Source organism: Arthrobacter sp. efr-133-R2A-63 (assembly GCF_030209795.1).
Lineage (GTDB): Bacteria > Actinomycetota > Actinomycetes > Actinomycetales > Micrococcaceae > Arthrobacter > Arthrobacter bambusae_A.
This window is the reverse complement of the sequence record NZ_JARVRG010000005.1, coordinates 1-56137: the sequence shown is the minus strand read 5'-3', so window position 1 is coordinate 56137 and position 56137 is coordinate 1. Positions and strand designations below refer to the sequence as shown.

The window sequence follows — 56137 nt, the reverse complement described above, 5'->3', positions numbered from 1 at the left end:
CAGGCCTGTTGAGGACCTGGTCCATGCCGTCGAGCACCAGATCCTGGTCGTGCGAAGTCAACACGGTGGCTGTGACTTTGTAGCGGCCGCCAAGCACTGATCCGACATCGATCGGGTGGGACACGGGTTCCTCCTAAGACTGTCCGGAAGCTGCGGGTCCTGAATACGGGATCCGGCCAGCCGGGTGACCCGTGGTCTGCAACTACCTGTATTAGTTTCTGATCCTAGCTGATTGGGCCGTTCCGGCTCCCGGTTTGCGCGGATCCGTCACCTTTTGCGGCGTGATCCACCGCGGAAATAGGGGTTGTTTCCCAGTGTTCCCTGATAGGTGCGGCGACCGGGCAACGGGATCCCTGGGCGGCCTGCGCCCCGTTGCGCGGTGCTGGGGAGGTCTTCATCGGGCAGGTATGACTTCTCGACGTCGGACCAGGCATCCACCTTGTCCTTGCCCTCCGCAATGGCTCCATCGGCATCGCGGTTGTCATCCCACCCGTCCTTCGAAGGCATGGTCTGCACGGCCGGACCGGCGCGGAAGGATGCTGCGTCGAACTCCCCCGAGATGCGCGGAATGAGTCCGGTGTCGTCGGAAACCGTGGCGCGGGCCGCCGTCGGGGTCTGCTCTCCACCCGCGGACGGTGCTTTCGCAACCGGAACGCCCCGGCCGAGCCGGCCAAGCACCGGACGGAGCAAATCGCGGAGCTCACTGACGTGGAAGACGCGCAGCAGGAAAAGGTATGCAAGCAGCATGACGGGCCCGACGACGACCACCGTCACCAATGCGGCAGGCCGGCTGCTCCAGGCGAAGCCGTCGGCGTGATAGCTGCCCAGGAGCCACAGTGCCACGGCGCCGGCGATCGCCGAGCCCAACGCGGCGTAGCCCATGCGGATGTACGAGTTTGCGATGCGCGGACCGTCCACGTGGCCGAGAAGTCGTCGCAGGAACCAGACGCTGATCACCACGGAAAGGATGTTTCCGAGGGTATACAGGACGGCGATCGCGAAGATGATCCGCCCGACCGGCAGGAACTGGATGATGAACGCGCCCACAACGTTGACCAGCGCAAGGATGAGCTGGATGTAGAAAGGGGTCCGGGCGTCTTCATTGGCGTAGAAGACACGCGACATCATGAAGTTGGCGCTCATGAACGGGGTGCTCAGCGCGAGGATCGTCAGCGTCTGGGCGAGCATGACGCCGTCCTGGGGTTTCCCGCCGGAGAAGAACATGCCCAGCGGTCCGGCGAGGGCGAACAGGGCCAGTGCCCCGAAGACAGTGGCGACGGCCATGGTCCGCAGCCCGTGCGACAGGGCTTCGCGCAGTTCGGCTTTGTTGCCCGCCTGGGAGGCATGGGCCATCCGGTTGAACAGCACAGTGGCGAGCGACAACGCAATGATCGAGTGCGGGAGCAGGTAGAGCTGGCTGGCGACTTCCAGGACCGCGTTACCCGGGAGAGTGGCGGCCGCCGGGTCTTGCGCATGCTCCAGCCGAAGCCGCTCGGAGCCGGGAATCGTGGCGATCCTCATGACGTAAAGGAACGCGAGCTGCCCGACGGCGGCGGTCAGGAGCGTCCACACGCTCAGTTTCGCTGCCTGGCCCAGTCCGACGCCCCTCCAGCCGAAGCGGGGCCGGAGCCCGAGCCGCAGGCGGATCACCGGGACAAGGAGTATGGCGGTCTGAGCGAGCACGCCGACAGTGGAGAGGCCGGCGATCAGGAACGTCTGGACTGGCCCCCAATTGTCCAAGGTGTGGGGGTTGGTGTTGTTGGCGCCGAGGATCCAGATGAACATGCCCAGTCCGGCGATGGCCACCACGTTGTTCAAAATGGGAGCCCACATCGCGGGGCCGAAGGCACCGTTGGCGTTGAGGACCTGGGTCAGCAGCGCATACAGACCGTAGAAGAAGATCTGCGGCAGGCAATAGAACGCGAAGGTTACGGCCAGCGATTTCTGCTGGGGTGAATAGCCCTGGGTGGTGAGGTCGATGACCATCGGCGCGGCCAGGGTGACCAGGGTGGTCAGCGTCAAGAGAACCAGCACAGCGAGGGTCAGGAGCCGGCTGATGTAGTCCGCGCCGCGGTCCGGACCCTTGCTGGCTTTGATGATCTGCGGGACCAGCACAGCGTTGAATACGCCACCGGCCACCAGGAGGAAGATCAGGTTCGGCAGGTTGTTGGCATTGATGAAGGTGTCGTTGACCGTCGATCCCAGGCCCAGTGCGGCGCCAAGCATCCAGGTTTTGGCGAAGCCGAGGAACCGTGAAACAAGCGTCCCTGCGGCCATGACGGCGCTGGAACGGGTTTCTCCGGACTGGGGTGACTGGGTTGTTTTGGCGGCAGACATTGTCATTATCGTCCCATGAGCCGGGCTGCCTGTTGCGTCAAACCGGCGTCCGCCGGAAGGAAAGGCCCGCGTTAGAGGTGTTCGGGCAGGACTTCCCGGGCGAGATCGGCGATGCGCCGCTCATTGGGAAAGGACAATTTGCGGGCCAATTCCTGGAGGGGAACCCACGCGGCATCGATGGCCTCTTGGTCGGGATCGTTCTCGATGGTCAGCTCCCCGCCCGTGGCGCGCAGGAGGAAATGGTGCACGGTTTTGTGGACGCGGTGCCCGCTCACGGTGAACCAATAGTCGATGCTGCCGAGCGGAGCGAGGACGTCGCCCTCGATTCCGGTTTCTTCAGCGATCTCGCGGACGGCTGCTTCCTCGTTGTTTTCCTTGCCCTCCGGATGCCCTTTCGGCAGGCACCACTCGAGCCGGCCACCCCTATTAAGGCGGGCGATGATCGCAACCCTTAGTTCGCCGTCGGACGTGTCTACGACGACGCCGCCGGCAGAGACTTCCTCCACCGTCGGAAGGGCGGCCTGGGCCGGGTGCGGAGCGGGCGCGACGTGGGCACCAATTGCCGACGGCAATGGTGCGTTCGTCCTCCTGCCAGGAGCACTCGGGATCGGGTTGGCCATGAAGTCCACTCTAACGACTCTTGCCCGTTGGTGATGACCGGGACATGGACTCACGGTGACGTGCGGATGGCGTGAGACCGTGATCCCGGTGTTGTTCCCACCCAATCGCAGCGCAATGACGAGGATCCGGTGTGATGGCGCGGTGAAATCTGACAAGCTTAAGGAACTATGGCGCAAGTATTGGACAGTTCTTCAGTTAATTTCCAGATGGATCCAGTGGTCCTGGACCTCGGTCGGCGTTTCGTGGACGCTGGATTCGAACTGTCGCTGGTTGGCGGGCCGGTGCGGGATCTCTTCCTCGGACGTGTCTCGCCGGACCTGGATTTCACCACTGACGCCTCTCCGGACCAGACCCTCTCGATCATCAAGAGGTGGGCCGACAATTTCTGGGAAATCGGACGCGCCTTTGGAACGATCGGGATGAAGAAGTCCGGCTTCCAGATCGAGATCACGACCTACCGCGCCGAGGCTTACGACGCCGATTCCCGCAAGCCCGCGGTGGCCTTTGGCTCGTCGCTCCTGGACGACCTCCTGCGCCGCGACTTCACCATCAACGCCATGGCGCTCCGGCTGCCGTCGCTGGAACTCGTGGATCCTTTCGGCGGGGTCCGCGACCTCCACGCCTCGGTCCTCGCCACCCCGGGAGCACCCGAAGCGTCATTCTCCGATGATCCCCTTCGCATGATGCGTGCTGCCCGTTTCGCCGCGCAGCTCGGCGTTGCCGTGCACGACGACGTCCGCCTCGCCATGTCCGGGATGGCCGAGCGGATCAAGATCATTTCCGCCGAACGCGTGCGCGAGGAACTCGTCAAGCTCATTAACGGTGCGCACCCGCGTGCGGGCATCGACCTCCTCGTGGAAACCGGACTTGCCGAATTCGTCCTCCCCGAGGTCTCCGCGCTGCGCCTTGAAGCCGATGAGCACCACCGGCACAAGGACGTCTACCAGCACTCCTTGCAGGTCCTGGAGCAGGCTGCGTCGCTTGAGACGGGCCCGGACGGCCCGGTGCCGGGTCCGGACTTTGTGTTGCGCTTCGCCGCGCTCATGCACGACGTCGGGAAGCCGGCGACGCGCCGTTTCGAACCGGGCGGCGCGGTGAGCTTCCGCCACCACGACATGGTGGGCTCCAAACTGACCGCAAAACGCATGAAGGCCCTGCGCTTCGACAACGACACCATCAAGGCCGTGGCGCGGCTCGTGGAGCTTCACATGCGTTTCTACGGTTACGGCGACGCCGGCTGGACCGATTCCGCCGTCCGCCGCTACGTCGCAGACGCCGGCCCCTTGCTGGAGCGCCTGCACCGGTTGACCCGGTCCGACGTCACCACGCGTAACCAGCGCAAGGCCGAGCGGCTCTCCTTTGCTTACGATGACCTTGAGCAACGGATCGAAGTCCTGGCCGAACAGGAATCGCTCAATGCCATCCGGCCGGACCTGGACGGAGCGCAGATCATGGATTTGCTGGGACTCAAGCCCGGACCCGTGGTTGGCCGCGCCTACAAGTTCCTCTTGGAGGAGCGCATGGAAAACGGTCCGCTGTCCCAGGAAGAGGCCGAGTCCAAGCTCCTGGGATGGTGGACCGGCCAACCCGAGTCCGCCGTCGAACTTTCATCGGAACCAGCCGTCGATGCCAAAGCAGGCACCGCCGAACCAGAGGAGTCCTAAGTGAACCCTGCAGCCAAACTCTCCCGGCCACAGCTCTGGATCATGCGTCACGGCGAGACCGAATGGTCCAAGAGCGGCCAATACACCGGTTTGACGGACCTTCCCTTGACGGTCGAGGGAGAGCAGCAGGCCGTGGAAGCGCGCAAAATCCTGGAAGGCATCGACTTCGACCTGGTCCTGACATCGCCGCTGCGCCGGGCCCGCCGTACCGCGGAATTGGCGGGCTTCCCCGACGCCGTTCATGAGCCGCTGGCTGTGGAGTGGAACTACGGCGATTACGAAGGCATCAGCTCGGATCTCATCCGCAAGGACAACCCGGATTACCTCATCTGGACCGACGGCGTTCCCAACGGCGAGACACTCGACTCTGTGGCGGCCCGGGCCGACAAGATCATTGCCCGCGTCCTCGAGTCCGGAATGGACAACGTCCTGATTGTCGCGCACGGCCATTTTTCCCGCATCCTCACGGCCCGTTGGCTCGAATTGGACGCGAGGGAAGGACGCCACTTTGTCTTGGGAACGGCCAAAGTTTGTACCTTGGGATGGGACAAGCGGACGCCGGCCATTCTCCGCTGGGGATTGTAAGAATTAATTTCTAAATTGTTTGTAATTGGCTGGTCAACAGTGCGATTCATGGTGTAACTTTATTTTTGATCCCAGAGCAATCTGCCGGGATTGAGGCGTGCGCTACCCAGTCAGTCATCTGCGGTAGCGCCAAAACAGAAAAGGAGGTTGGGAAAATGATTACTTTGACTAGCGGATGGAAGATGACCGTTGCTGGCACCCCGGCCTTCGCTGTTCGACGCCGTCCTGCGGCCTAACTTCTCCTGATTTCCTTCTTCCCCCTGATGTTTCAGGGCTGATCAAGGGGCAATCAGGCTCCGAGTTGGGCCTGCCATTGAGCGGTATCACGCGATTGACGTGGTGCGCAGTTTCCTCATAGTTCGGAACCAGCTTCTTGTTGGGGACGGCTGCCCCTGGATACCCCTATCGGAGTTCCATGCTCCGGTACGGACACGGTCGTTCGAGAAATCCGCTTAATCCACCCCTCATTGCCTGGCATTCACGCGCCTAATTCCGCCGCTGTTTTCTTCGAATTCAGGGGGCTTAATTGTCATGCCTGAATTCCGGCAATTCTCTTCAATAACGAAAGGAGGTGAACCCTTGGCCAAGCGCCTCAGGGACTTGATGGTCTTCAACAGCAAGCCCGTCGTCAAAGACAAGACCCTCTTCAACGGACAACTGTTGGATCAACGCCGGGAAGACGTCTACGTCGTCCTGCATCAAATGGGCATCATCCGCTGAGTGTCCCCACCACTGCACTACAGGAGGGACTGATGGCACACATCGGACCGTTCGCCCCGGAAGCCCGCGCGGCTACGCGTGGGCTTCCGCCCTTTAAAGCGGGGGCTTAGGGAGGAGCGCCCCGTGCCTGAAGGTAAGCTCGATTCCATGCAGGAGACAAAGCCGCACATCCAGCAAAAGCGTGCGCGCTTTGTGGTTCCCAGCCGTAGTGATTACTTGCTCAGGAACTTCACCGAGTTGATCGGGGGACCCCTCGGACGGCGGTCCTCCCCCGGGGCCATCTCCCCCGGATTCTTCACCGTGGAGCGGGTCCTGGTCATCCTCACGATCGTCGCCGCCATCGTGTCGATCATGATCAAGGGCTATTGCCGCGTCAACGGCTGGCACACCCCACAGCAGTTCTATGCCACCTGCTACTCGGATTTCCCCGAACTTTTCAGCAGCAGGGGCTTCGCCGACGGCGTCTTCCCGTTCCTTGATCCGAAAAGCATGTTCGAATATCCGGTGATCATCGGGCTGATAGCCGGTGCTACCGCACGGTTGGTCCCGGGCCATGGCGCCACCCCCGATCGGATCCTGGGCTACTTCGACGTGAACGCCACCCTGATTGCGGCCATGTGGATCGTGGTGGTTCTGGCTACCGCGCGCATCAATCGTCGCCGGCCTTGGGATGCGGCAATGGTGGCCCTCGCGCCCGGGATTGTCCTGGCCGGAGTCATTAATTGGGACATGTGGGCAGTTGCCATGCTCGCCGTGGGGATGTACTTCTTCTCGAAGGACCGTCTCGTCATGGCGGGCCTGTTCATCGGCCTCGGAACGGCCACCAAGCTTTATCCGCTGCTTATCCTCGGCGCGATCCTCCTGCTCGCCTTGCGAAGCGGCCGCCTGCGGGGCTTCTTTGTGACCACCGTGTCAGCCGCGGTCGCTTGGCTGGCAGTCAACGTCCCGATCGCGGCCATCAACCCAGCCGGTTGGCGCTACTTTTTCGATTACACCCGTGATCGCCCCGCGGGGTACAGCTCCTTGTGGTTCGCGTATAACCTCGTTGCCGAACGCCTCCGACTGGCCAAACTTGGCCCCGACGCCATCAATGCCTTGGCGATGGACATGTTCCTCCTTGCGTGCGTTCTGATTGCCGTATTGGCATTGGCGGCGCCGCGGCGCCCGCGGCTTGCCCAGTTGACCTTCCTGATCGTGGCAGCCTTCGTGCTGAGCAATAAGGTCTATTCCCCGCAATATGTGCTCTGGCTGGTGCCCTTGCTGGCATTGGCCAGACCCCGCTGGCTCGACTTCCTGGTCTGGCAGGCAGCTGAGGCGTTGCATTGGGCTGCCACCTGGATGTATCTGGGTCAGGTCAGTAGCGGCGGGGCGGCGCAGAACAACATCGATATGCCGTACTACGTCATGGCCGTGGTGCTGCATATGGCCGTAACGGCATATTTGATGTTGAGGGTTGCATGGGACATCTGGGATCCACACCTTGATCCCCTCCGGGTCCAGGGTGTGGACGATCCCCACGGTGGCCTGTTCGATGGCGCGAAGGATTGGTTTCGGGTGGACCTCAAGAATCCGACGGCCTCGGTGCTCCCCTGGCGGCGCGTTGAGGTGAACTCCGCTGAGGACCGTTCCGGGCGCGAGCCGCAATCCGGGCGCGACACCTCCGGAACTCCCCGCGACTCAGTGAGCTCCACGCAAGGCGACGGCGAACGCCATGGCTGAGGTCGCCGTCGTCGGCTCCGGACCGAACGGTTTGGCCGCCGCGGTAGTGATGGCCCGGGCGGGCCTGGCTGTCCGGGTGTACGAGGCCGCCGAGACGATCGGTGGTGGAACGCGGACGACTGAACTGCTGGAGCCGGGGCATATCCACGACGTCTGCTCCGCTGTGCACCCCATGGCGCTGGCTTCGCGTTTCTTCCGGGATTTTGAGCTCGAACGGCGTGTGGAGCTGCGTTTGCCGGAGGTCCAATACGGAACACCGCTCGACGGCGGCAGGGCAGTTCTCGCGTATCGCTCGCTGGAGCGGACGGCTTGTGAACTCGGGGCCGATGGAGCAGCATTTACCCGCCTCATGGGACCGTTGGTGGAGCATCTGGGCGGCGTTCTTGACGTGACGCAGAACCAGTTGCTGCGGATGCCGGCCCGTCCGATCGCCGCGCTACGCCTCGGCCTGGCAACCTTGGAGCAAGGTTCACCGTGGTGGAACCGGCGGTTCATCGGGGATGCGGCGCCCGCACTGCTGACAGGTGTGGCGGCGCATGCTTTGTCTCCCCTTCCTTCTCCCACAGCCGCAGGGGCGGGACTCCTCCTGGGTGCGCTGGCCCATGCCGGTGGCTGGCCCATTCCGGTTGGTGGATCCGTGGCCATAGCGGACGCGATGGTGCGGGACATCGAGGCCCACGGCGGAGTGGTCGAGACCGGTGTGCGGATCGATTCCTTGGAAGAGCTGCGTCCCGCGAAGGCCATCCTGCTGGATGTCGCACCACCAGGACTGCTGCGCATGGCGGGCGCCGCGCTTCCCGCCCGCTATAGGAAGTCGCTGGAAACATTCCGTTTTGGGAATGCGGCATGCAAGGTGGATTTCATCCTGTCCGGGCCGGTGCCTTGGACGGCTCCAGGTTTGGCCGACGCCGGGACGGTGCATGTGGGCGGCACGCGTGCCGCCATGGCGGAGGCCGAGAACCTTGTAGCTGCGGGCCGGCATCCCGCGAAGCCGTATGTCCTTGTGGCCCAGCCATCCATAGTGGATCCGGGGCGCGCTCCCGTAGGGCGGCACATTCTCTGGTCCTATTGTCATGTTCCCAAAGGTTCCACGGTGGACATGGCCGAGGCGATCATGTCCCGGATCGAGGAATTTGCGCCGGGTTTCCGCGACGTGGTGGTCGGCTGGAAGACGACAACGGCGGCGGGCTTGGCCGACTACAACGCGAACTACGTGGGTGGCGATTTTAGCGCGGGGACCATGGATATCCGAGGACTGGTACAGCGTCCCGTGCTCTCCTCAGTGCCGTGGCGGACGCCTCTGCCAGGGGTGTACCTGTGTTCCTCGTCTACGCCTCCAGGACCTGGAGTAACAGGAATGCCCGGGTACCATGCTGCTGAATATGCCCTGAAAGACATGTTCGGCCTGCCGATACCCGGGCTTGGCCTAGGCGCATGACCCCTGCGACGCCCGCTCACTTATGTCGCCAAAATCCGAAACGCTCGCTCACTTGCGTACAGGAGCGGCCCGCGTTTTCCGTCAGAGGTGAGCGGGTGTTGGTGAATGTGCCGTCATAGGTGAGCGGGCGTTGGGCTAGTTGGCTGCCGTGAAGCGTGCCCGGCGGTGGGCAGGAGTTTCGATTTCGTCCAGCATGGCCACAGCGTAGTCCTGGGTGGAGATGGTGTTGCCGGCCGGAGAATCCTTTGCAGTGGAGTAGTTCCCGGTGCGCTCACCCGGCTGGATGACCGGCGCAGGTGCGAGTACGGTCCAGTCCAGGCTCTCGGGAGCTTCCTTGACGGCGGCGAAAGCGGCCGCGGCCGTGGTTGCTTCGGCCTTGTATGCCTCAGGGAAGTCGGGCGAATCGAGGAGGCGGACGCCGTCGATCTCCAGGGTGCCTGCGCCGCCGACGATCATGAGACGTGTACCTTCCGCGTTGCTGTACGCGGTGTCCATTGCCGCCAGCCACTCCCCGTGGTCTCCGCCGGTGCGGCTGGGACCGGTGGCGAGGATGACGGCGTCGTGCTCTTTGGCGACCTCCGCGAAGCTCTGGCCATCAGCGAGGTCGGCGGCGAGGGCCTTCGCTCCAGCAACCTCCGAGCCCTTACGGGAGATCGCGGTGACTTCGTGGCCGCGGGTGAGGGATTCGTTGACGATCTGGCTTCCGACCATGCCTGTTGCGCCGTAAACTGCGATTTTCATGACTCTCCTTGGGTTGCTATTCTTGCGATATCAAAACAGTATCTAATTGATACTGATAGCTTCAAAGGAACTTAGTTACCTCATGGATACCAGCGACCTGCCAGCAAACATCCTCGACCCGGACTGCCCGTCGCGGGTGATCTTTCAACGCATCGGCGACAAGTGGGCTTCGTTGGTGGTCCAGGTCCTCGCGGACGGCCCGATCCGGTTCTCCGAGCTTCGCAAGATGGTCCATGTAGTGACGCCGAAGGTGCTCACCCAGACCCTTCGAACCCTGGAGCGGGACGGTCTCATCACCAGGACCGTCCACGCGCAGGTACCCCCTCGCGTCGACTATGAACTGACCGAGCTCGGAGCTTCCTTGCTGGAGCCCTTGACCCTTTTGCGTCTCTGGGCGGAGGATCACGTGCCCAGCATTCTCAAGGCCCGCGACGCCTATGACGATGCCCAGGACGAGGCCGTGATCCGGGACTGACCCTTCCGGCCTTCGCCAACTGGCTCGCAGTAAGTGTCGTTTTGAGGCCTCAGAACGACAACAAATGCGAGTCAGTTGGGTGTGCCGACAGGGACGCGCGCACTGAGGCGCCCGTCCCGCATAGTGGCGACGGAGTCGGTGAGCGGGAGGAACTCGGTGTCGTGCGTGACCATGACGGTCGCCGTCGCGAACTCGTCGGTGACTTGACGCAGTAGCCGCACGATCGATTCACTGCGTTCGTGATCCAATGCCGCGGTCGGCTCGTCGACAAGCAGCACCCGGGGTTGGCCCATGAGCGCCCTCGCGATGTTTACCCGCTGCCGCTGCCCTCCGGAGAGCTGGTGCGGCCTCTTGTTGAGCGAACTCCCGAGCCCGACGACGTCGAGCAGTTCCGTAGCGCGCTCACGTGCCGCTTTGGCAGGCTTTCCCCGGAAGTGGTCGCCGATGATCAACTGCTCGACGGCGGTCAGCGACGGCAGGAGGTTGGGTTGCTGGAAGATGATGCCCACTTTTTCCCGGCGCAGGGAAGTGAGTTCGGGGTCCTTGAGTCCAGTGGCATCCGTGCCGTCGATGATGACGAGCCCGGAACCCGGCCGAACGAGTGTTGCCGCCACGGCAAGAAGCGAGGACTTCCCGGAGCCCGACGGGCCCACGAGGGAAAAGAACTCGCCGGCGTCCACGCTGAGATCCACGGCGTCCAGGGCCTTGAGGGTGGAGTCTCCGTCCGGGTACTCCAGGGTGGCGTTGACGAGGTTCAGTACGGGGTTCATTGATATGCCTTTCATGGAATATTAGGTTTTGGCGTTGGCCTAGTTGCCGCCAAGGGCGATGAGCGGATCCACCTTGGTGATGCTGCGTACGGCCAGCGCCGCACCGCCAAGCCCGAGGATCACGATTCCGGCAATCGGGACGAGCGTCGTCAGTGGAGTCACGAGGAACGGGGCAGCCTTGGCAGCAAAGAAGCCGCCAACCACGCCAACGCCGCCGCCCAGTCCCGCCCCTGCGAGCAAAACGATTCCCGCTTGGACCAAGGCGTCGCGCACGACGTAGCCGGACGAAGCGCCCATGGCTTTGAGCACCGCGATATCGCGTGTGCGCTGCACAGTCCAGACGGTCAGGAACGCCACGATGACAAGCGCCGAGATACCGTAGAGGAAGGCCTGCATCAGCATGAGGGAGCCGTTTTCGCTCTTGTAGGAACCGAGGGCCTGGAACGAGCCACTAGGCGTGGCGCTCACCGTGCCGGCTGCTGCGTTGGCGGCGTCGGGGTCCACGGAGGCTCCGGCGTCGTAGGTCACCGCGAGGACCGTCCCAATCGATTCCCCGGCAGGAATATGTGCGAGCTTTTGCCACGTCGCCCGGGAAGTCCAGACAACCCCGGTGTGCGAATACCACTCATCCTGGGTAACGGCGGAAACCGTCAGGCTGGTACCGCCCACGGTCACGCTGCTCCCGGTACTCAGCGCGAGTTCCTTCGCCAAGGCCTCCCCGACCACCACCTCGCCGTCCCTGACCGCCACTGGCGAGATGCCGCCGTCGGCCCCGAAGACCGCGACGTTGGCAGTGCCGGCGGCATTATTGGAGGAATCGAGGGATTGGAACCGCGTCTGGGTGATACCCACCGCTTCGACAGAAGCAACACCCGGCTGGTTCCGCCAGGCTTCAAGCTGCTTGTTGGAGACTTCCGATTCCGTGTAGGAGGCCTTGGCCTCGCCCCCGGCTGGGGCGCCGAAGGCGATTTGCTGCGCCGGAAGGGCTGAGATGGCCGACGTGGACTGGTCACCGAGGCCCGCGGTCAGTCCGGAGAGCATGACGAGGAGGAGTGTGATGAGGGCGACGACGCTTCCCATGAGGGCGAAGCGGCCCTTGGCGAAGCGGATGTCGCGCACTGCGAGAAACATGGAATTCCTTTGGTTCGGAGGCGATTTTCTGGTCCTGCTTCAACTTTCCCGGCAGTTGGCGGCTGAAGCATCGTGAAGTGGATGGACCCATCCGATCGCCTTGGTTGACCGCGGGATCAACCGTTTGGTTGATTGGAGCCGAATACGGCGGAACCGGGGCAAAAGTGTCGGAGGGCGAGGCTACGCTGGAGGGCATGCAGGGAGACGATTCGCAGCAAGTCGCCGCGCCGCCTGCGCCGCGGCAGCAAACAGGTGACACGGCGCAGCCCAATGACACGCAGCCCATTGGTTCCGCCGTGATTTTGCGTGTCCTGCGCGTCAGCCTGCACGTCGGTTTTGCGGTGCTCTTGTTGGTGGCGGTCGTCAGGCTTGCAGTCGCGGGCCTTTCGCCTTTCGCCACCGGGGCAGGCCTCGGCCTGTCGCTGCTACTGACTGCTGTCTACCTCGCAGGGACGGTTCTCGAGAAGCGGCACGCCGGCCATTCCGAGCGTTTCAATCCGAAGCCATACGCGCGCTGGTGGCTCGCCGTCGTCGGATTCCTATGGCTGCTGCTCATGCTCATCAGTCCGGACTTCGCGTGGATAGCTTTCCCGCTGTTCTTCCTGCAGCTGCATATCCTGCCGCGGCGTTTCGCTCTTCCCGCGATCGCTGCCAGTACCGCGCTCCTGATCGCGGCGATGTGGTTCCATAACCGGGGTGCCGGGGCGGATGCCCTGCAACTTGCCATGGTCCTCGGGCCTGTTTTCGGGGCCGCCTTCGCGGTTGTCACCGGCCTGGCTTATCGGGCGCTTTACGTCGAGGCGGAGAACCAACGCCTTGCCGCCGAGGAATTGCGCCGAACCCGGGCCGAATTGGCACGAAGCCAACACGACGCCGGTGTGCTGGCAGAGCGCGAAAGGCTCGCCCGCGAAATCCACGACACCCTGGCGCAGGGATTCTCGAGCATCGTCCTGATGGGGCGCTCGGCGGAGAAGGCCCTCGACGCCGGTGACAACGCCGCGGCCCGCGACCGGCTCAGGACCGTCCGTGAGACAGCAGCCAGCAACCTGGCGGAGGCTCGCAACTTTGTCCGCGGTCTTGGATCCCCCGAACTGGATGAGTCTGAGCTGGCGGACACCCTGCGGCGCCTCTGCACCAAGACCGAGGCCGAGGCTTCCGCCCGGGGAGCCACGCTGCGCTGCCGCTTCGAGCTCCAAGGCACGCCGGTGCCGCTGCCCAACCCTTACCGGACCACCCTGTTGCGCGCGGCTCAGTCTTCCCTGGCGAACGTGTGGGCGCATGCCCAGGCGGGCGCCGCCGTCGTGACCCTTTCCTTCCTGGACGCCGAGGTGACCATGGATGTGTTCGACGACGGTGCGGGCTTTGATCCCGAAGCGGCGGCTGCCGCAGCAACCCGCGACGACGGAACCGGCGTCGGGCTCAAAAGCCTGCGCGAGCGGCTCGCTGCCCTCAACGGAACGCTCGACGTCGAGTCGGCTCCCGGGGAGGGGACCGTGGTGGCAATCCGGCTGCCGCTGGGGACCGGCAACGCAGCCCTGGAGGGGACCCCGTGACCACCATCAGGGTCCTGCTTGTTGACGATCATCCCGTGGTCCGCGCTGGGCTCCGGGCCATGCTTTCCGACTTCGAAGGCGTCCGCGTGGTGGCGGAAGCCTCCGACGGCACCGCCGCATTGGCGGAACTATCGAAGCTCCACACCCTCGGCGAACCCGTCGACGTGGTTCTCATGGACTTGCAAATGGGCTCGGGCATGGACGGCGTCACCGCCACGGGCAAGATCAAAGCCGGGGAAGCCGGGACTCCCCCGCCGCCGGTCCTGATCCTGACCACTTACGACAACGACGCCGACATCCTCGCCGCGGTAGAGGCCGGTGCCAGCGGATACATGCTTAAGGACGCGCCACCTGAGCAAATCCGGCAGGCCGTGGTGTCTGCGGCGGCGGGTCAGACGGCCCTTGCACCCGAGGTTGCCGCCCGGCTCATGGGGCGGATCCGCAATCCGGTGAACGCCTTGAGTGCCCGTGAAGTGCAACTCGTGGAGCTCCTCGCCACTGGGATGAGCAACCGTGCGATGGCGAGGCAACTCTTCATTTCCGAGGCAACGGTCAAGACCCATTTGGTGCACATTTACGGCAAGCTGGGCGTCGACAACCGGACCGCGGCCATCGCGGCGGCGACGCAGCGCAGGATCATCCGCAGTCAGTAGAGTCGGCGCGCGCACCCCGGGTGCCTCGCGGACCCAAATGACTGGCAGTAGGTGTCGTTCTGGGGGTCGAAAACGACACCTACTGCGCGTTACTTGGGGAAAGTGGCTACGCGCTGTTCTCGAACCCCTGAAGCATCACAAAAGCGCAACGTGCTGTGATTTGGATCATTCCTGTCGGTCCAAGAAGGCATAATGGCGCGAATGGGGAAAACTAAAAACATTGTCCTGGGGCTTGCCGCCCTGATGATTGCCGGGTCGCTGACCTCTTGCGATGACGGCCGCTCCGGGGCGGAGGGCGCGGCCAAGCAGCTCGCCTCCTCTTTGGCGGCGTTCGACGTCGGATCGCTCGCCGTTGACGGCAAGGATGCCTCGGCGGCAAACGAGCAGCTCAAAGCGGTGTTCGCGGCCCTTGATCCGGCCAAGCCTTCCGTTGAGAGCGGCGCGGTGACGCTCGACGGCGACAAAGCGTCCGTCCCGCTCAACTTCACATGGAAGATCGGGACCGCGGAGTGGAAGTACACCTCCCAGGCTGCACTGAAGAAGTCCGGCGACAAATGGGCGGTCCAATGGAATTCGGCACTCCTGGAGCCGGACCTTAAGGACGGCGAGGTCCTGGACAAGACCGTCAATTCGCCATCCAGGGCCGACATCCTCGGCGCAGGGGACGCGAAATTGGTCAGCTACCGTCCGGTGGTTCACGTGGGGATCGACAAGACAACGATTGGATCGGCCGATCCTGCAGCGTCCGCGGCGAAGCTCGCGCAACTGGTGGGCGTGGACGAAGGCGCGTATGTGAAACAGGTCCAGGCTTCCGGCCCGCAGGCCTTCGTCAGTGCCATCACGCTGCGCGAGGACGGCAGCCGGACGGTCACAGACCAGCAGATTGCCGCGATTCCCGGCGCCCGTGGCATCCGCGATTTTCTGCCTTTGGCACCAACCCGCACCTTCGCCCGCGCCGTCTTGGGGACCGCGGCCGAGGCAAGCGCCGAACAGATCCAAAAGTCCGGGGGCGCCCTCAAGGTGGGAGACACCGTCGGATCCGGTGGCCTGCAGGAGCAATATGACACTCAACTCCGAGGCCAGGACGGGGTCTCCATCAAAGCCCGGCCGCAAGGCATGACAGACGACCAGATCAAGGCAGCAAATCCGGATCCGCGCCGAGTGCTTTTTGCCGTCGATGCGAAGCCCGGCGACCCGTTGAAGACCACCCTGGATCCGCGCTTGCAGCAGCTCGCCGAAGACACCTTGGCCGGTGTTGGGCCGGCCTCGGCAATTGTGGCACTCCGTCCCTCCACCGGCGCCGTCCTCGCAGCGGCCTCCGGTCCCGGCAGCAACGGCTACAACACGGCCATGCTCGGCCAGTACGCGCCGGGGTCCACGTTCAAGATCGTCGATTCCCTCGCCTTGATCCGCAATGGAATGACGCCGGATTCCAAGGTTGAGTGCACGCCCACAATCACGGTGGATGGCCGGACCTTCAAGAACGCCGAAGGCTACCCGGCGTCGTCCCTGGGTTCTGTTGAATTGCGGGACGCTTTTGCGCATTCGTGCAACACGGCCTTCATCAGTTCCCGCGACAAAGTGAGCCAAGCCCAGCTCGAGTCTGCGGCAACCTCGCTGGGGGTGGCAGTCCAAGCCCCGAAGCTGGGGGCTGACGCCTTCCTGGGCTCCGTACCGGGAAACGCTGATGGCACCGAGCACGCAGCTTCGATGATCGGCCAGGGCAAAGTGCTTCTTTCGCCGCTCGCGGCGGCCATCATGGCAGCATCGGTGGCCCACGGCGCGCCGGTGTCGCCGCAACTCGTCCTGAACCCCGGCGCAGTCCCGCCCTCCGCAGGTGCCACGCCGACGCCGTCCGGCCCGCCGTCGTCGGCGTCCCCCGGTGCCTCGGAGTCCCCCATCGCGGCAGCGTCCGACAAACCGGTCACCCCGGCTGAGGCAGCCGCGCTGACCGACATGATGAGGGCGGTGGTGACCTCCGGCCATGCCGGTTTCCTGGCGTCAGTGCCAGGGGCGCCCGTTGGCGCGAAGACCGGAACGGCCGAATTCGGAAATGACAACCCGCCCAAGACTCACGCCTGGATCGTTGCAGTGCATGGAGACCTGGCGGTCGCAGTGTTCGTGGAAGACGGCGGCCTCGGTGCGACTACCAGCGGTCCGCTGCTCAAATCGTTCCTGACCGCCGCCGGCTGAACTCGCGGCCCGCAGACCGCTGGTGTTCGTCCTCTGGATGGACGTGTTCTCAGGCTGTCCCGCCGCGCCTTCTGCTGGAAGGTAAAGCCAAAGAGCAACAGCATCAAGGGGAACCCACGTCGACGCCGCAGCAAGGATTTCAGCCCCGCTTACCCACCACCGTCCGATCGCGCCCCCGTCAGCATGGGGCAGTTGCAGCGGCCCAGGAGGGAAAGATTCTCGGTTGGTAACGTGGCTCGGTATGTGAGCGGGCGTCGCAGCCTCTGGACACGACCGCGAGGCGGGTGCACACTTAATTCAACGCTTGTTGAATTAGTTGCGGAATGAAGTTCAACTCCGGGAGTGGCCATGGACCAGCCTGAAAGCACCACATGCGTCATCGCGGGCGGGGGACCCGCCGGGGTGATGCTCGGACTCCTCTTGGCGCGGGCCGGCGTCGAGGTCACGATCCTTGAAAAGCACGCCGACTTCCTGCGCGACTTCCGCGGCGACACCGTCCATGCCTCCACCATCCGACTGTTGGATGAGCTTGGGCTGGGCGAAGGATTCCGGGCCTTGCCCCAAAGCAAGCTCGGCAATTTCAAACTCCCCACGGGCGGCAAGGAGGTCACCCTGGCCGACTTCGACCGCCTCAAGCCACCCTACGATTACGTAGCCATGGTTCCGCAGTGGGACCTCCTGAACTTCCTGGTGGACGCCGCACAGCAAGAGCCGGAGTTCACGCTCCGGATGAACACCGAGGCCACGGATCTGCTGTACGACGACGGCGGGAAAGTCGCCGGGGTGGCGTACCGCACCCGGGACGCGGCGTCCGGCGTCGAAATCGGAACGGGGGAGCTTCGCGCGACGTTGACGGTGGCATGTGACGGCCGCAGCTCGGTGCTCCGGCAGAAGGCGGGCCTCGTCCCCCGTGAGTTCCCCGTGCCGTTCGACACGTGGTGGTTCAGGCTGTCCCGGCGTGCGGATGAACAGGAACAGTTGGCTTCGATCGTGCCCCGCTTCTCCGGCGTCGATGTGCTCCTCAGCCTGACCCGCAAGGACTTCTACCAGATCGCCTATATCGCGGAGAAGGGCAAGGATCCGAAATTGCGGGCCGAAGGGGTGGAGAGTTTCCGTGCACGCGTGGCCCGCATCCGCCCGGACCTGGCGGACCGCGTGGACGAAATCAGGTCCATGGACGATCTCCATTTGCTCGACGTGAAGCTCAACCGGATCAAGCCATGGCACAAACCCGGGCTGCTCCTCATCGGAGACGCGGCCCACGCCATGTCGCCCGCAGGCGGTGTGGGGATCAACCTGGCCATCCAGGACGCAGTCGCGGCAGCCCAGCGCCTTGCCCGCCCTTTGCTTCAGGGCACCCTGGGCGAAGCCGACCTGGCCTCGGTGCAGAAGCGGCGATGGTTCCCCACGGTGGTGATCCAGAATGTTCAGCTCCTCATCCAGAAAGCCGTTTTCGGCCCCGCAGTGAAAGGCCAGTTGATGGGCCCGCCCAGTCCGGTGGTCTTTATCGCCCGCCACGTGCCGTGGTTCCGGAAACTTCCAGCCCTCATGATCGCTTTCGGGCCGCGGCCGGAACACGCCCCGGACTTTGCGCGCCGGAAGGCCGCCGCGAACCGGAAATCGCTGTGAACAGAGGGCGGCGGCCCGGACGCGTGAGCAGCCGGGACGCGGTTCTCAGTGCGGCTCGCGAACAGTTCAGCCGTAAAGGATATGACGCCGCGACTGTCCGGGCCATCGCGGCGGAGGCCGGCGTGGATCCGTCCATGATCAACCACCATTTCGGAACCAAGGAGCAGCTGTTCATGGCTGCGCTTGAGTCCCCCGTGGACCCCAAGGACCACATCACGGCGGTCCTCAGCGGTCCGCCGGAAGGGGTCGGGGAGAGGTTGGTAATGCGTGTCCTGACCGTGTGGGACTCGCCCGCGGGGGCAGCCGGCGTCGCGGTTCTGCGGACGGCGATGCAACATGAGTGGAGTGCCGCGCTGGTCCGCGAGTTCATCCTCAACCGCGCCATCAACCCGCTTCTGGCCGGCCTCGGGGTGTCCGCGGAAGAGGCGTCGTGGCGCGGAAACCTGGTGGCGTCGCAGATTTCCGGACTTATCCTGACCCGCTACCTGATCAAGCTGGAGCCGATCGCTTCGACGCCGCACGCCGTCGTCGCCCGAGCGCTGGGGCCGACCATCCAGCGATATCTCACTGGTGCCGTCGGTGCGGACCACCTGGGCGGCTGAGGAGCCCCCCGCGGTCCGTGGGAAGATTGAACGCGTGGCCCATATTGACGTTTCAGGCATCGACTACTTCCTCTCCGACGGCACCCAACTGCTCAACGGCGTGACCTTCAAGGTCCCGGACGGCAGCAAAACAGCCCTGATCGGGCCCAACGGAACGGGAAAGACCACCCTGTTCAAGATCATCGCCGGCGATCTCACGCCTGACGAAGGAGTGGTGGGACGCTCCGGCACCATGGGCATCATGCGCCAATTCGTCGGCCAGGTCCGCGATGAATCAACCGTGCGGGACCTGCTCGTCTCCGCCGCGCCGCCAGCTCTCGCCGCCGCCGCGAAGGCGGTCGAGGACGCCGAGCTCGCCATGATGGAGCACGACGACGAGCCCACCCAAATGCGGTACGCCCAGGCGATCGTGGACTGGGGAGACGCCGGAGGATACGACGTCGAGACCGTCTGGGACGAAGTCTGCATGGCAGCGCTGGGCATCCCCTTCGACCGCGCGCAGCACCGACCGGCGTCGAGCCTTTCGGGCGGCGAGCAAAAGCGCTTGGTGCTCGAGGCACTGTTCTCCGGACCGGATCAGCTCCTGCTCCTCGACGAGCCGGACAACTACCTCGATGTTCCGGGCAAGCGATGGCTCGAAAGCAAGCTCAATGAATCCAAGAAGACGGTCTTCTTCATCAGCCACGACCGCGAGCTGCTCAACAACGCCGCTGGCCGCATCGTGACGCTGGAACCCGGCATCAACGGCGCCGGGGCCTGGGTGCACGGCGGCGGCTTCGGCACCTACGTGGACGCGCGCATCGACCGCAACGCGCGCTTCGAGGAACTGCGCAAACGCTGGGACGAGGAGCACTTGAAGCTCAAGGAACTCGTCATCATGTACAAAACCAAGGCGGCGTTCCGCTCGGACATGGCCAACAAGTACCAGGCTGCCCAGACGCGGCTCGCCAAGTTCCTGGAGGCCGGGCCGCCCGAGGCCTTGCCGCTGGAGCAGAACGTCAACATGCGCCTCAAGGGAGGCCGGACGGCCAAACGAGCGGTGGTGGCTGAAAAGCTTGAACTTACGGGCCTGATGAAGCCGTTCTCCACCGAAATCTGGTTCGGCGACCGCGTGGGCGTGCTGGGTTCCAACGGTTCGGGCAAGAGCCACTTCCTGCGGCTCCTCGCCGCTGGCGGCACCGACCCGGAGCGCGAGCACTTGCCCGTTTCCGACGTCGAGATCGCCGAAGTTCCGCACGAAGGAACCGTCAAACTGGGTGCCAGGATCCGTCCCGGATTCTTCGCGCAGACCCATTCCCGCCCGGACCTCATCGGCCGGACGCTCCTGGACATCCTGCACCGGGGTGACGAACACCGTTCCGGGCTGGGCCGCGAGGCTGCTTCCGGCGCGCTCGACTCCTACGGGCTGGTGGGCTCGGCGGAACAGAAGTATGAGTCGCTCTCCGGCGGCCAGCAGGCGCGTTTCCAGATCCTGCTCCTCCAACTGTCGGGCGCCACGCTCCTGCTCCTCGACGAACCGACGGACAACCTGGACCTGCACTCGGGCGAAGCCTTGGAACGTGCCATCGACGCGTTCGAAGGCACCGTCCTGGCTGTCACCCACGATCGCTGGTTCGCGAAGTCCTTCGACCGCTTCCTCGTCTTCGGATCCGACGGCAAAGTCTACGAGTCCGCAGAGCCCGTCTGGGACGAGTCCCGGGTAGAGCGGGCGCGCTAGCCTCCAGGCGCCACCGACGCCCGCTCACCTTTGGTGGTTTTTTCGGGAACGTCCGCTCACGTCTTGAATGGGTGAGCGAGCGTCAGCTTGAAACCCCGCATAGGTGAGCGAGCGTCTACCGGAAGTGCCGCATAGGTGAGCGAGCGTCTGAGCCGGTGTCACGCAGGGCGAGTTCCACATCCACTCCGCGCCCCGCTCTCGCGCCGGGCACGTCCAAACCACTCGCCCATATGATCACGACTGATGATTAAATGCTCATTCTTGGATAGCATATGAGCATGAGAACTGCTGACCGCCACCGGCTCATTGGCGAGCTGCTGCGTGAGCGTGAAGAGATCACGGTTGACGAGCTCGTTGCCGAATGCGGAGCCTCGGGGGCCACTATTCGGCGCGACCTGGAAATCCTCGCTTCCCACGGCGTCCTGCGCCGCGTGCATGGCGGGGCCCGCAGCCTCGTGGACCGCGGTGACAACCCGGGCTATGGGCAGCGCGAACTCGAGGACCAGGACGCTAAGGAGAGAATCGCCGTCGGCGTCGAACGGCTGCTCCGCGACCGCGATCACGTGTGGCTGGACAGCGGTTCCACGGCAACGGAAATCGCGCGCCGGCTCGCGCAGCGGGAACTGACCATCATGCCGATGTCCCTTCGTGCGGTGGAATTCCTGGCCGCCGACATTCCCTCTGGACGGCGTCCCGGTCTCTTGTTGCCTGGCGGCAGCCTGGTTCCCGGCGAGCAGTCGTTCCGTGGGCCGATGGCAGAGGCCAACATCCGCTCCTTGCGTTTCGACGCCGCAATCGTCACGCCCTGTGCCATCAACCTCAAGGACGGCCTGCTGGCGCACGATCTCGAGGACGCCGCGATCAAACGGGCAGGCCTGGAATCGGCCGGCCGGGTAATCGTGGCCTGCACGGGAAGTAAATGGAATGCACAGGCCGTGGCTCTGGTTGCAGCCATGGATGCGGTAGATGTCATTGTGACGGACCGGAAGCCAAGCACTGAAGAACGCACCCTACTTGAAAATCTCTCCGTGGAAGTTGTGACCGTATGACCACCAGCACCCGAACCGCCCCGAACGTCAAAGCCGCAGCAATCGCCACCTTCCTGGTCTTCGGAATGAACGGGCTGGTTTTTGCCAGTTGGGCGGCCCGGATACCCGCCGTCACCCAGACCCTGCACCTGACGTCAGGCCAGATGGGCACCCTGCTGCTGTGCACCGCCGTCGGGTCCCTTGTGGCGCTGCCCTCCGCGGGGTGGGTTGTCGGCAGGATCGGTACGGCCGATACCGTCCGCGCTGCCGGTCTGCTGGCCGCCTCTGCCGGAGCGGCCATCGCGTTCTCCTTGATGGCCGGCTCCGTGGCCGCCACCGCGCTTGCGCTGTTTTTCTTCGGCGTGGGGGTCGGGCTATGGGATGTGTCGCAGAATATCGAAGGGGCCGACGTCGAACATCGCCTCGGGCGCACCATCATGCCGCAGTTCCACGCGGCTTTTAGCGGGGGCGCCTTTGTGGGTGCGGTGCTTGGTGCGTGGCTTTCCCAGATCGGCGTTGGACTTCCGGAGCACTTGCTGGTCATCGCCGGCGTCGTGGTTCTTCTCACCTTGATCGCACCCCGTTACTTCATGCCCCACGAAACCACGGGAACGATGCCCGACGACGGCGCGCCCGCCGTGAAGGGCCCCTCGGCCTGGCGGGACTCCCGCACCCTGTTGATCGGCGTCGTGGTCCTCGGGGCGACCCTCACGGAAGGCGCCGGAAACGACTGGATCGCCAAGGCGTCGGTGGATGGCCTGAATGCTTCCGAATCGACGGGCGCTCTTTTGTTTGCGCTCTTTGTGGCCGCGATGACACTCATGCGTTTCTTCGGCGGCCGCGCGATCGACAGGTTCGGGCGCGTATCCGTGCTGCGGGTCAGCATGGCCGCCGCTGCAGTGGGCCTGACGCTCTTCGTCTTCGCGGGAAACCTGGTCCTTGCCGGGGCGGGTGCGGCCCTTTGGGGCATCGGCGCAGCCCTGGCCTTTCCGATGGGCATGTCCGCTGCTGCGGATGATCCGAAACGCGCAGCCGCACGCGTGTCGGTGGTCTCGACCATCGGTTATGTCGCGTTTCTCGCCGGTCCGCCGCTCCTCGGTTACTTGGGCGACCACACCGGAATCCACATGGCCCTGCTTGCCATCGGTGTTCCGATCCTGATTGCCCTGTGGTTGGCAGGCGCCGCGAAGCCCCTCGGTAAAAGCAACTGACTCGCAGTTGTTGTCGTTATGAAGCGTCAAAACGACAACAACTGCGAGTCAGTTGGGTGGCTACGGCGGCGGTAGTTACGGAGCCGAGGTGGCGGGTGCCGAAGGAATGGCGGTCGGCGATGCCCCGTTGGTCGGAGCGCCGCTCTGCCGGTTCCGGCCCTGGCCGCCGTTGAAGTTCTGGAACTGGCCGCGGCCGGGACGGGCCTGGCCCGCGTCCATTGCCTTGGTGACGCCGACGCCCGCAAAGAACCCGACGGCAACCAGCAGCACTGCAAGGAGGATCTGCGTCAAGCGACCCATCTTGAAGCGCTTCTTGGGCACGAACGGCTCCGACGGCTGGGGCTGGCCCCAGCCCTGTCCGCTGGGTTCCTGGCCGGTGGCTTGCAGGACCGCGGTCGGCTGTCCGGCGTGCGGCTGCTGGGTGTAGGGCGGCTGGGGTTCCGGCTGGTTGGTGGTGCCGGGCTCCGGTGCTGAGTAGGACATTTAGGGATCTCCTGTTTGGCTGTTTTCTTTAGTTGCTGGGGAGTGGAACTGTGGGCGGCTATTCGTACCGCAGGGCGTCGATCGGCCGGAGTTTCGCCGCCTTGTTGGCCGGGTAGATTCCGAATACCAAGCCGATCGCCGCGGATACCAGGAACGACAGCCACACGGTCCACCACTGGACTTCGGGCTGTGTTCCCAGCAGGGGGAAGGCGCTGCCGATATAGCCGGCGGCGATTCCGAGCACTCCGCCGATCAGCGAAATGATGAGCGATTCGATCAGGAATTGGCTCACGATGCTGCCCCGCGAAGCTCCGATCGCCTTGCGGATGCCGATTTCGCGGGTACGTTCGGTGACCGTGACGAGCATGATGTTCATGACGCCGATCCCGCCCACCAGGAGCGAAATGCCGGCCACGGCTCCCAAGAGCACGGTCAGCGTCGCCGTCGTGGTGGTGGCGGTCGTGAGGATCTGCGCCTGGTTCCGCACTTGATAGTCACGGTTGGCGGAGGTGACGTTGTGCCTGGCATCGAGGATCATTTGAACCTCGTTCTGGGCCTGGTTCATCACGTCCGCTGACTTCGCCTGGACCGTGATCGAGGCGAGGGACGGCGAGTACCCCGTGAACTTGTCCTGGGCTGCGCTGTAGGGGATTACCACAATGTCATCCGGATCGTTGAGGCCCGAGGACCCCTTTTGAGCCAAGACGCCGGAGACCACGAAGTTCTGGCCATTGAGGGCGATGGTCTGCCCCACGGCCGAGGTCACCGAGCTGCCCACCAGGTCCTGCGCCACGGTGTTGCCGATCACGGCCACTGCGGTGCCGCTGCTGGCGTCACCATCGCTGAAGTAGGATCCCGCCGCGAGCGTGTCGTTCGAAATGGAAAAGTACGACGGCGTGGTCCCCACGAATGTTGCGACCGCGTGGGTTGCGTCCTGGTAAGTACCCGTGACGTTCTGTGCCGTGACCACCGGCGCCGTTGCGGCGACGTCGGGGGCCATCACGGGATCCGTCAGCGCTGCCATGTCCTGGAGCGTGAGGTTGGTGCCACGGGACCGCGGACCGGTGACGGCTTGTCCGCCTGCGGCTCGGCCGCCGGCTGTCGTCTGGCGGCTCACGGTAAGCACGTTGGTTCCCAGCTTGCCGATCTGGGTCTTGATGGCGTTGGAGGTTCCGGCGCCTACGGCCAGCAGGATGATGACGGATGCGATGCCGATCAAGATGCCCAACGTGGTGAGGATGGAGCGCATCTTGTTGGCCATCACCCCTGTCAGGGCGAAGCGGACGGATTCGGCGATCATCATGCCGGCACCGCCGTGGCTACCGGGTGGGCGTGGACGTCCCGAAGCCGGTGGTCCTCAATGATGTGTCCGTCCTGGAATCGCACAACACGGTTGGCCCGCGCCGCGACGTCCGTCTCGTGGGTAATCATCACGATGGTCCGGCCGTTGGCGTGCAAGGACTCGAAGAGATCCAGTATTTCGTGCGAGGACTTGGTGTCCAAGGCTCCCGTCGGCTCGTCGGCCAACAACAATACGGGGTTGGTCACAAGCGCCCGGGCGATGGCAACGCGCTGCTGCTGTCCACCCGAGAGCTGCGAAGGCTTGTGGTCGGCGCGTTCCGCCAAACCCACCGAAGCGAGCACTTCCAGGGCCCGCTCGCGCCGTTCCTTGCGGTGCACCTTTGCGTACGCGAGCGGCATGGAGACGTTGTCCACGGCCCGCGTGCGCGGTATCAGGTTGAAGTTCTGGAAGACGAAGCCGATCTTCCGGTTGCGGATCTGGGCGAGCTGGAATTCGTCCAAGGTCCCGGTATCGATGCCGTCCAGGTGATAAGTCCCCTGGGTGGCGCCGTCGAGGCAACCGATGATGTTCATCATGGTGGACTTTCCGGAGCCCGAGGCACCGATGATGGCTACGAAGTCGCCCCGGTCAATGGAGATGCTGACGGAATCAAGCGCCCGTACTTCGGCCTCCCCTTTGCCATAGATCTTGCTCACGGAGTCCAGTTGGATGACAGCGTCGTTCACGGCTGATTACCCGCCATTTCCGCGTGTGCCACCGGTGCCGCCGCCCGTAACTCCGGCGCCGCCTGTTCCACCGAATCCACCCGTGCCGCCGAATCCGCCCGCACCGGTTCGTCCGGTGGTGCCGGTGGTGTCAAGAGTTGAGGAGATGGCCGGGAGCTCAATCTGATCGCCCGCGCTGAGCCCGGTGAGCACCTGGGTGCGGCCGTTGTCCGTGATCCCGGTGGTGATGGTCACCGCCGTCGTGGTCCCGTTCTTCATGACATTGACGGTCTGCTTGGTTCCGGTGGTGGTGATCGCCAGCGAAGGCACCGCCAAAGCGTTCTTGGCGGTCGCCGTGGTCACGGAGATATTTGCGCTCTGGCCGAGCCGGAGGTCAGCCGGGGGGTTCTTGATGGAGATCGTCACGGGATAGCTGACAACGTTATTGGTGGTTGTGGCGTTCTGGGCGATTGCCGTGATGGTACCGGTGACCGGTGCCGCGGACGGGTCGGTCTTGAGTGCCGGGAAGGTGAAGGTGGCCGAGTCGCCGGTCTTCATGGCGGCGATGTCCGATTCGGCGAAGTTGGCGATGACCTGCAGGTGCGCCGTGTCGCTGATCGTGATCAGCCCGGAGGACGACGTGCTCGCGGCGCTTGTTGAAGTGCTGCCGGAGGAAGCGGACGCCCCGGAAGAGGAGGATCCGGAACCGGATGAACCGGAGCTGCCACTACCGGCGTTGCCTCCGACGACGGCGTTCACGGCGGTGACCGTACCCGAAACCGGGGCCGCGAGTGAGCAGGCCGCCAGGTTCTTGGTCGCAGTGTCGACCGCAATCTGGGCAGAAGTCGTGTTGGACGTGGCGCCGCCGCCGCTCTGGGCGGAATTGAGGGCGGTCGCGGCCGAGGCGACCTGCTCTTTGTCCTTGAGGGCCGAGCTGGCTTGCTGGTTGGCTGCCTGGGTCAGTGCTTGGTTGTCCTTTGCCAGCTGGGCCTGTGCAGCGCTGAGGGCGGATTGCGCGGGTTGGCTCTTCGGCTGGGCACTGGCGGTGGCCTGCGCAGAAGCGACGGTTGCATTGTCATTGTTCACGGCCGTCTGCGCGGCGGCCACGGCACTGGCTTGCTGGCTCGCGTCCAGGTTGGCCGTTTGCTGGGCGTTGGTGAGGCTTTGGCTCGCTGAAGCTACCTGGTTGCTGGCTGAGGCCTGCTGTTGGTTTGCCTGCGCCGCGGCGGAATCCAGCTGGGCCTGGGCAACCGCCAGGGCGTTTTGCGCGTTCGTCGGATCAATGGTGACGAGTACCTGCCCGGCCGTGACCTGCTGGCCTGTCACCGCGGAGACCGTGGCGATGGGCCCGGTGCAGTTCTGCGCGTTGATGACCGTGGTGCTCGCGGGCGAGACGTTTCCGCTTGCGGTAGATACTGCGGTGAGGTCCGCTGCGCTGACCGAGACCGTCCGGGCGGTGGTGTCTGAAGCCGTCTGCGGCACGCCGTTCAGCACGAAGAAGGCACCGGCGGCAAGGCCGACAACGACCACCCCGATGCCGCTGTTGATGAGTTGAGGTTTTGAGAGCATGCCCGAAGACTATGGTGGCTGTCTTGGAGCATGCCGAGTGCTACCTGATGGTTTACCCTATGTGACGCCCTGCCAGGCGTGTCGCTTGAGCCATGCCCGCGGGGGGCTGCGAGACGCGTGCACGGGTAAATGACCACCGGCCATCCCACCAGACTATCCGACCCGCCGATAGTCTGGTGGGATGCGAAGCATGCTGCGATGGGGGCCGGACCGGATAGCGCGATTGGATCGGGCGGCGGTCCGGGCGGTCTCGCGGTGGCCGGAAGGCCCGCATGACGACGTGTGGAAAACCCTCTCGCGGGCCGCAACCAAGGGCAAGCTCTGGTTTGCCGTGGCTGGCGTTTGTGCGGCATTTCCGGGGAAGCCCCGCAACGCAGGGATCCACGGACTCCTGGCCCTCGGCGTTGCGTCGGCGGTCACCAATCTCGGGTTCAAGGCGCTTCTTCCGCGGACGCGTCCATTGCCCGAACTCCTTCCGGCATTCCGGTTTGTCAATCCCCAACCCACAAGCTCTTCGATGCCTTCGGGCCATTCGGCGTCCGCGGTTGCGTTCACTCTTGGCGTCGCGCTGGTGAGCCCCCGCCTCGGAGCGACCTTGGCTCCGGTTGCGGCAGGTGTGGCGTATTCCAGGGTTCATACCGGCGCCCACTGGCCCTCCGACGTGATGCTCGGCTCGGCAATCGGCGCAGGAGCGGCGCTGCTCACGCGAAAGTGGTGGCCTGCCCGGCCCCCGGTTCCGGACACGGACCGTTCACCGGCCGACGCGCCTGCAGTCGGCGACGGCGAGGGGCTCAGCATTGCGGTCAACGCACTTGGCGGATCCTACTCGCCGGAGACCGAGGCCCAGCTTCGGGAAATATTCCCCAAATCGCATATAAGACTGATTTCCGACGGCGACGATGTAGTTGCCGAAGTGCGGGCCGCGGCAGGGCGCCCCGGGACGAAGGCCCTGGGCGTGTGGGGCGGTGACGGAACTGTCGGCGCCGCCGCTGCCGCCGCCGTCGAGCACGATCTGCCCTTGCTGGTGCTGCCTGGCGGGACGCTCAACCATTTCGCGCGCGACGTGGATGCCCGATCCCTCGAAGGGGCCCTCAAGGCTGCCAAAACGGGAGCAGCAGCATGGACGGACCTGGGCCATGTGAGCGCGGGCCGCGGCATCGACGGCAAGGACGAAACCGCCGAACTCATCATGCTCAATACCGCGAGCGTCGGTGTCTACCCCAACCTGGTGCGACGACGCGAACGGCTGCAGCCCGCCATGGGGAAGCCCCTGGCGGGACTCGTCGCCGGCTTGCGGACGTTCGGCGCGGCACGGCCCACCACTCTCCGGATCAACGGTGTCCCCCACAAGTTGTGGATCCTCTACCTGGGCCGCGGCCGTTACTACCCGCGGGACCTGGCGCCGCTGACCCGTCCCGTGCTCGACGACGGGGTGCTGGACATCCGCATGGTGACGGCCGATGAGCCTTTCGCACGGTTGCGTCTGCTGTGGGCGGTCCTCACCGGAACCGTGGACACGTCCAAAGTCACCCATCTCAGCGAAGCGGCGGAGCTCAGGATCGAGGCGTCCGGAGAACCGCTCGTGATCGCGGTCGACGGCGAGCCGTTGCCCGGCGTGCGGACCGCCGACTTCACCGTGAAGCGCCGGGCGCTACGGGTGTATTCACCGCTTTACTAATGCTTTCCCAGCGGTGGGATCCCTGGCCCAAGCCGGAGTCATCCATAGGGACTACCCTGAGTGACCCCTGAATCATCCCTGAGACCGGCGAATTCGGCCCTCCCGGTAGCTAGCGTTGTACCTACAGTCACCACCTAGCTGCAGCAAGCGGAGGGAACGCTTCCATGATTGAGGCAACAGGCTTGAGGAAGGTCTACGGCGCAAAGACAGCCGTGGATGGAATCAGCTTCACCGTACAGCCCGGGAAAGTCACGGGCTTCCTTGGCCCGAACGGCGCCGGCAAATCCACCACCATGCGCATGATCATGGGCCTGGACCGCCCGACCTCGGGCGACGTCATCGTCAACGGCCGGCACTACTCCCAGCACAAAGCCCCGCTCCACCAAGTGGGAGCGTTGCTCGATGCCAAGGCGGTGCACACCAGCCGCAGCGCGTACAACCACCTGCGCGCCATGGCCGCAACCCACGGGATTCCGAACTCACGCGTCGAGGAAGTCATCGAGATGACCGGCCTCACCGCGGTAGCCAAGAAGAAGGCCGGAGGGTTCTCCCTCGGCATGGGCCAGCGGCTTGGCATCGCCAACGCACTCCTCGGTGATCCCCAGACGCTCATCCTCGACGAACCGGTCAACGGACTCGATCCCGAAGGCGTCCAGTGGGTCAGGAACCTCGCACGCTACCTGGCAAGCCAGGGCAAGACCATCTTCATCTCCAGCCACCTCATGTCCGAGATGGCCCAGACCGCGGACCACCTCATTGTGATCGGTCGCGGCAAGATCATCGCCGACACCACGGTGGATGCGCTGATCGAGAGCCAGTCCCGCAAGCGCACTTTGGTCCGTACCTCGGAGACGACGCGCTTGTCCGAGTTGCTGGCCCGCGACGGTGTCCGCGTGGAACAGAACGAACGGGAAACCCTGGAGGTATACGGGGTGGAGCCGCTCCGCATCGCCGAACTCGCCCTCGACAACCGGGTGCTGGTTTACGAGCTCACGCCGCTCACGTCGTCGCTGGAAGAGGCCTATTTCCAGCTGACCAAGGACGAGGTGGAGTACCACTCGCACATCACCGGTGGACCGACGGCACCAGGCGGGCCGCTGGACGCAAACCCCGCCAGCGTCGGCGCCACCCCCGCTGCCACCATGGAAGGGATCCAGTCATGAGCACCACCACCGTCAGCAAGAAACATGCGGTCCCGTCAGCCGGAACCGGTGGCGTCACTTTCCTCAGGGTGTTGAACTCCGAAGCCATCAAGTTCCGGACCCTCATGAGCACGAAACTCCTGTTGGTCCTGACCTTCGTGGCCATTGTCGGCATCGGCCTGCTGTCCGCCTTGGTCCGCTGGAACTTCATCAACCAGATGGTCGAAGTCGGCCGGCAGGGTCACAAGGAAACGGTGCAGCAGGCCGTTGACTCCTTCCCTCCCGGATCGGGGTTCAGCCTGTACAACCTGCCGAACGCCGGACTCAACATCGGCATCCTGGTCATGGGATCGCTGGCCGTACTGTTCATCGCCTCTGAGTACGCCACCGGCATGATCCGGTCGACCATGAACGCGGCTCCGGGCAGGCTCTCCACGTTCGGCGCCAAGGCCGTGGTCCTGGTTGTGGTCTCCTACGTCCTGTCGGTCGTGGCCGGCGTGGTGACCTTCCTGTTGGCGTCACCCATGTTCGCCAACTTCTCCCTTGACCTCGGCTGGAACACGGACGGCGTCCTCTACAGCGTTTTCACCGGCGGCCTGTACGTCTCCGGTGTTGCGCTGATCGGCCTCTCCCTCGGAACACTGCTGAAGAACCCGGCCGGCGGAATCACCGTCCTGGTGGGCATCATGTTCGTCCTCCCGTTCGCCGGCCAGTTCCTCAGCCTCGCGCCCGGTGACTTTTGGAAGTACGTCCCGCAGTACCTGCCCAGCGAGGCCGGTGGCCGCTTCCTGTCGATCGGCCACGTAGACGGCACCCTGGATCCGTGGGCGGGCGGCCTCGTGTTCCTCGGCTACGTCATCCTGTTCATGGTTCCTGCCCTCATTGCCCTCAAGAAGCGCGACGTCTGATTCGCACTTCAGGGACACCCGCTCAAGGCAAGGCCACTAGGCTCAAGCCATGAGTGAAGAGTTGCCAGCACAGGACGCGTCGGCCCACGGAGCCGACGCGTCCTTTGCTGAAATCACGCTGCGCCGCCGTGGCAGGATCCGCCGCTATCTCTTCGAGCACCCGCGGGTCATGGACGCGGTGGTGGTGCTTTGCTATTCGTTGCTGGCACTGGCCACGTTCATCAGCTCCATCGTGGACGGCAAGTGGTTCGCCGCACTGCTCCTTGTTGCCATCGCCGCCATCCTGTTCCTTCGGCGCCGCAATCCGCTCAGTGTCACTGCGGCCGTTGCGGTCCTCGAAGTGGCTGTGACGCTGCTGAATCCATGGGGTTCGAACGTCTCGGCGGGACTATGGTTTGCGCTATATGCCGTGGCCGTGGGGAGGGCGCGGACCTTCGCGTTGATAGTGTTTGGCGCCGCAAGCCTGCCGCTGACCCTCGTGTACCTCTTCATGTGGACCAGCCCGGTTGCCCCGTCCAATGGAGAGGCGATTCCGGAGAACTTCCACCTCATCAGCAACATCGCGGCCGCGGTCAGCATATTGTTGTCCAACCTGATCGCCACCGGCATCGGCATTTCCGTTCGGCAGCGACGTGAGCATGAGAGCGAAATCAGGGCGTGGGCAGCCCGCACGGCCCGCCTGGGGTCGGTCACCGAACGGAACCGGATCGCCCGGGAGATGCACGACGTCGTGGCCCACTCCCTGACGGTCATGATCAGCCTCTCGGACGGCGCCGCCGTCGTGGTCAAGAAAGATCCGGAGCGCGCCGGCGAGGTGCTTGGCGAACTGTCCCGCACCGGCAGGACTGCGCTGGCCGATATGCGCCGCGTCCTCGGCGTGCTGCGGGACGACACTCCCAGGTCGGCGCCGCTGGAGCCCTTGGTTTCCGGGCACGACCTGAGCAAGCTGCTGGATGGATTCCGGACGGCGGGGTTGCCGTTGCACTATTCGCACACGGGACCAGCCCTTCCTGAAGACCCGGCGTTCCAACTCACCGTGTACCGGATCGTGCAGGAATCCCTGACCAACGTGCTCAGGTACGGGCGCTCCTTAAGCCAAGTGGAGGTGCGGATCGTGCGGGAGGGCGACTCGGTCACCATCGACGTGCTCGACGACGGCCGGGGCTCCCGGGATCCGGGAACCGAAGAGGCGGGGCTGGGAACGGGCCAGGGAATCGCGGGGATGCGTGAACGTGCGGGAATTTATGCTGGATCCGTGGATGCAGGTCCCGGCATTCCCGGCGGGTGGCGTGTCCATGCGGAACTGAAGTGGAACGGCGACAAGGTGAAATCATGAGTGACAACGCTCCCACCAGGGTTCTGCTGGTGGACGACCAACCCCTGCTGCGCATGGGATTTCGGCTCATCCTGGAAGGCGAAGGCGACCTCGAGGTGGTGGGCGAAGCGTCGGACGGCGCCGAGGCTGTGCGGAAGGTGGCGGAACTGGAACCGGACGTGGTGCTCATGGACGTCCGGATGCCTGCCATGGATGGAATCGAAGCCACGCGGCGGATCACGGCTTCGGCCTCCAATGCCCGGATCATCATCCTGACCACTTTCGACCTCGATGAATATGCGTTCTCCGGCCTGCAGGCAGGCGCCTCCGCCTTCCTGCTCAAGGACGTTGCGCCTGCCGAGCTCGTCCAGGGCGTCCGGCTCGTGGCGAGCGGCGATGCCGTGGTGGCTCCGAGGGTCACCCAGCGGCTTCTGGAGACCTACGTCCGCGGGGGCCGTGTGCCCGGCCAGCCCACGGCGCAGCCCCGCGATCCATTGCTCGAAGAATTGACGCCCCGCGAAACCGAGATGCTCGAGGCGATCGCCGGAGGGCTGTCCAACGCGGAAATCGCGCACAAGTTCTTCCTGTCCGAGGCCACGGTCAAGACCCACGTACGGCGGATCCTCACCAAGCTGCACTTAAGGGACCGGGTCCAAGTGGTGGTCTACGCGTACGAAACAGGGCTCGTGATCCCGAGCAATCCGGATTACTAGGACGCGGATACTGCGTGGCCGGCGTCATCCGCGGCCGCGGCTAGACTCGGAGCCATGCCTTCGAACTCCGCTGCAGAACACATCCAGGACCTTGGCGCGTATGTGAGCGCATCGCCGTCGAGCTTTCACGCCGTCCACGAGGCCGCGCGCCGGCTCGATGTGGCCGGTTTCACGGCCCTTGATGAACTTCAGCCATGGGAAGGCGGCGCGGGCAGCTTCTACGTGATCCGGGACGGCGCCCTCATCGCTTGGGTGACACCGGAAGGCGCCACCGCCACCACCGCATTCAACATCCTTGGCGCCCACACGGATTCTCCGTCCTTCAAGCTCAAGCCCAAGCCGACAACGGGCAAATTCGGCTGGCTCCAGGCGGGCGTGGAGGTGTACGGCGGTCCCTTGTTGAACTCCTGGCTGGACCGTGAGCTGCGGCTCGCCGGACGGCTCGTGATGATGGACGGCACCCAGCACCTCACGGCTACCGGGCCGCTCCTGCGTTTTCCGCAGTTGGCCATCCACCTGGACCGGGCCGTCAATGACGGCCTCACGCTGGACAAGCAACAGCACATGAACCCGGTGTTCGGCCTCGGTGATCCCGATAGCGCGGACGTCCTGGCCATCCTGGCGGACTCCGTGGCCGGGGCTTCCGTGGATCCGGCGCGGATCGGCGGTTATGACATCGTGGTCGCGGACACGCAGGCGCCTGAGCAGTTCGGTGCCAAAGGCGAGCTCTTCGCTTCGGGACGCCTCGACAACCTCTCTTCGACACACGCCGGTCTCGCGGCCCTCATTGCGCACTCCGCCTCGGGAGCGCCGGCCGATGGCCCCATCGCGGTCCTGGCCGCCTTCGACCACGAAGAAATCGGCTCCGCCTCGCGTTCAGGCGCCTGCGGACCCATCCTCGAAGACATCCTCACCCGGATCTCCGACGGATTGGGCGCGACGGTGAGTGAACGGCGCCAGGCGTTGTCGGCGTCGTTCTGTGTTTCCGCGGATGCCGGCCACGCCGTCCACCCCAACTACCCCGAGCGGCACGATCCCGCCAACCGTCCCATCCTCAACGGCGGACCGCTCCTCAAGATCAACGCCAACCAGCGCTACGCGACGGACGCTACCGGCGCGGCATTCTGGGCGCGGCTGTGCGGCGACGCGGGCGTCCCCTACCAGGAGTTCGTTTCCAACAACGACGTCCCATGCGGCTCGACCATCGGCCCGCTGACGGCTACCCGCCTGGGGATCCGGACGGTCGACGTCGGAGTGCCTCTTCTGTCGATGCACTCGGCACGCGAGCTATGCGGCGTTGAGGACCCGCGCCACCTGGCCACTGTGGCCGAGTTGTTCTTCCGCACGGCAATCTAGCTCAGGATGCGAGGCTCACCACGAGGTTGATGGTGGTGGCGAGGATCCCGACGCCGAAAACGTAGGCGAGCAGGCTGTGCCGCAAGGCTGCAGACCGCATTGCCCTGGTGGTGATCGACGTATCCGAGACTTGGTAGGTCATCCCGAGGCTGAACGCCATGTAGGCGAAATCCGTGTATTGCGGCGGTTCTTTTTGGTTGAATTCGATGCCTTGGGGCGGATCCGACGTGTAGTACACCTCGGCGTAGCGCAGAGTGAAGAGGGTGTGCACCAGGAGCCACGACGCCACCGCACCGCCGAGGGCCAGCAGGGCGAGCATGAATTTGTCGAAACCGTGCGCATCCTTGGCCCCCAGCATTACCAGGACGAAGGCTGCCAGGGAGCCGACGGCGGCACACAGGATGAGAAGATCGGCGGTGGAGCGCCGCGGATCTTCCTCCCTGGCATGGGTTCTCGTCTGATCGGCCTTCATCGGGGTGATGACCGTCCACACGGAAATGTTGTAGACCGCCGCTGCCACTGCCCAACCCGCGGCCGGCGCATAGATCCACTGACCCCAGATCCCGGTCGCCACCGCAGCTGCGATGCCGGTGAGGAGCATGAGCCCGAATCGCAATCGGGAACGTTTGGCACGGGCAGACTTCGGACGCTGGTTCTTTGCTGCGGCGTTCATAGTCCGATCATGGCACGCCCGACTGCGGGCTCCGGCGTCACGCCACGCAGACTTTTGGCTGCCTCTGTGGAGCCGCGCCCCGGAAGAACGGGAGATCCCGACGTCGGACGGTCCAGAAAGTTGCGCGGCGTGACGGCTTAGCTGCCCGGCCGGCTTAGCTGCCCGGCCGGGGCGCGAACATGATGACGGCGACGCCCAGAAGGCAGATCATGGCACCGATGATGTCCCAGCGGTCGGGTCGGAATCCATCAAGGAGCATTCCCCAAGCCAATGATCCGGCGATGAACACCCCGCCGTATGCTGCGAGGACACGGCCAAAGTGTGCGTCCGGCTGGAACGCCGCCACGAAGCCGTAGATGCCCAGCGCCGCAATCCCCAGGCCTGCCCACCACCATGGTTTGGCCTCCCTGATCGATTGCCACACGAGCCAGGCCCCGCCGATCTCGGCGATGGCCGCGAGGACAAAGAGCGCGACGGATTTGAGGACGGTCATGGGTTCAGTCTGCCTGAGCCTGGCGTCGCCGTTCCACGCGGGTTATCCACATACCTGGGTTATCCACATAGGCGATGCGGCTCATTCCACCTTGTCGACACGCCGAATAGGCTTAGACACGGGAAATGGACTAAGATATTGAAGTCTGTGCTGCGCCCTGCTTCCGCTTCTGGAAGCGGTCACCAGCACTGTTCATCGCAAATGAACCTCCTGTTACGGAAATGCCGTAACCGCTTAGCCCAAAGGAGGTGGGTTCACATATGCGTCCTTACGAATTGATGGTAATCATCGACCCCGAGGTCGAAGAGCGTACCGTAGAGCCGTCGCTTCAGAAGTTCCTCAATGTCATCACCACCGATGGTGGAACCATCGAAAAGGTTGACATCTGGGGCCGCCGTCGCCTCGCTTACGACATCAAGAAGAAGTCCGAAGGTATCTACGCTGTGGTGAACTTCACCGCCAAGCCGGAAACCGCCAAGGAACTTGACCGCCAGCTGAGTCTCAACGAGACCATCATGCGCACCAAGATCACCCGCCCCGAAGAGCAGAAGGTCGTTGCTGAGTAATCTCAGCTCCAAGCTTTCATTCTTTACCCCGCAGGAACGAACAAGGAGGCAGTAGATGGCAGGCGAAACCACTATTACGGTCATCGGTAATCTCACCAATGACCCCGAACTGCGGTTCACACCGTCAGGCTCGGCGGTAGCGAACTTCACCATCGCTTCTACTCCCCGGACCTTCGACCGCCAGTCCAACGAATGGAAGGACGGGGAAACCCTGTTCCTCCGCGCTTCGGTCTGGCGCGAAGCAGCCGAAAACGTCGCCGAATCCCTCACCAAGGGCATGCGCGTGATCGTTTCGGGCCGCCTGAAGAGCCGTTCCTACGAAACCAAGGAAGGCGAGAAGCGCACCGTTATCGAGCTCGAGGTCGATGAAATCGGCCCGAGCCTGCGTTACGCCAACGCCAAGGTCAACCGCACCCAGCGCTCCGGCGGTCAGGGTGGCCAGGGCGGCTTCGGCGGCGGCAACAACAGCGGCGGCTTCGGAGGTGGCGGCGCTGGTGCAAACCAGGGCGGCAACTCCGGCGGAACATGGGGCGGCGGCCAATCCGCACCGCAGGAAGACCCCTGGGCTACCCCGGGCGTCAGCAATGCGGGCGGATGGGGCAACGGCCCGGATTCCGAACCTCCCTTCTAAACACCCATAAAAGCTCGACGCCGGAACCCGCCGACGTGCCGCGAGGCACCCGGGTGGCGACCGCCGTCGGGCACCACCATCCCGTGGATCCATTCCACGGGCTCCATAGAAAAGGAGCTCCACGATGGCTAAGGCTGAACTCCGTAAGCCCAAACCAAAGTCCAACCCCTTGAAGGCCGCTGACATCACCGTCATCGACTACAAGGACGTAGCATTGCTGCGCAAGTTCATCTCCGACCGCGGAAAGATCCGCGCCCGTCGCGTCACTGGCGTCACGGTGCAGGAACAGCGCAAAATCGCCCAGGCAATCAAGAACGCCCGCGAAGTTGCTCTGCTGCCTTACTCCGGCGCTGGCCGCGGCTAAGGAAGGGATTAACTAACATGGCAAAGCTCATTCTGACCCACGAAGTAACCGGTCTCGGTGCTGCTGGCGATGTTGTCGAGGTCAAGGACGGTTACGCACGTAACTTCCTGCTGCCCCGCGGCTTCGCTCTGACCTGGACCAAGGGTGGCGAGAAGCAGGTTGAGTCCATCAAGGCTGCCCGCGCTGCTCGTGCCCACGCTTCGGTTGAAGCTGCACAGGCCCAGGCCTCTGCGCTTTCTTCCAAGAAGGTCAAGCTCGTAGTGAAGGCCGGCGAGTCCGGTCGTCTCTTCGGCACCGTCAAGCCGGCTGATGTCGCTGCTGCAGTTGAGGCCGCTGGCCTCGGCTCCATCGACAAGCGCAACGTTGAACTGCCGAACCACATCAAGTCCCTTGGTTCGTACCAGGCCAACGTCCGCCTGCACGAGGATGTTTCCGCTGTCATCGACCTCGAGGTCGTTGCAGGGAAGTAGTCTCTGACATAGCTCGAAGGACCCCCGTCCCCGGTTTCCGGAGGCGGGGGTCCTTTGCTTTGCTCCCGGGTAAGCGGTGGTAGCCTGCAGCGGTGAACCTTGAAACCATGCGCACCAGGCCCTTCTCGCAAGTGGATGTCTTCACGGACGTGCCGTACCTCGGCAATCCGCTTGCCGTCGTCGTCGATGCTGAGGGGCTCAGCGCCGGGCAGATGCAGCACTTTGCCAACTGGACCAATCTGTCCGAGACCACCTTCCTGCTGCCGCCGAGCGACCCCATGGCCGATTACCGCGTCCGGATCTTCACGGGCAGCGAGGAATTTCCTTTCGCGGGACATCCGACGCTCGGCTCGGCGCACGCTTGGCTCGCGGCCGGCGGAGTGCCGAAACGGGACGGGATGCTCGTCCAGGAATGTGGCGCAGGATTGGTCAAGGTAAAGCTCGACGGCGGCCGGCTCGCCTTCGCGGCGCCGCCGCTGACCCGCTCCGGGCCCGTGGGCGAGGCAATCATGGAACAGTTGGCCGCCGGACTCCGCTTGCGCCAAGCGGCGCTCTTGGATGCCTCCTGGCTGGTCAACGGCCCGCAATGGATCGGTGTGCTGCTCGAATCGGCTGAGCAGGTCCTGGGCCTTGAGCCTGACCTTGCGGCGTTGGGGGATCTGAAGGTCGGCGTGATCGGTCCCCATGAAGCGGGTGCCGGCGTCGATTTCGAAGTCCGGACGTTCATTCCCGGAGACGCCATGGTGGAGGACCCGGTCACGGGAAGCTTCAACGCCGGGGCTGCCCAGTGGCTGATCGGCAGCGGCCGGGCACCGGAGCAATACCTCGCCGCGCAGGGGACGGCGCTGGGCCGGGCGGGACGCATCCACGTCAAAGCGGAAGACGGCGACATCTGGGTGGGTGGAAGCTCGGTCATGTGCATCCAGGGGACCGTCCGTCTGTAGCAGGGAATAAAAGGGGATGGGCCACGGTTTGGGAGTATAGATGCAAACGCATGTACTCTGGTTTGAAGCCATCGAACCGCCCAGCAACAGGAGATCGCCATGGAGACCCGCCGCATAACCGTCCTTTCCGCCGGACTTGGCGTACCGTCGTCGAGCAGGCTTCTTGCAGACCAGCTCGCCGCGTCCGCCAAGCGCCAGCTAGGGGATGCCGGGTACGAGGTGCGGGTGGATGTCATCGAACTCCGGGACCTGGCGGTGGATATCGCCAACAACTTCGTCACCGGCTATGCCGCACCGCGCCTCGCGGAGGTGATCGCCGGCGTCGAGGATTCCGATGGCATCATCGCCGTCACGCCCGTCTTCAGCGCGTCTTACAGCGGTCTGTTCAAGTCCTTCATCGACGTTCTGGACCCGAAGTCCCTGGACGGCAAAGCGGTCCTTCTCGGCGCCACGGGCGGCACCGATCGGCACCAGATGGTGCTCGACTACGCCATGCGGCCGCTCTTCACCTACCTCCGCACCCGGATCACGCAGACCTCGGTTTTCGCAGGACCCCAGGACTGGGGAAACACCGACGACGGCGCGTCGCCGCTGTCGGTCCGCGTGGACCGGGCGGCGGGCGAGCTGGCCCGGCTCCTGAGCGGCGAACAGCCGCACCGCAAGGCGGACGCGATGGAATCCCTGCCTTTTGAGCAGCTGCTCGCGGGGATCACCGCGGGACCCTAGCCGAGCCTGGCCTGCGCACGCTCCTGGCGCTAGTCGTCCAGCAGCTCGATGAACTCCCGGGCCTGCTTCATGCTGATGTCGGAATGCTTGGTGAGGGCCAAGGCTGCCGCTTCGACGTCGCCGCTCTTGGCCAGGGTGCGGATCCGTCCGTAGATCTCGTCGTTGAGCATGTTGCTGCTCACTTCGCGTGTCACGTCGCCCTTGCTGACGATTGCCCGGTAACGGTACGGGAAGTGCTCTGGTTCGTCGTCGTCAGGCATGAGGTCCTGCGGGGCCGGTTCGGGCTTGCGGAAAGGCTGTGGGTGCGCCGCAAGGGCGCCGACGGCGTCCCGTGAGGCGCGCAGGCCTTCTCCGGTGGCGCTGAGGTACAGCTTGATGGCCGCCATGGCCTGACCTTGGGCGATCAGGGAGTACAACTGCCGGTGTTGATCTTCCGTGAGCTTCGCAGCGGCTTCGCGGGCCAGTTCGACAGGGTCCACTTTCGCTTTGTCCGTGGCGGCAGTGCCGCGGAGTTCCGTGGAGCGGCGGGAGAGGACGCGGCTGATCAGGAGCACCCCGACGACGACGGCCGCCAGGATCAAGACCGGAACAAGTAGGGATGACATGCGCTAAAGCCGATCTATATAGTTCTTGGCGGTCAACAAGTCCGAGTGGGTTTGCTGGCGCAGGAGCTTGATGGCCTGAATCTTCTGCCCGCTGCGGACCATGCCCTGCAATTGCAGGGCGAACTGTGGGTTCAACTGCCCGTTGGGCAGGATAGGGGTGTTGTAGCCTGCCTGGCCGACCCCCGGGCCGGCCCCGGCTTGCGCCCTTAGTGCCGCCCGCGACTGGCTGTCCTGCTGGGACTGTTGCTGCGCGTTCTGGCTCGGCCTGGTGGATGCATCGATGCGGGCGCGTGCCGCCGTTGCAGCCTGCACTTGGGCGGCCTGGTGGGCTGCCGAGCGGACAGCCAGCTCCCGTTGATAGCGCTCAGCGTCGGACAACCCGGAGTTACGTGGTTTGAATGCCGCCGTCAGGGCCCAAATCACAGCCACAAGGATGACAACAGGCGTTGCGACCAGCAGTACATCCCCCACAGTGAAACCCATACCTAGAGCTTATGTCAGAACGCAGTTATCCACAGCACATTCCTGCTTTGGCATAGCTTCTGAGAGCCGTCTGTCAAATTCCGGAAGGCATTGTGGGGAGTATCACTTTTCTGGCATATTTATGGCCCTCCGGGCCGTTGGGTACGGGGCCGGGTGGGGTTTGCGCATATAGGCCTGTGGATGATCCGCTGAAGAAAATACTTTTGTTCCACATGCAACGAAGAACGTTTTCCCAGCTCAGAGGCTATTTGCGGCCAAAAGAATTTCTCTTTCCACAGGGTCATGCACAGACTGTGCACAAGTAGGGGTACGTATTCCACACTTTATCCACAGGCCCGGCTTGGTGCCCCGGAAAAGCAGGGCTAACGTGGCTGAGTACCTGCTTTAGGTACTTGGAAAACCCCTGTTTCTCATGGACTGCGCGTTGGTGCTGTCGGTAAGCAGCGCGCCCGCGGACCCGTCTGTGGATAAGTTGTGGAAATCTCGGGGAAACCAAAATTGTCGGTGCCTTGAGGGACAGTTTGGACCAGCCGGCATCAACGGCGCGGTCGGAGCAACCCATACCGGGGCATTGGCCTACCGCACCGCCGGAAACAGTTATCTGCCGCGGTACAAATGGAGGACGGCTTTGTCAGTTACGCACTTGGATTCGATCGAGGGCGGCCGGACATCGGACGCCAGCCGCAAACCTCCCCAGGACATTCCCGCTGAACAATCGGTTCTCGGCGGCATGATGCTGTCCAAGGACGCCATTGCCGACGTCGTGGAGATTGTCCGCGGCCATGACTTCTACCGTCCGGCCCACGAAACGATCTACGAGTCCATCATCGATCTCTACGGCCGCGGCGAACCCGCCGACGCCGTCACAGTGTCCGATGAGCTGACCAAACGCGGCGAGATCAACAGGATCGGCGGCCCCGCCTACCTGCACGAGCTCATCCAGACCGTGCCTACGGCGGCCAACGCCGGCTACTACGCAGAAATCGTGGCTGAGCGCGCTGTCCTGCGCAGGCTCGTCAACGCCGGCACCAAGATCGTCCAGATGGGCTACGGCCAGGACGGAGAGGTGGAAGACCTCGTCAACCAGGCCCAGGCCGAGATCTACGCCGTGGCTGAACGCCGTACTGCGGAAGACTACGTGGCGCTCAAGGACGTCATGGAATCCACCGTTGACGAGATCGAGGCATCCGGCCACCGCGGAGAAGGCATGACGGGCGTCCCCACCGGGTTCTACGAACTCGATGAGCTCACGCACGGTCTGCACCCGGGCCAGATGATTGTCATCGCCGCGCGCCCCGCCGTCGGTAAGTCCACGTTCGCGCTTGACTTCGCCCGTTCCGCCGCGATCAAGAACAACCTCGCCACCGTGATGTTCTCCCTGGAAATGGGACGCAACGAAATCGCGATGCGCCTGCTGTCCGCGGAAGCCACCATTGGCCTCCAGGACCTGCGCAAGGGCACCATCAAGGACGAGCAGTGGTCCAAGATCGCCACCACCATGGGACGCATGAACGACGCCCCTCTGTTCATCGATGACAGCCCCAATATGTCCCTCATGGAAATCAGGGCCAAGTGCCGCCGCCTGAAGCAGCAGCACGACCTCAAACTGGTGATCCTTGACTACCTCCAGCTCATGAGTTCCGGCAAGAAGGTGGAATCCCGTCAGCAGGAAGTCTCCGAATTCTCGCGTGCGCTCAAGCTGTTGGCCAAGGAGCTCCAGGTTCCGGTCATCGCGCTCTCGCAGCTCAACCGTGGGTCTGAACAGCGCCAGGACAAGCGGCCCATGGTCTCGGACCTGCGTGAATCGGGCTCCATCGAGCAGGACGCGGACATGGTCATCCTGCTACACCGCGAAGACGTCTACGACAAAGAGTCTCCCCGTGCCGGCGAGGCCGACATCCTCATCGCCAAGCACCGTAACGGTCCCACCAAGGACATCGTGGTTGCGTTCCAGGGCCACTACTCCCGCTTCGCCAACATGGCCGGCGAGACCGGCGGCGGGTTCTAGCTCCGCTCGAGTCCTAGTCGAAGTGTTGTGTCGCAGGCGTTCATGAGGGCCTCATCGTGGGTGGCAATAACGACAGCGGCGCCGCGGGCGGCCTCTTGCTGGAGGAAGCCTGTGACGAGGTTCCGGTTATCCAAGTCGAGGGACGCGGTGGGCTCGTCGGCGAAAATGATGTCGGCGGAGCGGAACATCGCCCGGGCCAGGCCGACGCGTTGCTTTTCGCCGCCGCTGAGGGTTGATACTTTCTCCTTGCCGCGGCCGGTGAGCCCTACTCGTTCGAGCGCCTCCCCGACGGCGGCTTTCTGGCGCCGCTGAAGTCCGAGGAGTGAAAGATGTGAGAGGGCGACGTTGTATTCGACTGATTCTTCGTCAATGAGCCCGTAATCCTGGAAGACGAACGCAGCGTGTTGCTGCCAAAAGCGGCGCCTGCGCCGGTCATCCCATTTGGTGGCGTCTTGCCCACCGACGGTTACGCGGCCACCATCGACGCGGAGGAGTTGGCCGAGAACGTTGAGAAGGGTGGTCTTTCCGGACCCGCTAGGCCCGATCAGCGCCAGAGTCTTTCCAGGCAGGCCGTGGGCGCTTTGTCCGTCCAAGACCTTTTTTCCTTCGATGGTGACGGTGACATTGTCTGCTTTGATGTCCATGAGAACCTTTCGAATGGTCGTGGTGGCGGTCAGGCTGCCCGGGAAAGGAGCCGTCTGAACACTCCTCGTGCCGAGCTGATATGCATGGTGAGACTGATGAGCACATAGAGCGGGACGGCGATCAAGGCCCACCAAACGTCCGGACGGGCGCCGGCGCCGAGGGTGAAGTACATGGCGACTGCCAGCACCAGGGCCAGCGCGCCCTCCCACGCCAGGCGGCGGGTGAGGGATTTGAGCCACGTCCAGCCTGAAGTGCGTTGCACGAAGATGCGCCGGGCTTTGGAGAGGGCGTAGACGAGGGCCGAAACCGCAGTGCTCATGGTGAGTGCGAGGAGGACCAGGGTGAAGGATAGTGTCTTCATGCCCGCGGACTGGTTTTGGAGCTGGCTGTTGTAGAGGGCGGCGTCCGAAATGCGGTCCACCGAGAGAACCACGCTCCCCAGGGAATGTCCGGCGAGGTAGTCACGGACCCAGCCTGCGTCGTTGAAGGTGAGATTCGCCGTGGTAAGGAAGCCGCCGATGGTGCTGTTGTTGAAAGTCTTGGCGGGGTCGGCCACGACGATGACGAGAGGGTTCCGGAAATGGGTCATCTCGCCAAGAACGGGCGCAAGTGCAGGGAATTCTTGCTGCCCCGTGTATCGGTAGTTTTGGAGCGACTGGTCCAGCCCGTTGAGGTTGTCGCCGGCTCGATTCCACAGTGGGAACTGTCTGGTCAGATAGTCCTTGAGGGTTGCCGGGAGTTCATCGAAGGAAACCTTCGTACCTTGCGCCCCGAGCGGGTCGCCCGTGGAAGGATCAGAAGCGATGAGCGGCGAGATCGCCTTGAGGTAGTTGGGATTTGCGATGACCACTCCGTCGTAGCCGCCGAGGTCGGCCGACCCGGTCTCGTCCTGTCTGACAAGGTATTCGGGCTTGATGGCGTAGGAAAGGGTCAGCTTGCCGGTGCTGGAAGCGGCGTCGGCAAGGTTGTGCAGTTCTGCTTGCCGGCTCTGAAACTCGGCATCCGAACGGACGCCTACGCGCAGTGAGACCTGGTCTTTCAAGACCTCCCACTGGGCGCCTTGGTTTGAAAGGTTCGTCGCCTCGGCGATGGATGCTCCGACGACGGGCAGCGTCACAGTCACCAAGACAAGGGTCGCTGCCTTGAGTAGTTCGCTGATCCGCTGGAAATGTCTCTCGGGAGGCTGGCGCGAAGCGATACCGTCCACGGACGGCCACGTCAACGCACTCACCAGCAGCGCACACAGGACCATCATGGCCAGGGCGCAGCTTAGGAACGCGGCGCTAGTGAGCGTGAAGGAGGTCAGATAGGAGGCCTTGCCTTGGGCAGTAAGGACGACAAGGGCTACAAGGACGCCGACGACCGCGGGAATCGCCACGACCCGGAACAGGGAGAGGAGGTCCTCGAGGACGATCTTGCTGGCGGGGGTACCGCATAAGACCTTCAGTGTGCGTGCCTTGGCACGCAGGACGTACCACGCGATCACCAGGGTAATGAGGAGGACCAGACACGTCAGGAAGGTCAGCCAAGCGCCCGTGCCCAACAGTGCCTGTTGGAGGACACCGACGGTGTCCTTTGCGGAAATGTTGCGCTTCACAAGGTGGGTGTCCAGCCATTGCGTCAGATGCAGCGTCGCGCTCTCGGACCCCGAGTAGACGTAGGGGCCGCTCAGGGAGGCGGTACCGAGTTCATGCGCGGACCGTAGCTGACCATGCATGCCGGGTTTGAACCATTCAAGCTCCTGCGCGGTCAGCGGCGCTTCCTTGCCGAAGGCGTACAGCGATCGTGAATTGAAGAAGTCCTCAGGATCTGCAACGACTTTGGCCAGGTGAAGACCTGTTGCGTCCGCCAGTGAATCCAACTCGGAAATGACGTGGGCTTTGGGCATTTGCACTTGGGAGAAATCAAGGCTCGCCGTAAATTCGGAACCTCGGGGGAATGCTTCCTCGGCTGTCGATATATAGATTCCTGCCAACACCGACAAGAACACGGCTATGCCCAATGAGGTAATTCGTACAAGTAACTTTAACATTTAGGACGCGTCCTCAAAATGGTGGGGAATCCGACCGGCGGAACGTGGAAGGTCCGCCGGGCGGCCATTAGCCAGGCAGGAATACCTTCCGGTTAGCAGACCCGGTAGTACCAGGAGTTGTGTGTCCAGATGTTTCCGGAGTGCCAAGCGTTCGCCCAGTAACCGCCAGCGGTATTAATACTGCTGTTGTAGCCCCAGTCGTTCCGAACCGATGAGCCATGGCACCGACTTCCGTGCATGTAATCGGAATAGATACCGATGTTGTAGCCGTAGTTCCACGTGCCGCCTTCGGCGGGATACTGGGTGCCAGCGACCGCAGCTCCTGCCACAGAACACAGCGCACCCGTGAGCGCGATACCTGCCAACGTCTTCTTCAGATTCATACAAATTCCCCCGAATTTATTAATGCGAATGCGAAATGGGGGGAATGTCAACGTTCAGATATATCCCCCACAAAGAAAGCTATCAGCATACTCCCAGCATTCAACCCAAGATCAGTAACGACTCGGTAACAACAATTACTAAGTTTTAAACAGCAAGATTACTATTGCCGAAAGCAATCAATTACTGCGAAGTAAAGGCGTAAAGAATGCGGAGCACGTTCCTGCCTTCACACTCAGGCGTCTCAGCATCGAGCAGGGTAGGCGCCGAAGGTCCAATAAGCTCGACGCCCATGCTGGATGCATCCTGCGACACGGGAAGTACCTCCTCTACTGGACAGCCACGATCGGACAGTGCAACAAGGAGCGGCAGCTGGTCATCAGCGCATATCTTCCAGCACGTTTGTGACCCTCATTCCAACCGATCAATGTCGAGATGGGATCACTTCGACGCCTCGCCCAAGCCCAAGGTCTGACGGGTTCCCGCCCAGGGGCCTCCTGCTCGCACCGCGGATCGCCCACGTCACCGGTCGGGGCTACAAGGGGCACGAGGACCGCTGTCCTCCATACTTGGCGGCCATTCGGCAGGCCCGGGTTGAGTCTCCGGATCGTGATCGCTGACGACGACCCACGGCTTGCCGCCGGGGGTGCCGCGACGGCATTGCTGGAGGGTGCCGACCTGCCTAGCGCAGTGTTTGCCCGCAGCGACGAGCTGGCCCATGGCGTGCGCGAAGCCGCGCGGCCTAGGACGTCGCGGCGCCAGACCCTCGCGGAACGCCTACCCGCCGTTGAGCAAATGATCGGGCATCCGGTTTCCGGGAGCCCGTCCTCGGATCTCCAGGAGTTCGCGGGCGTGGGCGTGAAGGCGCCTGTCCTCGTCGGTTTCCGGCACCCAGGGTGGGATCGGTACGGACGTGCCGGTTTCATCCCTGGCCACCATGACCGTGAGGCAGTACGTGGTCAGGTTCATCTCACGGCTCTTCGGGTTTCCGGAGCGCACGTGCACAGCGATATGCATGCCTTTGTAGCCTGTGTAGACGAGACGGGCTTCTACTTCCACCACGTCGCCGATCAAGAGCGGCCGGTAGAAGCGCACGCCCCCGGAGAACACCGCCACGGTGTCCTTGCCGCAATACCGTGAAGCGCAGACGTAAGCGGCCTCGTCGATCCACTTCATGACAATGCCGCCGTGGACCTTTCCGCCCCAGTTCACATCGGTGGGGGCCGCCATGAAGCGGAGAACAACGCGCTCGGCAGTGCCGGCGTCCGTATATTCCTGCGCGTTCATGGCTTCGACGATTTTCTCCCGGACGGCGATCCGCGCGAGGGCGTTGTCGCGCTGCTCGACTTCCTCCGGCGTCGAGGGCTCGAACTGGGGGACTGGAACCGGGCGGCCGTCGGGACCAACCGCAACGAAGATCACCAGGCACTGGCTGCGCATCGTGGCTGGGCCGCCCTTGGGGTCGCCCGAGGACACGGTGGTCCGGATATGCATGGAAGAGCGGCCCGTATAGACGATGGTCGCTTCGACCTCGACCATGTCTCCGCTGTTGACCGGGTCGGCGAAATGGATGTTGCCCACGTATGCGGTGACGCAATAGGACTTCGCCCAGCCAACAGCTGCCGCGTAGGCGGCCTTGTCCACCCACTCAAGGACTGTGCCAGCGTCGACGGACCCGCTGTGTCCGACGTCGGTGGGAGAAGCAAGGAACCGCAGCGTGACGGAGTGGGAGGGAAGCTCGCTCATGACGAGAGTGTATCGACGGCGCGGATCCCGGCGCGTTGTATGACGGTGCGGACCCGGGTCGGCAGTGTCGGCGCCCCCCGCTAGTCTGGGAAAGTGCCCCAAACAGTGACCCGTCCCACCCCGCCCTCCACGGCCCGGGAGATCCTGCGCCTTGCTGTCCCCGCCTTCGGGGCGCTCATCGCCGAACCCCTCTTCCTCTTGGCCGACTCCGCCATTGTGGGTCACCTTGGCGTGCCTCAACTCGCCGGCGTCGGACTGGCCTCCACCCTGCTGTACACGGCGGTCGGACTTATGGTCTTTCTGGCATATTCAACGACTCCAGCGGTGGCGCGGGCCATCGGGGACGGAAAACTCGCCAAAGCACTGGCCGCAGGCCGCGACGGCGCTTGGCTGGCCTTGCTGCTGGGTGCAGTTCTGGCGGTGGCGGGCTTCCTCGCGGCTGAGCCGCTGGTGGGGCTGCTTGGCGCCAGTGGTGAGGTGCGGACATATGCGGTGGACTATTTGCGCTGGTCCATGCCGGGACTCGTCGCCATGCTCCTGATCTTCGCCGGCACCGGAGTGCTCCGCGGACTGCAGGACACCCGCACCCCCTTGGTCGTCGCGACAGTGGGATTCGCCGCGAATATTGGCCTGAACTGGATCCTCGTCTACGGGCTGCACTTGTCAGTGGCCGGGTCGGCCATCGGAACCAGCATCGCGCAATGGGCCATGGCTGCTGTCTATTTGGTGATGGTGGGACGGAATGCCCGGCGTCATGGCGTTTCGCTGCGCCCTGATTGGCGCGGAATCCGCACGATGACCACCGTGGGTTCATGGCTCATGCTCCGCACACTCAGCCTGCGCCTGGCTATCTTGGCCACGGTCCTGGTGGTCACCTCCCAAGGGTCCGTCAACCTCGCCGCGCACCAGCTCGCCATGACAATCTTCTCCTTCCTTGCCTTCGCCCTGGATGCCTTGGCTATTGCTGCGCAGGCCCTTATCGGCAAGGAACTCGGCGCCTCCCGCCCGGGGAGGGCGCGCGAACTCACCCACACCATGATCCGCTGGGGTGCGGGCTTCGGCGTCGTGACCGGTGTGCTCCTCGCGGTGGCTGCGCCGTGGGCGGGATTCCTCTTCACCTCCGACGCCGGCGTCCAGTCCGCGCTCACCGCGGCGCTGTGGGTGCTCGCCGTCGGGCAGCCCCTCGCTGGTTACGTCTTCGTTCTGGACGGCGTCCTGATCGGTGCGGGCGATGCCCGCTACTTGGCGATTGCCGGCGTCGTGAACCTCGCGGTCTATCTGCCGCTTTTGGCGGCAGTCCACGCGACAAGGCCCGACGGCGCGGCGGGGCTCGTGTGGCTCTGGGGGGCGTTCGCGCTGGGCTACATGGCGGCCCGCGGGGTCACCTTGGGGCTGCGGTCCCGGTCTGACAAATGGATGGTCCTCGGTTCGCACTAAACTGGACTGGTGACTCTCCCCACCTCTTCAGCGACTTCATCCACGCCCATGGCAACCGGACTCTGGAAGCCCGTACTTCTCCGCGCCGGTGTTGCGCTGGTGTTTGGAGCCGTGACTGTCTTCTGGGGCTCGCCGTCCGTGCACGTTCTGGCTTGGGCTACCGGGCTCTATCTGCTCGCAACCGGGGGCGCGGCATTCCTGGCCGCGAGCATTCCGGCAGCCGCGGCCGTCGTCGTTGGCCTGGCAGGTGTAGGTGCCTTGATGACGCAGTCCGATACGGGCGTTGGCGTTTCAGCGCTCGTGGGATTGCTGGTGCTCGGGGGGTTCGAACTAGTCAAGGGATTCCGGCGGCGCGGACGCCACGTGCTCGCCCGCGACTGGATCATTTCAGGCGTGGTGGGCATCGGCACTGCCGTGGCCTTGCCGTTCTTCATCAGCTTGGGAGCCCACGCGCTTCTCGGCGTCGCCGGCGGCGGCGCCATCATCTCGGGAGTCTTGTGGGTGCTGTCCGGGTTGAGCCTGCGGCACGATGGGCAAACCCCCTCCGCCGAGGCCGTAAACTAGTAGTCGTACGTTCTACCCTGCGTAGAACTCTCAAGGCGCGTATGGCGCCAGCACCCACATTGGAGGAATGACCTTGGCTGACCAGAAACCAGGAGAGCCGCGCAAGATGCGGACCTCGGTTAAGGGACCGCTGATGTTCTCCGCGTTCTGGGGTGTCTTGGTCTTTTTCGCCGTGCTGATCTTCGCCTCCGGCGGCAGTGCCCGCACTCCGCGCTTTGACCTCGCCTTTACCGGTGGCGGCATCGCCTTCATTGTGAGCCTCGTCCTCGCCGCCATGCTTTCCATGAGCTACAAGGAAAACGCCGAGCACCTCGGCAAGGGCTCGGGCGTCAACCTAAGTTCCAGGAAGCCGGGCCAGAGTCACGGATCCGCGGCCCCCCATGCGGGCAGCGAAACGGAAACCCCCGACGCCAACTAGGCCGTCTTACTCCCCTCACTCCGTCCCCGATGCCTTTCGGGCCCGGTAGGCGGCCACGTGCGTCCGGTTGGCGCAGTTGCCGGTATCGCAATAGAGCTTGGATCGGTTGCGGCTCAAGTCCAACACGACGGCGTCGCAATCGTCTGCCGCGCACACCCGCAGGCGGTCCATTTCCTTGCTGCGGATGACGTCCACGAGCGCCATGGCGGCTTCGGTGCCCATGCGCTCCGCGAGGGGCGCCTCGGGGGTAGTGGCGTGCAAATGCCAATCCCAATGATCGTGCTTGACCAATTGGGGGAGGGCCCGCGCATCGATGAGGAGCTGGTTGACGGTCTCCACGGCCGCGTCTTCATCGGCCGTCCACAAGGAAGCCAGCTGGCTCCGGAGTCGCTTCACGCTGGCTAATTCGGCCTCGTTTCCTTCCCTGGCGCCAGTGAATTCTTCCGCGTCGAGGAAGGCGTGGAGCTCGGCGACACCCGGGAGGGATTCGGTGCCGTTGGCAGCCGTGTTGATCAAATTGACCACACTTCGAAGCGCCACTTCAGTGTCAGGTGCAAAAAGCACTTTGACTCCTTACATCTCTCGGAGGTAGTGTCAGTAGCGTAACCCATTTTACTCCTGACAGGAGGCTGCTGTGTCAGCTGCAACAAACCGGGCTGGTGCTGCGGGCTTCATGGCGTCGGGCCTGGGGCTCGCGCTCTTTTCTTCAGCGGTCTTCGGCTTGTCAGGCTCGTTCGCCAAGTCCCTCCTGGAAACGGGGTGGACCCCCGGTGCGGCAGTTGCCATCCGATTGAGCGGCGCTTCGCTCATCTTGGTGATCCCGGCCGTCGTCGCCCTCCGGGGCCGTTGGCACCAACTCAAGGACAACTGGCTCACCATCCTGTTGTTCGGCGTCATCGGTGTTGCGGGGTGCCAGCTTTTCTACTTCAACGCGGTGTCCAGGCTGTCCGTGGGCGTCGCCCTCCTGCTCGAATACCTCGCGCCAACCATGATCGTCCTGTGGCTGTGGGCCGCGAGCCGACGCCGACCCCGGGCCCTCACGGCCATTGGAACGCTGCTGTCCCTCGGCGGTCTCGTCCTGGTGCTTGATCTCACCGGTTCCGTGAAGGTGGACTTCGTCGGCGTCTTGTGGGGCATGGCCGCGGCCGTCTGCCTGGTCATCTATTTCTTCATCACGGCCAAGCAGAACGACACATTGCCGCCCATTGTCCTGGCTTCCGGCGGTCTCATGGCCGGTTCAATCCTCATTTGGATTGCCGGCGCAACCGGTCTGGTGTCCATGAATTTCGCTACCGCGGACACGCAGCTCGGGCCGTGGACCACGCCATGGTGGGTCTCGATCGCCGGCCTTGTCATCCTGTCCACCGTGCTGTCCTACGTCACGGGGATCATGGCAGCACGAAGCCTCGGTTCCAAAGTGGCATCCTTTGTCTCGCTCACCGAAGTGCTGTTCGCCGTGGTGTGGGCCTGGCTTTTGCTGGCCGAATTGCCGGGAGCCATCCAGCTCGTGGGCGGGGCGCTCATCGTGTGCGGAGTGGTGTTGGTTCGAATCGACGAGCTACGTGCGGACAAGCGCGATGCCGTGGAGTCCGGTACATTCCACGCGGCCCTGGAGCTTGACCACGCAAACGACGTCGAGCCGGTTCCATCCGAGCGGGTCCTCTAAAACCGAGCCTTGAGGGAGGGCCAGGGCCTAGCATGTTGATATGTGCCGGAATATCCACACCCTCCACAATTTCGAGCCACGAGCCACCTCAGCGGAGGTGGAAGCTGCAGCACTGCAATACGTGCGCAAGATCAGTGGCACGACGAAGCCGTCGAAGGCCAACGAGGAGGCCTTCGCCGAGGCCGTCCATGAGATCGCGCATATCACCCAGCATCTGCTCGATTCCCTCGTGACCCACGCGCCCGCTCGCAACCGCGACGAGGAGGCGGCCAAAGCCCGGGCCCGCGCGGCTGTTCGTTTCGGAACGGCCTGACTTCCCCCAACTGGCTGGGCCAGCTTCCCCCAACTGACTGGCAGTTGTTGCCGTTTTGACGCTGCATAACGACAACAACTGCGAGTTAGTTGGGTGGGCCGTGAGTTGGGTGGGCAGGGGCTACTTTGCGAACGAGCGCAACCGGAGCGAATTAGCGACCACCAGGACCGAGCTCGCAGCCATGGCCGCACCGGCGATCATCGGGTTGAGCAAGCCAAGGGCAGCAACAGGGATGCCTATGGCGTTGTAGAAGAACGCCCAGAACAGGTTCGTCTTGATGGTGGTGAGCGTCTTCCGGGACAGCTCGATGGCTTGCACCAGCTGCCCGAGGTCACTGCCCATCACGGTCAGATCCGAGGCCTCGATGGCGACGTCCGTGCCCGACCCCATCGCGATGCCCAGGTCGGCCTGTGCCAGGGCTGCGGCGTCGTTGACCCCGTCCCCCGCCATCGCCACAGTGGACCCCTGGGACTGAAGCTTCCGGACCGCGTCCACTTTGCCCTCCGGCAGGACCCCCGCGAACACGTCTTCCGGGGCGATCCCGACGGCGGTGGCCACTTGGGCGGCGACGGCGGCGTTGTCTCCGGTCAGCAGCAGGGGTCGGATCCCGAGTTCCTTGAGCTTCGCTATGGCCGCTGCCGAACCGGGTTTGACGGTGTCCCTGAGGGTCACGACCCCAGCGGGCTTTCCGTCCACAGCCACCCAGATGGCGGTAGCGCCACCGGCTTCCTCAGTTGCCAGTGCCTGGCGCTGTGCGTCGTCAGGGAAAATTCCGTTGAGTTCCAGCCAGCCGGTCCTGCCTGCCACGACCGTTCGTTCGGCGCCCTTTCCGGCTCCGTTCAGCGCGACCATTCCCCGGACTCCGCCGCCCGGGGCGGAACTGAAGTCCTTCACAGCGGGGAGCGGACCGGCGTCGGGCATTGCGGACTTGGCGGCAGCAGCAATGGCGTGGGCGATGGGGTGCTCCGACGCTGCCTCGACGGCGCCGGCAAGAGACAGGACATCGGCGGGGGAGTGGCCGTTCAAGGCCAAGGTGTGTCCAACGGCCAGCTTGCCGCTCGTGACGGTACCGGTCTTGTCCAACAGGATGGCATCCACCGTGCGCGTATCTTCAAGCACCTGGGGCCCCTTGATCAGGATGCCGAGCTGAGCGCCCCGGCCGGTCCCGGTCAGGAGCCCAACCGGCGTCGCGAGCCCAAGCGCGCACGGGCACGCAATCACGAGCACTGCCACAGCAGCGGTGAACGAGGCATTGAGGTCCCTGCTCAGGACGAGCCAGACTGCGAAAGTAACCACGGCGATGACCAATACGACCGGCACGAAGACGGCGCTGATGCGATCGGCGAGCCGTGCGATCGGGGCCTTGCCCGTCTGCGCCTGGCTGACCAACCGCCCCATCTGGGCGAGCGTCGTGTCGGAACCGACGCGGGTTGCCCGGACCAGCAGACGGCCCGAAGCATTGATGGTGGCGCCCGTGACCTGGCTTCCCGGGCCGACCTCCACGGGCACCGATTCACCGGTGACCAATGAGGCATCCACGGCCGACGAACCACTCGTCACCAAGCCGTCCGTGGCGATCTTCTCTCCGGGGCGGACCACGAAGATGTCCCCTGCTACGAGTTCCTCGGCCGGGATCTGGTGCTCGACGCCGTCGCGCACCACCGTTGCGTCCTTGGCTCCCAGGTTCAGCAGCGCCTTGAGGGCATCGCCGGCCTTCGCTTTGGCATTGGCCTCCAGAAAGCGGCCCAGGAGCAGGAACGCGGTGACCACGGCCGCAACTTCGAAGTACAGTCCGCCGCCCATGCCCCCCGTGGACTCCATGCCGGGGTGTTCAGTCATCATGGGGTTCGCGAAGAGCTGCCACGCAGAGTAGAGGTACGCGGCAAGGACACCAATGGAGACGAGCGTGTCCATGGTCGAGGCGAAATGGCGTGCGTTGATGGCGGCGGCGCGGTGGAAGGGCCACGCCGCCCACGTCACCACGGGAAGGGCCAGCAACGCGGCGACCCAACCCCAGTGCGGGAACTGCAAAGCTGGAATCATCGAGATGGCGAAGACCGGGACCGTCAATATGGCCGCAGCGATCAGTCTCGGACGCAATTTCGACGCTGCGGGTCCGTGGTGCATGTGGTCTTCGTGGGTGCCCGCATTGTGGTCGCCGGCCGCGGCGGCACCGGCGCCATGCTCTGCATGCTCGCTCGTGCCTCGCTTAGACGCATGCTGGCGCATACCACCGGCACCGTCGCTGTGGTCATGTTCCGTTGCACCGTTGTCACCGGCGCTGCCTTCGGTGCTGGACGGGCTGGGCCTCGATTCGCGGATTCTGGCTTTGTAGCCCGTTGCGTTGACGGTGTCCACGATTTGTTGGTCCGTGACGTTGTCCGGGACGGTGACGTGGGCTGATTCGAGGGGGAGATTGACTGAAGCTTCCACGCCGTCGAGCTTGCCCAGCTTCCGCTCCACGCGGGCCACGCAGGATGCGCATGTCATCCCCTCGATGTCGAGCTCGATGATTCGCGTCCCCGTTTGGTGGAGGATATCGTGATTGCTCACATTGGCCCCTAGGCCTCGTTGGCGACTACCAAGTAGCCGGCTTCCGCGACAGCTTCGCCGATTTCCGACGGCGATAGTTCCTGGGTGGAGGTGATGGTGACCGTGGAGATTCCGCCGGCATTCAGGTCGATCTCGACATTCTCCACACCCGCCAAGGACTCGATTTCCTCGCTGACGGCTGAAACGCAGTGCCCGCAGGTCATGCCGGAAACGCTGACGTTCGTCTGGATGGTGGCGGTGTGGCCCATGGAGTGCTCCTTGGTCGTGATGTGAATTGTGTGGTGAGTGCTTGAGGGGTTAACGCAGCAGGCGCCCGATGGCATCGGCTGCTTCCTTGACCTTGATGTCGATTTGCTCGGCGCGCACGACGGGATCCGACTCGGAGGCAGCTCCGACAACGCAATGCCCGATGTGTTCCTCCACGAGCCCAAGGCTCACGGCATGCAATGCCTTAGTGACTGCAGAGACTTGGGTGAGGATGTCGATGCAGTATTTGTCCTCTTCCACCATGCGCGCAATGCCGCGCACCTGGCCCTCGATCCGCTTAAGGCGTCGCAAGTATGCGTCCTTGTTGGGAGAGTAGCCGTGCTGGCCATTGTTCAAGTCAACCGGGTTGTTCAGGTCCACCGGATTCACATCGATCGTGCTCATGGTGCAAATTTATACCCCCTAGGGGTATAAATCAAGTACCCCCTGGGGGTATAGGCGGGAACCGGCCGCCGCTACCCCCAGCTCGCCCAGTCCTCCGGGCTCAGCGAGGGGCGACCGATCAGATAGCCCTGGGCTGCGGTCATTCCGAGTTCGGTTACCGCGGCCAGCTCTGCCTCGGTTTCGATTCCTTCCGCCACCAAGGCGGCTCCGATTTCGGAGGAAAACCCGACCATCGCAGCGCCCAGGGCCCGCTGTGCCGGATCGGTGTCGATGCCGGCGATGATCTCGCGATCGAGCTTAATGAGGTCTGGTTTGAGCTGCAGGATGTGGCGCATCGAAGCGAAGCCGGCACCGGCGTCGTCGACGGCGATTCTCAGGCCCGCGCGCCGCAACGGTGCAAGTGCGTCCGCGAGCGGTCCGTAGTTGCCGACCTCATGGCGTTCCGTGACCTCCAGCACGATGCGCCGCGGGGGGATGGCCGACTCCACAATCGCAGCTGCCAAACGTGGGTCAAGGCATGCGCGCGGCGAGAGATTTGCCGCGACGTACAGCCCTGGCGGGAGCGACGCACCGGTAGTGAGTGCGGTCCGGAGTGCGAGGATTTCGAGCTCGACGTCCAGGCCGACCGAAGCAGCTTCAATGAACCGCACCTCCGGGGACAACTCCTGGTATCCACTGAACCTTGTCAGGGATTCGACTCCAACGACTTTGCGCATTTCCAGGCACAGGATCGGCTGGAATGCTGTGATGACTGAACCGTCAGTGAGCAATTCCTGGATGCGGGCGGTGACTTCTGCACGCATGCGTGCTGTCTCTGGATTCAAGACACGGCAGGTGCCCTCGAAACCGCGATCCCGGCCCTCCCTGTCGCGCATTGGCCTTCCGGCAACGTCAACCAAGACGCGGCTGCCGTCCCGGTGCCGACACACGGTGACTACCCGAGACCATGAGGAGTCACCGCTTTCCCTGGCTTTCCAGTCCAGCCGCGCATCCGCCAGATCCCCGGGGTCGATGATGCGTGTGATGTTCCTTCCCAGCAGTTCGGAAGGCTCGTATCCCGTGATGTCCTTGCACGCCGGGCTGCAGAATGTAAATCGCCCATCGGGCCCGGTGGCCCACAGCCAGTCCTGGCTCGTATGCAGCACCGTGTCCATCAAACGCGATGTTTGGAACGCTTGGCTGCGCTCCCGCTGCTGCTGCCGCATGAGACGCCACGCCGCCAACACCACCAGCGGCACAATCAACAGCGCTAGAAGGGCTGGGAATCCGGTTGATCCGTCCAGGCTGAGCCACGGTGGAAGCCCGAAAGCCAACGGCAGGCGGATAGACAAGGCGACCGCAGCTTCGATGAATACGACAACCAGAAGCCACCATCCAGTTGAGGCGGATGCCGGCGCGGTTGCTTGGCGTCCCTTGCGGGAAGACGCCCTCTTGAGCCTGGGAACGCGCATGAAGGGCATCACCCAATAGTGCCACCATGCCGTGGAATTCGCCGTAATCGGCAGCGGGTCGATCCAGAGGCGCACAACCCCCGACGACGGCTCCCCGGAACCCGGCTTAAACAAAGAGCTCCGGAGTGCGTTATTGGGGGATACGCACTCCGGAGCGGACTTTGGAGCAGGTTCTTTGGGTTCCTGCTGACAATTAGCTTACGTGCCCCAACAGCACTCCGCTACCAATCTGAATAACTACTTTCACTTTACTTTTTCCAGCCCCGGATTCGCGCCGAAGTCCGGTGTCTGGTCAGCTCGGTGCCCCCCTGTTACCTCATGTCAATACCTCCGGGAAGGGGCATTCGTCGCCTCAGTTG

At 63.9% G+C, this 56137-nt stretch carries 55 protein-coding genes (1 of these 55 cut by a window edge); 32 read left to right on the top strand and 23 right to left on the bottom strand.

Going from position 1 to position 56137, the window contains the following annotated elements:
* From QRN45_RS02655 to QRN45_RS02645, 3 genes are all read right to left on the bottom strand, one after another.
* Positions 1–124, bottom strand: partial view of an ABC transporter substrate-binding protein gene (locus QRN45_RS02655; protein ID WP_241707631.1) — the 5' end (the start) only. The gene continues 1520 nt to the left of window position 1, outside the view; only the first 124 of its 1644 coding nucleotides appear in the window; its start codon is at positions 122–124; the stop codon falls past the left edge of the window.
* Between the two features lie 143 nt (positions 125–267).
* Positions 268–2337, bottom strand: a complete 2070-nt coding sequence (gene murJ, locus QRN45_RS02650; protein ID WP_241707630.1) for a murein biosynthesis integral membrane protein MurJ — start codon at positions 2335–2337, stop codon at positions 268–270.
* Positions 2338–2408: 71 nt separating this feature from the next.
* Positions 2409–2909 carry an NUDIX hydrolase gene (locus QRN45_RS02645; protein WP_241707707.1) on the bottom strand — a complete coding sequence of 167 codons (501 nt, stop codon included), beginning with the start codon at positions 2907–2909 and terminating at the stop codon, positions 2409–2411.
* Between the two features lie 216 nt (positions 2910–3125).
* Between QRN45_RS02645 and QRN45_RS02640 the strand changes: the two genes are divergently transcribed.
* The 5 genes from QRN45_RS02640 (at position 3126) to QRN45_RS02620 (ending at position 9084) form a co-directional block, all read left to right on the top strand.
* Entirely contained in the window at positions 3126–4622 is a 1497-nt protein-coding gene (locus tag QRN45_RS02640) for a CCA tRNA nucleotidyltransferase (protein ID WP_241707629.1), read from the top strand.
* A gap of 42 nt (positions 4623–4664) precedes the next feature.
* A complete protein-coding gene (locus tag QRN45_RS02635; protein WP_078107119.1) occupies positions 4665–5207 on the top strand; it encodes a histidine phosphatase family protein in 543 nt (180 codons plus the stop codon).
* 579 nt (positions 5208–5786) lie between these two features.
* Positions 5787–5927, top strand: a complete 141-nt coding sequence (locus tag QRN45_RS02630; RefSeq protein ID WP_171983456.1) for a hypothetical protein — start codon at positions 5787–5789, stop codon at positions 5925–5927.
* Between the two features lie 147 nt (positions 5928–6074).
* Positions 6075–7646, top strand: a complete 1572-nt coding sequence (locus tag QRN45_RS02625) for a glycosyltransferase family 87 protein (protein ID WP_241707706.1) — start codon at positions 6075–6077, stop codon at positions 7644–7646.
* On the top strand, positions 7639–9084 hold the full coding sequence (locus QRN45_RS02620; RefSeq protein WP_241707628.1) for a phytoene desaturase family protein: 1446 nt from the start codon (positions 7639–7641) through the stop codon (positions 9082–9084). Before QRN45_RS02625 ends, QRN45_RS02620 begins: the two co-directional genes overlap by 8 nt.
* A 135-nt stretch (positions 9085–9219) precedes the next feature.
* Here the strand turns inward: QRN45_RS02620 and QRN45_RS02615 are convergent, their stop codons facing one another.
* Positions 9220–9825 carry an NAD(P)-dependent oxidoreductase gene (locus QRN45_RS02615; protein ID WP_241707627.1) on the bottom strand — a complete coding sequence of 202 codons (606 nt, stop codon included), beginning with the start codon at positions 9823–9825 and terminating at the stop codon, positions 9220–9222.
* Positions 9826–9907: 82 nt separating this feature from the next.
* On the opposite strand from QRN45_RS02615, the gene QRN45_RS02610 reads away from it, so the two are divergent.
* Positions 9908–10300 (top strand): winged helix-turn-helix transcriptional regulator, encoded by a 393-nt coding sequence (locus QRN45_RS02610; protein ID WP_241707626.1) that lies wholly within the window; start codon positions 9908–9910, stop codon positions 10298–10300.
* Between the two features lie 71 nt (positions 10301–10371).
* Here QRN45_RS02610 and QRN45_RS02605 read toward each other — a convergent pair whose 3' ends face one another.
* Positions 10372–11070, bottom strand: coding sequence for an ABC transporter ATP-binding protein (locus tag QRN45_RS02605; RefSeq protein WP_241707625.1), 699 nt, complete (start codon positions 11068–11070; stop codon positions 10372–10374).
* A 39-nt stretch (positions 11071–11109) separates the two neighbouring features.
* Positions 11110–12201: an ABC transporter permease gene (locus QRN45_RS02600; protein ID WP_241707624.1), complete on the bottom strand. Its 1092-nt coding sequence runs from the start codon at positions 12199–12201 to the stop codon at positions 11110–11112.
* A gap of 194 nt (positions 12202–12395) precedes the next feature.
* Here QRN45_RS02600 and QRN45_RS02595 point away from each other — a divergent pair, with 194 nt between their 5' ends.
* The 8 genes from QRN45_RS02595 (at position 12396) to QRN45_RS02560 (ending at position 22787) form a co-directional block, all read left to right on the top strand.
* Positions 12396–13754 carry a sensor histidine kinase gene (locus tag QRN45_RS02595; protein WP_241707623.1) on the top strand — a complete coding sequence of 453 codons (1359 nt, stop codon included), beginning with the start codon at positions 12396–12398 and terminating at the stop codon, positions 13752–13754.
* Positions 13751–14407, top strand: a complete 657-nt coding sequence (locus tag QRN45_RS02590) for a response regulator (protein ID WP_284762379.1) — start codon at positions 13751–13753, stop codon at positions 14405–14407. Before QRN45_RS02595 ends, QRN45_RS02590 begins: the two co-directional genes overlap by 4 nt.
* 201 nt (positions 14408–14608) lie before the next feature.
* Positions 14609–16600: a penicillin-binding transpeptidase domain-containing protein gene (locus QRN45_RS02585; RefSeq protein ID WP_241707622.1), complete on the top strand. Its 1992-nt coding sequence runs from the start codon at positions 14609–14611 to the stop codon at positions 16598–16600.
* 348 nt (positions 16601–16948) lie between these two features.
* Complete coding sequence (locus QRN45_RS02580) at positions 16949–18229, top strand: FAD-dependent oxidoreductase (protein ID WP_241707621.1); 1281 nt, start codon at positions 16949–16951, stop codon at positions 18227–18229.
* A 23-nt stretch (positions 18230–18252) separates the two neighbouring features.
* Complete coding sequence (locus tag QRN45_RS02575; protein ID WP_241707620.1) at positions 18253–18831, top strand: TetR/AcrR family transcriptional regulator; 579 nt, start codon at positions 18253–18255, stop codon at positions 18829–18831.
* Positions 18832–18865: 34 nt separating this feature from the next.
* On the top strand, positions 18866–20548 hold the full coding sequence (locus QRN45_RS02570; RefSeq protein ID WP_241707619.1) for an ABC-F family ATP-binding cassette domain-containing protein: 1683 nt from the start codon (positions 18866–18868) through the stop codon (positions 20546–20548).
* Positions 20549–20826: 278 nt separating this feature from the next.
* A complete protein-coding gene (locus QRN45_RS02565; protein ID WP_241707618.1) occupies positions 20827–21597 on the top strand; it encodes a DeoR/GlpR family DNA-binding transcription regulator in 771 nt (256 codons plus the stop codon).
* The gene (locus QRN45_RS02560) at positions 21594–22787 is read left to right on the top strand and encodes an MFS transporter (protein ID WP_284762378.1); all 1194 of its coding nucleotides are present in this window, start codon (positions 21594–21596) and stop codon (positions 22785–22787) included. The genes QRN45_RS02565 and QRN45_RS02560 overlap by 4 nt, the downstream gene beginning before the upstream one ends.
* Before the next feature lie 75 nt (positions 22788–22862).
* Here QRN45_RS02560 and QRN45_RS02555 read toward each other — a convergent pair whose 3' ends face one another.
* The 4 genes from QRN45_RS02555 to QRN45_RS02540 are packed head-to-tail and all read right to left on the bottom strand — an operon-like array spanning position 22863 to position 26846.
* The gene (locus QRN45_RS02555; protein WP_241707616.1) at positions 22863–23270 is read right to left on the bottom strand and encodes a hypothetical protein; all 408 of its coding nucleotides are present in this window, start codon (positions 23268–23270) and stop codon (positions 22863–22865) included.
* Between the two features lie 58 nt (positions 23271–23328).
* On the bottom strand, positions 23329–24573 hold the full coding sequence (locus tag QRN45_RS02550) for an ABC transporter permease (protein WP_241707615.1): 1245 nt from the start codon (positions 24571–24573) through the stop codon (positions 23329–23331).
* Positions 24570–25298, bottom strand: a complete 729-nt coding sequence (locus tag QRN45_RS02545) for an ABC transporter ATP-binding protein (RefSeq protein WP_078107090.1) — start codon at positions 25296–25298, stop codon at positions 24570–24572. The genes QRN45_RS02550 and QRN45_RS02545 overlap by 4 nt, the downstream gene beginning before the upstream one ends.
* 6 nt (positions 25299–25304) lie before the next feature.
* On the bottom strand, positions 25305–26846 hold the full coding sequence (locus QRN45_RS02540; RefSeq protein ID WP_264637128.1) for an efflux RND transporter periplasmic adaptor subunit: 1542 nt from the start codon (positions 26844–26846) through the stop codon (positions 25305–25307).
* A gap of 181 nt (positions 26847–27027) precedes the next feature.
* Between QRN45_RS02540 and QRN45_RS02535 the strand changes: the two genes are divergently transcribed.
* The 6 genes from QRN45_RS02535 (at position 27028) to QRN45_RS02510 (ending at position 33958) form a co-directional block, all read left to right on the top strand.
* A complete protein-coding gene (locus QRN45_RS02535; protein ID WP_264637127.1) occupies positions 27028–28524 on the top strand; it encodes a bifunctional phosphatase PAP2/diacylglycerol kinase family protein in 1497 nt (498 codons plus the stop codon).
* A gap of 164 nt (positions 28525–28688) precedes the next feature.
* The gene (locus tag QRN45_RS02530; RefSeq protein WP_284762377.1) at positions 28689–29687 is read left to right on the top strand and encodes an ABC transporter ATP-binding protein; all 999 of its coding nucleotides are present in this window, start codon (positions 28689–28691) and stop codon (positions 29685–29687) included.
* Positions 29684–30574 (top strand): ABC transporter permease, encoded by an 891-nt coding sequence (locus tag QRN45_RS02525; RefSeq protein ID WP_078107094.1) that lies wholly within the window; start codon positions 29684–29686, stop codon positions 30572–30574. Before QRN45_RS02530 ends, QRN45_RS02525 begins: the two co-directional genes overlap by 4 nt.
* Before the next feature lie 49 nt (positions 30575–30623).
* Complete coding sequence (locus QRN45_RS02520) at positions 30624–31910, top strand: sensor histidine kinase (protein ID WP_284762376.1); 1287 nt, start codon at positions 30624–30626, stop codon at positions 31908–31910.
* Positions 31907–32602 (top strand): response regulator, encoded by a 696-nt coding sequence (locus tag QRN45_RS02515; RefSeq protein ID WP_078107096.1) that lies wholly within the window; start codon positions 31907–31909, stop codon positions 32600–32602. The genes QRN45_RS02520 and QRN45_RS02515 overlap by 4 nt, the downstream gene beginning before the upstream one ends.
* A gap of 54 nt (positions 32603–32656) precedes the next feature.
* Positions 32657–33958, top strand: a complete 1302-nt coding sequence (locus QRN45_RS02510; protein WP_264637125.1) for a M18 family aminopeptidase — start codon at positions 32657–32659, stop codon at positions 33956–33958.
* Between the two features lies 1 nt (position 33959).
* Here the strand turns inward: QRN45_RS02510 and QRN45_RS02505 are convergent, their stop codons facing one another.
* Positions 33960–34631, bottom strand: a complete 672-nt coding sequence (locus QRN45_RS02505; RefSeq protein ID WP_264637124.1) for a DUF1345 domain-containing protein — start codon at positions 34629–34631, stop codon at positions 33960–33962.
* 154 nt (positions 34632–34785) lie between these two features.
* Positions 34786–35124: a YnfA family protein gene (locus tag QRN45_RS02500; RefSeq protein ID WP_264637123.1), complete on the bottom strand. Its 339-nt coding sequence runs from the start codon at positions 35122–35124 to the stop codon at positions 34786–34788.
* 260 nt (positions 35125–35384) lie between these two features.
* Between QRN45_RS02500 and rpsF the strand changes: the two genes are divergently transcribed.
* From rpsF to QRN45_RS02470, 6 genes are all read left to right on the top strand, one after another.
* Positions 35385–35690 carry a 30S ribosomal protein S6 gene (rpsF, locus tag QRN45_RS02495; RefSeq protein ID WP_028267876.1) on the top strand — a complete coding sequence of 102 codons (306 nt, stop codon included), beginning with the start codon at positions 35385–35387 and terminating at the stop codon, positions 35688–35690.
* Between the two features lie 55 nt (positions 35691–35745).
* Positions 35746–36321 carry a single-stranded DNA-binding protein gene (locus QRN45_RS02490; RefSeq protein WP_078107100.1) on the top strand — a complete coding sequence of 192 codons (576 nt, stop codon included), beginning with the start codon at positions 35746–35748 and terminating at the stop codon, positions 36319–36321.
* Between the two features lie 124 nt (positions 36322–36445).
* Positions 36446–36685, top strand: coding sequence for a 30S ribosomal protein S18 (gene rpsR, locus QRN45_RS02485; RefSeq protein ID WP_003800144.1), 240 nt, complete (start codon positions 36446–36448; stop codon positions 36683–36685).
* Positions 36686–36702: 17 nt separating this feature from the next.
* A complete protein-coding gene (gene rplI, locus QRN45_RS02480) occupies positions 36703–37155 on the top strand; it encodes a 50S ribosomal protein L9 (RefSeq protein WP_059388834.1) in 453 nt (150 codons plus the stop codon).
* A gap of 107 nt (positions 37156–37262) precedes the next feature.
* On the top strand, positions 37263–38099 hold the full coding sequence (locus tag QRN45_RS02475) for a PhzF family phenazine biosynthesis protein (protein ID WP_284762416.1): 837 nt from the start codon (positions 37263–37265) through the stop codon (positions 38097–38099).
* A 99-nt stretch (positions 38100–38198) separates the two neighbouring features.
* Positions 38199–38825 (top strand): FMN reductase, encoded by a 627-nt coding sequence (locus QRN45_RS02470; protein ID WP_284762375.1) that lies wholly within the window; start codon positions 38199–38201, stop codon positions 38823–38825.
* 29 nt (positions 38826–38854) lie between these two features.
* Here the strand turns inward: QRN45_RS02470 and QRN45_RS02465 are convergent, their stop codons facing one another.
* Entirely contained in the window at positions 38855–39430 is a 576-nt protein-coding gene (locus QRN45_RS02465) for a hypothetical protein (protein WP_264637121.1), read from the bottom strand.
* A 3-nt stretch (positions 39431–39433) separates the two neighbouring features.
* A complete protein-coding gene (locus QRN45_RS02460; RefSeq protein ID WP_241707605.1) occupies positions 39434–39913 on the bottom strand; it encodes a hypothetical protein in 480 nt (159 codons plus the stop codon).
* Positions 39914–40541: 628 nt separating this feature from the next.
* On the opposite strand from QRN45_RS02460, the gene dnaB reads away from it, so the two are divergent.
* Positions 40542–41921, top strand: a complete 1380-nt coding sequence (dnaB, locus tag QRN45_RS02455) for a replicative DNA helicase (protein ID WP_184739940.1) — start codon at positions 40542–40544, stop codon at positions 41919–41921.
* Here the strand turns inward: dnaB and QRN45_RS02450 are convergent.
* The 4 genes from QRN45_RS02450 to QRN45_RS02435 form a co-directional block, all read right to left on the bottom strand.
* Complete coding sequence (locus tag QRN45_RS02450) at positions 41918–42565, bottom strand: ABC transporter ATP-binding protein (protein ID WP_241707604.1); 648 nt, start codon at positions 42563–42565, stop codon at positions 41918–41920. The two genes, dnaB and QRN45_RS02450, sit on opposite strands and share 4 nt — an antisense overlap.
* A gap of 29 nt (positions 42566–42594) precedes the next feature.
* Positions 42595–44454, bottom strand: a complete 1860-nt coding sequence (locus QRN45_RS02445; RefSeq protein WP_264637120.1) for a bacteriocin-associated integral membrane family protein — start codon at positions 44452–44454, stop codon at positions 42595–42597.
* 236 nt (positions 44455–44690) lie between these two features.
* Positions 44691–44981, bottom strand: coding sequence for a lactococcin 972 family bacteriocin (locus tag QRN45_RS02440; protein ID WP_264637119.1), 291 nt, complete (start codon positions 44979–44981; stop codon positions 44691–44693).
* A 775-nt stretch (positions 44982–45756) separates the two neighbouring features.
* Positions 45757–46725 (bottom strand): acyl-CoA thioesterase, encoded by a 969-nt coding sequence (locus QRN45_RS02435; RefSeq protein WP_284762374.1) that lies wholly within the window; start codon positions 46723–46725, stop codon positions 45757–45759.
* Between the two features lie 93 nt (positions 46726–46818).
* Here QRN45_RS02435 and QRN45_RS02430 point away from each other — a divergent pair, with 93 nt between their 5' ends.
* The 3 genes from QRN45_RS02430 (at position 46819) to QRN45_RS02420 (ending at position 49144) form a co-directional block, all read left to right on the top strand.
* Positions 46819–48162 carry an MATE family efflux transporter gene (locus QRN45_RS02430; protein ID WP_264637117.1) on the top strand — a complete coding sequence of 448 codons (1344 nt, stop codon included), beginning with the start codon at positions 46819–46821 and terminating at the stop codon, positions 48160–48162.
* A gap of 9 nt (positions 48163–48171) precedes the next feature.
* Positions 48172–48726: a hypothetical protein gene (locus QRN45_RS02425; RefSeq protein WP_413542295.1), complete on the top strand. Its 555-nt coding sequence runs from the start codon at positions 48172–48174 to the stop codon at positions 48724–48726.
* Between the two features lie 67 nt (positions 48727–48793).
* A complete protein-coding gene (locus QRN45_RS02420) occupies positions 48794–49144 on the top strand; it encodes a hypothetical protein (RefSeq protein ID WP_078107111.1) in 351 nt (116 codons plus the stop codon).
* A gap of 15 nt (positions 49145–49159) precedes the next feature.
* Here the strand turns inward: QRN45_RS02420 and QRN45_RS02415 are convergent, their stop codons facing one another.
* The gene (locus QRN45_RS02415; protein WP_078107112.1) at positions 49160–49708 is read right to left on the bottom strand and encodes a CGNR zinc finger domain-containing protein; all 549 of its coding nucleotides are present in this window, start codon (positions 49706–49708) and stop codon (positions 49160–49162) included.
* Positions 49709–49778: 70 nt separating this feature from the next.
* Between QRN45_RS02415 and QRN45_RS02410 the strand changes: the two genes are divergently transcribed.
* Together QRN45_RS02410 and QRN45_RS02405 are read left to right on the top strand one after the other, a co-directional pair.
* A complete protein-coding gene (locus tag QRN45_RS02410) occupies positions 49779–50810 on the top strand; it encodes an EamA family transporter (RefSeq protein ID WP_078107113.1) in 1032 nt (343 codons plus the stop codon).
* Between the two features lie 40 nt (positions 50811–50850).
* A complete protein-coding gene (locus QRN45_RS02405; protein WP_059388822.1) occupies positions 50851–51123 on the top strand; it encodes a DUF2277 domain-containing protein in 273 nt (90 codons plus the stop codon).
* 120 nt (positions 51124–51243) lie between these two features.
* Here QRN45_RS02405 and QRN45_RS02400 read toward each other — a convergent pair whose 3' ends face one another.
* The 4 genes from QRN45_RS02400 to QRN45_RS02385 all read right to left on the bottom strand — a co-directional run bounded on the left by QRN45_RS02400 (position 51244) and on the right by QRN45_RS02385 (position 55787).
* On the bottom strand, positions 51244–53676 hold the full coding sequence (locus QRN45_RS02400; RefSeq protein WP_264637116.1) for a heavy metal translocating P-type ATPase: 2433 nt from the start codon (positions 53674–53676) through the stop codon (positions 51244–51246).
* Positions 53677–53684: 8 nt separating this feature from the next.
* Entirely contained in the window at positions 53685–53924 is a 240-nt protein-coding gene (locus tag QRN45_RS02395; protein ID WP_059388821.1) for a heavy-metal-associated domain-containing protein, read from the bottom strand.
* Positions 53925–53973: 49 nt separating this feature from the next.
* Positions 53974–54327 carry a metal-sensitive transcriptional regulator gene (locus tag QRN45_RS02390; protein WP_264637115.1) on the bottom strand — a complete coding sequence of 118 codons (354 nt, stop codon included), beginning with the start codon at positions 54325–54327 and terminating at the stop codon, positions 53974–53976.
* A 71-nt stretch (positions 54328–54398) separates the two neighbouring features.
* Positions 54399–55787, bottom strand: coding sequence for a sensor domain-containing phosphodiesterase (locus QRN45_RS02385; protein WP_264637114.1), 1389 nt, complete (start codon positions 55785–55787; stop codon positions 54399–54401).
* Between the last annotated feature and the right edge of the window lie 350 nt (positions 55788–56137).

What these genes read in the sequence shown, in the direction of transcription:
- QRN45_RS02465 (WP_264637121.1), bottom strand. Translation starts at nt 39,430, where the DNA reads ATGTCATCCCTACTTGTTCCGGTCTTGATCCTGGCGGCCGTCGTCGTC.
- QRN45_RS02610 (WP_241707626.1), top strand. Translation starts at nt 9,908, where the DNA reads ATGGATACCAGCGACCTGCCAGCAAACATCCTCGACCCGGACTGCCCG.
- QRN45_RS02475 (WP_284762416.1), top strand. Translation starts at nt 37,263, where the DNA reads ATGCGCACCAGGCCCTTCTCGCAAGTGGATGTCTTCACGGACGTGCCG.
- QRN45_RS02405 (WP_059388822.1), top strand. Translation starts at nt 50,851, where the DNA reads ATGTGCCGGAATATCCACACCCTCCACAATTTCGAGCCACGAGCCACC.
- QRN45_RS02510 (WP_264637125.1), top strand. Translation starts at nt 32,657, where the DNA reads ATGCCTTCGAACTCCGCTGCAGAACACATCCAGGACCTTGGCGCGTAT.
- QRN45_RS02540 (WP_264637128.1), bottom strand. Translation starts at nt 26,846, where the DNA reads ATGCTCTCAAAACCTCAACTCATCAACAGCGGCATCGGGGTGGTCGTT.
- QRN45_RS02490 (WP_078107100.1), top strand. Translation starts at nt 35,746, where the DNA reads ATGGCAGGCGAAACCACTATTACGGTCATCGGTAATCTCACCAATGAC.
- QRN45_RS02450 (WP_241707604.1), bottom strand. Translation starts at nt 42,565, where the DNA reads ATGGACATCAAAGCAGACAATGTCACCGTCACCATCGAAGGAAAAAAG.
- QRN45_RS02600 (WP_241707624.1), bottom strand. Translation starts at nt 12,201, where the DNA reads ATGTTTCTCGCAGTGCGCGACATCCGCTTCGCCAAGGGCCGCTTCGCC.
- QRN45_RS02615 (WP_241707627.1), bottom strand. Translation starts at nt 9,825, where the DNA reads ATGAAAATCGCAGTTTACGGCGCAACAGGCATGGTCGGAAGCCAGATC.
- QRN45_RS02420 (WP_078107111.1), top strand. Translation starts at nt 48,794, where the DNA reads ATGACCTTGGCTGACCAGAAACCAGGAGAGCCGCGCAAGATGCGGACC.
- QRN45_RS02605 (WP_241707625.1), bottom strand. Translation starts at nt 11,070, where the DNA reads ATGAACCCCGTACTGAACCTCGTCAACGCCACCCTGGAGTACCCGGAC.
- QRN45_RS02505 (WP_264637124.1), bottom strand. Translation starts at nt 34,631, where the DNA reads ATGAACGCCGCAGCAAAGAACCAGCGTCCGAAGTCTGCCCGTGCCAAA.
- QRN45_RS02640 (WP_241707629.1), top strand. Translation starts at nt 3,126, where the DNA reads ATGGCGCAAGTATTGGACAGTTCTTCAGTTAATTTCCAGATGGATCCA.
- QRN45_RS02525 (WP_078107094.1), top strand. Translation starts at nt 29,684, where the DNA reads ATGAGCACCACCACCGTCAGCAAGAAACATGCGGTCCCGTCAGCCGGA.
- QRN45_RS02535 (WP_264637127.1), top strand. Translation starts at nt 27,028, where the DNA reads ATGCGAAGCATGCTGCGATGGGGGCCGGACCGGATAGCGCGATTGGAT.
- rpsF (WP_028267876.1), top strand. Translation starts at nt 35,385, where the DNA reads ATGCGTCCTTACGAATTGATGGTAATCATCGACCCCGAGGTCGAAGAG.
- QRN45_RS02385 (WP_264637114.1), bottom strand. Translation starts at nt 55,787, where the DNA reads ATGCCCTTCATGCGCGTTCCCAGGCTCAAGAGGGCGTCTTCCCGCAAG.
- QRN45_RS02635 (WP_078107119.1), top strand. Translation starts at nt 4,665, where the DNA reads ATGCGTCACGGCGAGACCGAATGGTCCAAGAGCGGCCAATACACCGGT.
- QRN45_RS02470 (WP_284762375.1), top strand. Translation starts at nt 38,199, where the DNA reads ATGGAGACCCGCCGCATAACCGTCCTTTCCGCCGGACTTGGCGTACCG.
- murJ (WP_241707630.1), bottom strand. Translation starts at nt 2,337, where the DNA reads ATGTCTGCCGCCAAAACAACCCAGTCACCCCAGTCCGGAGAAACCCGT.
- QRN45_RS02390 (WP_264637115.1), bottom strand. Translation starts at nt 54,327, where the DNA reads ATGAGCACGATCGATGTGAATCCGGTGGACCTGAACAACCCGGTTGAC.
- QRN45_RS02440 (WP_264637119.1), bottom strand. Translation starts at nt 44,981, where the DNA reads ATGAATCTGAAGAAGACGTTGGCAGGTATCGCGCTCACGGGTGCGCTG.
- rpsR (WP_003800144.1), top strand. Translation starts at nt 36,446, where the DNA reads ATGGCTAAGGCTGAACTCCGTAAGCCCAAACCAAAGTCCAACCCCTTG.
- rplI (WP_059388834.1), top strand. Translation starts at nt 36,703, where the DNA reads ATGGCAAAGCTCATTCTGACCCACGAAGTAACCGGTCTCGGTGCTGCT.
- QRN45_RS02460 (WP_241707605.1), bottom strand. Translation starts at nt 39,913, where the DNA reads ATGGGTTTCACTGTGGGGGATGTACTGCTGGTCGCAACGCCTGTTGTC.
- QRN45_RS02520 (WP_284762376.1), top strand. Translation starts at nt 30,624, where the DNA reads ATGAGTGAAGAGTTGCCAGCACAGGACGCGTCGGCCCACGGAGCCGAC.
- QRN45_RS02580 (WP_241707621.1), top strand. Translation starts at nt 16,949, where the DNA reads ATGGACCAGCCTGAAAGCACCACATGCGTCATCGCGGGCGGGGGACCC.
- QRN45_RS02565 (WP_241707618.1), top strand. Translation starts at nt 20,827, where the DNA reads ATGAGAACTGCTGACCGCCACCGGCTCATTGGCGAGCTGCTGCGTGAG.
- QRN45_RS02560 (WP_284762378.1), top strand. Translation starts at nt 21,594, where the DNA reads ATGACCACCAGCACCCGAACCGCCCCGAACGTCAAAGCCGCAGCAATC.
- QRN45_RS02530 (WP_284762377.1), top strand. Translation starts at nt 28,689, where the DNA reads ATGATTGAGGCAACAGGCTTGAGGAAGGTCTACGGCGCAAAGACAGCC.
- QRN45_RS02395 (WP_059388821.1), bottom strand. Translation starts at nt 53,924, where the DNA reads ATGGGCCACACCGCCACCATCCAGACGAACGTCAGCGTTTCCGGCATG.
- QRN45_RS02500 (WP_264637123.1), bottom strand. Translation starts at nt 35,124, where the DNA reads ATGACCGTCCTCAAATCCGTCGCGCTCTTTGTCCTCGCGGCCATCGCC.
- QRN45_RS02515 (WP_078107096.1), top strand. Translation starts at nt 31,907, where the DNA reads ATGAGTGACAACGCTCCCACCAGGGTTCTGCTGGTGGACGACCAACCC.
- QRN45_RS02435 (WP_284762374.1), bottom strand. Translation starts at nt 46,725, where the DNA reads ATGAGCGAGCTTCCCTCCCACTCCGTCACGCTGCGGTTCCTTGCTTCT.
- QRN45_RS02595 (WP_241707623.1), top strand. Translation starts at nt 12,396, where the DNA reads ATGCAGGGAGACGATTCGCAGCAAGTCGCCGCGCCGCCTGCGCCGCGG.
- QRN45_RS02550 (WP_241707615.1), bottom strand. Translation starts at nt 24,573, where the DNA reads ATGATGATCGCCGAATCCGTCCGCTTCGCCCTGACAGGGGTGATGGCC.
- QRN45_RS02555 (WP_241707616.1), bottom strand. Translation starts at nt 23,270, where the DNA reads ATGTCCTACTCAGCACCGGAGCCCGGCACCACCAACCAGCCGGAACCC.
- QRN45_RS02625 (WP_241707706.1), top strand. Translation starts at nt 6,075, where the DNA reads ATGCAGGAGACAAAGCCGCACATCCAGCAAAAGCGTGCGCGCTTTGTG.
- QRN45_RS02585 (WP_241707622.1), top strand. Translation starts at nt 14,609, where the DNA reads ATGGGGAAAACTAAAAACATTGTCCTGGGGCTTGCCGCCCTGATGATT.
- QRN45_RS02620 (WP_241707628.1), top strand. Translation starts at nt 7,639, where the DNA reads ATGGCTGAGGTCGCCGTCGTCGGCTCCGGACCGAACGGTTTGGCCGCC.
- QRN45_RS02445 (WP_264637120.1), bottom strand. Translation starts at nt 44,454, where the DNA reads ATGCCCAAAGCCCACGTCATTTCCGAGTTGGATTCACTGGCGGACGCA.